The sequence below is a fragment of the Neisseria perflava genome, from assembly GCF_002863305.2.
GTDB classification, from domain to species: Bacteria; Pseudomonadota; Gammaproteobacteria; order Burkholderiales; family Neisseriaceae; genus Neisseria; species Neisseria perflava_A.
The window spans coordinates 806,161-863,831 of sequence record NZ_CP136962.1 but is presented as its reverse complement, the minus strand read 5'-3'; the positions used below and the strand labels follow the sequence as shown (position 1 = coordinate 863,831).

The 57,671-nt window shown below is 45.8% G+C and carries 46 protein-coding genes and 1 pseudogene (1 of these 47 running past the window's edge); 42 read left to right on the top strand and 5 right to left on the bottom strand.

Translation table 11 applies throughout. The features are described from left to right. The first annotated feature begins 109 nt into the window (after window positions 1-109). Window positions 110-688: an NAD(P)H-dependent oxidoreductase gene (locus CYJ98_RS03880; protein ID WP_101755434.1), complete on the top strand. Its 579-nt coding sequence runs from the start codon at window positions 110-112 to the stop codon at window positions 686-688. Window positions 689-745: 57 nt separating this feature from the next. On the opposite strand, the gene CYJ98_RS03875 is transcribed toward CYJ98_RS03880, so the two are convergent. Both CYJ98_RS03875 and CYJ98_RS03870 read right to left on the bottom strand, forming a co-directional pair. Further along, window positions 746-1,378: a histidine phosphatase family protein gene (locus CYJ98_RS03875; RefSeq protein ID WP_101755433.1), complete on the bottom strand. Its 633-nt coding sequence runs from the start codon at window positions 1,376-1,378 to the stop codon at window positions 746-748. Between the two features lie 91 nt (window positions 1,379-1,469). Then, window positions 1,470-3,413 carry a PEP/pyruvate-binding domain-containing protein gene (locus tag CYJ98_RS03870; RefSeq protein WP_101755432.1) on the bottom strand — a complete coding sequence of 648 codons (1,944 nt, stop codon included), beginning with the start codon at window positions 3,411-3,413 and terminating at the stop codon, window positions 1,470-1,472. A gap of 331 nt (window positions 3,414-3,744) precedes the next feature. Between CYJ98_RS03870 and CYJ98_RS03865 the strand changes: the two genes are divergently transcribed. The 4 genes from CYJ98_RS03865 (at window position 3,745) to CYJ98_RS03850 (ending at window position 9,092) form a co-directional block, all read left to right on the top strand. Then, on the top strand, window positions 3,745-6,291 hold the full coding sequence (locus CYJ98_RS03865; protein ID WP_317870047.1) for a type VI secretion system Vgr family protein: 2,547 nt from the start codon (window positions 3,745-3,747) through the stop codon (window positions 6,289-6,291). Further along, window positions 6,288-7,346, top strand: coding sequence for a CHAP domain-containing protein (locus tag CYJ98_RS03860; protein ID WP_101756408.1), 1,059 nt, complete (start codon window positions 6,288-6,290; stop codon window positions 7,344-7,346). Before CYJ98_RS03865 ends, CYJ98_RS03860 begins: the two co-directional genes overlap by 4 nt. Then, the gene (locus CYJ98_RS03855; protein ID WP_101756407.1) at window positions 7,343-7,951 is read left to right on the top strand and encodes a hypothetical protein; all 609 of its coding nucleotides are present in this window, start codon (window positions 7,343-7,345) and stop codon (window positions 7,949-7,951) included. Before CYJ98_RS03860 ends, CYJ98_RS03855 begins: the two co-directional genes overlap by 4 nt. A 133-nt stretch (window positions 7,952-8,084) precedes the next feature. Next, the gene (locus tag CYJ98_RS03850) at window positions 8,085-9,092 is read left to right on the top strand and encodes an IS5 family transposase (RefSeq protein ID WP_101756406.1); all 1,008 of its coding nucleotides are present in this window, start codon (window positions 8,085-8,087) and stop codon (window positions 9,090-9,092) included. A gap of 717 nt (window positions 9,093-9,809) precedes the next feature. Here CYJ98_RS03850 and nadB read toward each other — a convergent pair. Both nadB and nadA read right to left on the bottom strand, forming a co-directional pair. Next, window positions 9,810-11,318, bottom strand: a complete 1,509-nt coding sequence (nadB, locus tag CYJ98_RS03845) for an L-aspartate oxidase (protein WP_101756405.1) — start codon at window positions 11,316-11,318, stop codon at window positions 9,810-9,812. 51 nt (window positions 11,319-11,369) lie between these two features. Beyond that, a complete protein-coding gene (gene nadA, locus CYJ98_RS03840; protein ID WP_101756404.1) occupies window positions 11,370-12,482 on the bottom strand; it encodes a quinolinate synthase NadA in 1,113 nt (370 codons plus the stop codon). Window positions 12,483-12,639: 157 nt separating this feature from the next. Between nadA and CYJ98_RS03835 the strand changes: the two genes are divergently transcribed. Continuing rightward, window positions 12,640-13,578: an NUDIX hydrolase gene (locus tag CYJ98_RS03835; RefSeq protein ID WP_101756403.1), complete on the top strand. Its 939-nt coding sequence runs from the start codon at window positions 12,640-12,642 to the stop codon at window positions 13,576-13,578. Window positions 13,579-13,652: 74 nt separating this feature from the next. Beyond that, a complete protein-coding gene (gene nadC, locus CYJ98_RS03830; RefSeq protein WP_101756402.1) occupies window positions 13,653-14,534 on the top strand; it encodes a carboxylating nicotinate-nucleotide diphosphorylase in 882 nt (293 codons plus the stop codon). A 218-nt stretch (window positions 14,535-14,752) separates the two neighbouring features. Here nadC and CYJ98_RS03825 read toward each other — a convergent pair whose 3' ends face one another. Beyond that, complete coding sequence (locus CYJ98_RS03825) at window positions 14,753-18,022, bottom strand: TonB-dependent receptor domain-containing protein (protein WP_101756401.1); 3,270 nt, start codon at window positions 18,020-18,022, stop codon at window positions 14,753-14,755. 602 nt (window positions 18,023-18,624) lie between these two features. On the opposite strand from CYJ98_RS03825, the gene CYJ98_RS03820 reads away from it, so the two are divergent. From CYJ98_RS03820 to CYJ98_RS03655, 35 genes and pseudogenes are all read left to right on the top strand, one after another. Then, window positions 18,625-20,823, top strand: a complete 2,199-nt coding sequence (locus CYJ98_RS03820) for a TonB-dependent hemoglobin/transferrin/lactoferrin family receptor (protein ID WP_101756400.1) — start codon at window positions 18,625-18,627, stop codon at window positions 20,821-20,823. A gap of 72 nt (window positions 20,824-20,895) precedes the next feature. Continuing rightward, entirely contained in the window at window positions 20,896-21,687 is a 792-nt protein-coding gene (locus CYJ98_RS03815) for a heme/hemin ABC transporter substrate-binding protein (RefSeq protein WP_101756399.1), read from the top strand. A gap of 142 nt (window positions 21,688-21,829) precedes the next feature. Continuing rightward, window positions 21,830-22,771, top strand: coding sequence for a FecCD family ABC transporter permease (locus CYJ98_RS03810; protein WP_049360051.1), 942 nt, complete (start codon window positions 21,830-21,832; stop codon window positions 22,769-22,771). 46 nt (window positions 22,772-22,817) lie between these two features. Next, window positions 22,818-23,543, top strand: coding sequence for an ABC transporter ATP-binding protein (locus CYJ98_RS03805; protein WP_101756398.1), 726 nt, complete (start codon window positions 22,818-22,820; stop codon window positions 23,541-23,543). 274 nt (window positions 23,544-23,817) lie between these two features. Beyond that, window positions 23,818-25,638, top strand: a complete 1,821-nt coding sequence (gene hutW, locus CYJ98_RS03800; protein WP_101756397.1) for a heme anaerobic degradation radical SAM methyltransferase ChuW/HutW — start codon at window positions 23,818-23,820, stop codon at window positions 25,636-25,638. Between the two features lie 92 nt (window positions 25,639-25,730). Then, window positions 25,731-26,348: an NAD(P)H-binding protein gene (locus tag CYJ98_RS03795; protein WP_101756396.1), complete on the top strand. Its 618-nt coding sequence runs from the start codon at window positions 25,731-25,733 to the stop codon at window positions 26,346-26,348. Window positions 26,349-26,897: 549 nt separating this feature from the next. Then, entirely contained in the window at window positions 26,898-29,384 is a 2,487-nt protein-coding gene (locus CYJ98_RS03790) for a type VI secretion system Vgr family protein (protein WP_317870045.1), read from the top strand. Between the two features lie 9 nt (window positions 29,385-29,393). Beyond that, window positions 29,394-30,248, top strand: coding sequence for a hypothetical protein (locus CYJ98_RS03785; protein ID WP_101756356.1), 855 nt, complete (start codon window positions 29,394-29,396; stop codon window positions 30,246-30,248). Further along, a complete protein-coding gene (locus tag CYJ98_RS03780; RefSeq protein ID WP_101756355.1) occupies window positions 30,235-30,825 on the top strand; it encodes a hypothetical protein in 591 nt (196 codons plus the stop codon). Before CYJ98_RS03785 ends, CYJ98_RS03780 begins: the two co-directional genes overlap by 14 nt. Before the next feature lie 221 nt (window positions 30,826-31,046). After that, the gene (locus CYJ98_RS03775) at window positions 31,047-34,964 is read left to right on the top strand and encodes a DUF2345 domain-containing protein (RefSeq protein ID WP_101756354.1); all 3,918 of its coding nucleotides are present in this window, start codon (window positions 31,047-31,049) and stop codon (window positions 34,962-34,964) included. Window positions 34,965-35,027: 63 nt separating this feature from the next. Then, window positions 35,028-35,237, top strand: coding sequence for a hypothetical protein (locus CYJ98_RS03770; RefSeq protein WP_145988417.1), 210 nt, complete (start codon window positions 35,028-35,030; stop codon window positions 35,235-35,237). 34 nt (window positions 35,238-35,271) lie between these two features. Further along, window positions 35,272-35,535, top strand: a complete 264-nt coding sequence (locus CYJ98_RS03765) for a hypothetical protein (RefSeq protein WP_145988418.1) — start codon at window positions 35,272-35,274, stop codon at window positions 35,533-35,535. 5 nt (window positions 35,536-35,540) lie between these two features. Further along, a complete protein-coding gene (locus tag CYJ98_RS11100) occupies window positions 35,541-35,936 on the top strand; it encodes a pentapeptide repeat-containing protein (protein ID WP_101756352.1) in 396 nt (131 codons plus the stop codon). 13 nt (window positions 35,937-35,949) lie between these two features. Next, window positions 35,950-36,435 (top strand): RHS repeat-associated core domain-containing protein, encoded by a 486-nt coding sequence (locus tag CYJ98_RS03760; protein WP_101756351.1) that lies wholly within the window; start codon window positions 35,950-35,952, stop codon window positions 36,433-36,435. A 1,260-nt stretch (window positions 36,436-37,695) separates the two neighbouring features. Continuing rightward, complete coding sequence (locus CYJ98_RS03755) at window positions 37,696-38,226, top strand: hypothetical protein (RefSeq protein WP_101756349.1); 531 nt, start codon at window positions 37,696-37,698, stop codon at window positions 38,224-38,226. A gap of 253 nt (window positions 38,227-38,479) precedes the next feature. Then, window positions 38,480-38,989, top strand: a complete 510-nt coding sequence (locus CYJ98_RS03750; protein WP_101756348.1) for a hypothetical protein — start codon at window positions 38,480-38,482, stop codon at window positions 38,987-38,989. 91 nt (window positions 38,990-39,080) lie between these two features. Next, a complete protein-coding gene (locus CYJ98_RS03745; protein WP_083286419.1) occupies window positions 39,081-40,190 on the top strand; it encodes an SEL1-like repeat protein in 1,110 nt (369 codons plus the stop codon). A gap of 572 nt (window positions 40,191-40,762) precedes the next feature. After that, window positions 40,763-41,998: a type VI immunity family protein gene (locus tag CYJ98_RS03740; protein ID WP_101756347.1), complete on the top strand. Its 1,236-nt coding sequence runs from the start codon at window positions 40,763-40,765 to the stop codon at window positions 41,996-41,998. An 862-nt stretch (window positions 41,999-42,860) separates the two neighbouring features. Further along, window positions 42,861-43,193, top strand: a complete 333-nt coding sequence (locus CYJ98_RS03735; RefSeq protein WP_234395610.1) for a DUF4112 domain-containing protein — start codon at window positions 42,861-42,863, stop codon at window positions 43,191-43,193. Further along, a complete protein-coding gene (locus tag CYJ98_RS03730; protein ID WP_234395611.1) occupies window positions 43,177-43,446 on the top strand; it encodes a hypothetical protein in 270 nt (89 codons plus the stop codon). Before CYJ98_RS03735 ends, CYJ98_RS03730 begins: the two co-directional genes overlap by 17 nt. A 166-nt stretch (window positions 43,447-43,612) precedes the next feature. Further along, window positions 43,613-43,912 carry a hypothetical protein gene (locus CYJ98_RS03725; RefSeq protein WP_101756346.1) on the top strand — a complete coding sequence of 100 codons (300 nt, stop codon included), beginning with the start codon at window positions 43,613-43,615 and terminating at the stop codon, window positions 43,910-43,912. A gap of 177 nt (window positions 43,913-44,089) precedes the next feature. Beyond that, window positions 44,090-44,527 carry a hypothetical protein gene (locus CYJ98_RS03720; protein WP_101756345.1) on the top strand — a complete coding sequence of 146 codons (438 nt, stop codon included), beginning with the start codon at window positions 44,090-44,092 and terminating at the stop codon, window positions 44,525-44,527. 122 nt (window positions 44,528-44,649) lie between these two features. Further along, window positions 44,650-45,243 (top strand): hypothetical protein, encoded by a 594-nt coding sequence (locus CYJ98_RS03715; RefSeq protein ID WP_101756344.1) that lies wholly within the window; start codon window positions 44,650-44,652, stop codon window positions 45,241-45,243. Window positions 45,244-45,347: 104 nt separating this feature from the next. After that, entirely contained in the window at window positions 45,348-45,980 is a 633-nt protein-coding gene (locus CYJ98_RS03710) for a M15 family metallopeptidase (RefSeq protein ID WP_101756343.1), read from the top strand. 11 nt (window positions 45,981-45,991) lie between these two features. After that, the gene (locus tag CYJ98_RS03705; RefSeq protein WP_101756342.1) at window positions 45,992-46,411 is read left to right on the top strand and encodes a hypothetical protein; all 420 of its coding nucleotides are present in this window, start codon (window positions 45,992-45,994) and stop codon (window positions 46,409-46,411) included. Between the two features lie 194 nt (window positions 46,412-46,605). Next, a complete protein-coding gene (locus tag CYJ98_RS03700) occupies window positions 46,606-48,951 on the top strand; it encodes a type VI secretion system Vgr family protein (RefSeq protein WP_101804501.1) in 2,346 nt (781 codons plus the stop codon). After that, window positions 48,951-50,510: a hypothetical protein gene (locus CYJ98_RS03695; RefSeq protein WP_101756358.1), complete on the top strand. Its 1,560-nt coding sequence runs from the start codon at window positions 48,951-48,953 to the stop codon at window positions 50,508-50,510. The genes CYJ98_RS03700 and CYJ98_RS03695 overlap by 1 nt, the downstream gene beginning before the upstream one ends. Before the next feature lie 17 nt (window positions 50,511-50,527). Continuing rightward, on the top strand, window positions 50,528-51,781 hold the full coding sequence (locus CYJ98_RS03690; protein ID WP_101804502.1) for a type VI immunity family protein: 1,254 nt from the start codon (window positions 50,528-50,530) through the stop codon (window positions 51,779-51,781). Window positions 51,782-52,474: 693 nt separating this feature from the next. Further along, window positions 52,475-53,830 (top strand): annotated as a pseudogene (locus tag CYJ98_RS03685) (type VI secretion system Vgr family protein); the annotation flags it as partial. 12 nt (window positions 53,831-53,842) lie between these two features. Continuing rightward, complete coding sequence (locus CYJ98_RS03680) at window positions 53,843-54,718, top strand: type VI secretion system Vgr family protein (RefSeq protein ID WP_317870078.1); 876 nt, start codon at window positions 53,843-53,845, stop codon at window positions 54,716-54,718. After that, window positions 54,705-55,247 (top strand): DUF4123 domain-containing protein, encoded by a 543-nt coding sequence (locus tag CYJ98_RS03675; protein WP_101756294.1) that lies wholly within the window; start codon window positions 54,705-54,707, stop codon window positions 55,245-55,247. Before CYJ98_RS03680 ends, CYJ98_RS03675 begins: the two co-directional genes overlap by 14 nt. Next, complete coding sequence (locus tag CYJ98_RS03670) at window positions 55,237-55,641, top strand: hypothetical protein (protein ID WP_101756293.1); 405 nt, start codon at window positions 55,237-55,239, stop codon at window positions 55,639-55,641. The genes CYJ98_RS03675 and CYJ98_RS03670 overlap by 11 nt, the downstream gene beginning before the upstream one ends. Further along, window positions 55,629-56,411 carry a Tox-REase-5 domain-containing protein gene (locus CYJ98_RS03665; RefSeq protein ID WP_101756292.1) on the top strand — a complete coding sequence of 261 codons (783 nt, stop codon included), beginning with the start codon at window positions 55,629-55,631 and terminating at the stop codon, window positions 56,409-56,411. Before CYJ98_RS03670 ends, CYJ98_RS03665 begins: the two co-directional genes overlap by 13 nt. 17 nt (window positions 56,412-56,428) lie before the next feature. Next, window positions 56,429-57,274: an Imm52 family immunity protein gene (locus CYJ98_RS03660; RefSeq protein WP_101756291.1), complete on the top strand. Its 846-nt coding sequence runs from the start codon at window positions 56,429-56,431 to the stop codon at window positions 57,272-57,274. Between the two features lie 236 nt (window positions 57,275-57,510). Further along, window positions 57,511-57,671 carry the 5' end (the start) of an Imm52 family immunity protein gene (locus CYJ98_RS03655; RefSeq protein ID WP_101756290.1) on the top strand. It continues 673 nt past the right edge of the window, so 161 of the gene's 834 nt are visible here — the first part of the coding sequence; the start codon lies at window positions 57,511-57,513; its stop codon lies beyond the right edge, outside the window.

Genomic DNA, 57,671 nt, shown 5'->3' with positions numbered 1-57,671 from the left:
CCTTTATGGTCTGTAAATAGCGTATAAGCGAATGCACTTTTAAAAGATGCAGTAAAAAGGCATAATTGAAGCCCTCATTTTTCAGAATTATTTGTTGTAGGAGCAGAAGATGAATATTTTATTATTAGACGGTGGTAAAGATTTCGGACATTCACATGGCGAGTTGAACCACACGCTTCATAAAAAAGCGAAAGAAGTTTTGACCGCACTTGGACATGATGTAAAAGAAACCGTGATTGATGCCGGCTATGATGTTGAGGCAGAAATCGAAAAATTCTTATGGATGGATACAGTGATTTGGCAGATGCCAGGCTGGTGGATGCACGAACCTTGGACAGTGAAAAAATACATAGACGAAGTATTAACCGCTGGACACGGCAAGCTTTACCACAGTGATGGTCGCCATCGTGTTAATCCAAGCGAAGGCTATGGCACAGGTGGCTTGTTGCAAGGCAAAAAACACATGCTTTCGCTTACTTGGAATGCCCCGATTGAAGCGTTCACTCGTGAAGGAGACTTCTTTGAAGGAAAAGGCGTGGATGCTTTATACATGCACTTCCACAAACTCAACGAATTCATCGGCTTGACCCGTCTGCCGACATTCTTATGTAACGATGTGATTAAAAATCCACAAGTAGCACGATACTTAGCAGACTACCAAGCACACTTGGAAAAAGTATTTGGTTAATGGCAAAAAAGGTGGGTAAAAATGTCCACCTTTTTTATTATTGATGAATAGTTGTGATCATTGTAAATGAGCCACATCGTTAAGTTGCTCAATATGAAAACCGCTTTCACTATCGTATTTCACAATACTAATCGAAGTATTCAACAATGACACGGATTTACCCTCATCACGATGGTTTTCCCAAGTCGCTCCGCCTAGTAAGGATAATAAAAGCCGCAAGGTATGGCCATGCGATACCACTAAAATATTGGCTCCCGATTGATGTACCTTAATGATATCGTAAATAGTGGCCATTGCACGTACTGCTAATTGTTCAAAGGTTTCGCCACCATTGCTTAATGCTTTATAAGCTGCCGGGTCATTGGTTAATTGTTTGAATTCGGTTAGCTTCCGCAGATCAGCGATCTGCATACCTTCCCAACTTCCAAAAGATTGCTCATTTAGTCCACAGTGCTGAAAAAGAGGAATAGGACGCTGACCGATAATATGGCCAGCCGTATCAATGGCGCGTTGTAAAATACTGGAATAAGCAGCGGTAAATTCTACTTGTTGTAGCGCCGCCCCGGTTTTCTGAGCTCCTGCAATCCCTTGTTTGGTCAGTGGTGAATTGCCGGATCCCTGCAAAAGCCCTTGTTCGTTCCATTGGGTACGGCCATGGCGAATAAAATAAAAAGTGAGTTGTTTTGACATCATAGTTCCTTGGAGACCTGGAAGTATAGGGTATAACTAACTTATGATGCAAAGGCCGTCTGAAACGATAATTTCAGACGGCCTTTTTACTTTAACGTGTGCCGTTTAGATACGGTCGTGCCTGGAGGATAACAAGCTTACCATTGTCAAACGCCCATTCGATGTCCTGCTCACCATTAGCAAATAGCTGTTTGATTTGTTGGCCGGTTTGGTCAAGGCAACGGATTTGTTCTTGATTCATCACATTGCCATTGGTTACAGGAATTTCCCGTACTCCACCGTTTTTATCCAGTTGCAGCGCTGTGGTTTCATTAGAGGAGCTGAGACGTTGTACAGAATCATTGCGACGGTTATAGACTACCTGTTCGGCTACCCGTTTGCCCTCAACGACACGAATACCCAACCCGTGTTTGGCGGCAATGTAGGCGCTGTTTTTCTGAGCAATATCATAAGGATTGATGGTAACCAGTACGCCGGAGAGATCTGCATTAATGCTTTGTTGCACAAAGACACTCATTTTCACGCTATCGTGAGGCAATCCGGCAATACGGCGGGCTTCGTATGCGCTGTAATTGAAAACGGAGGCCCAAGATTGCTTCACTGCTTCGGCCAACGCGTTTTCATCGGTAACATTTGGCACGGTGGTGTACAGTCCTGCGCCGCTGAAATTAGGCAGGTCTTCGGAATTAGAGGAGCTGCGGACAAACACGCCTTTGCTGTTTAATTGGCTGCGCCATTGCTCAGCCCATCTGTGTTTCCATTCCGACGGGATTTCGGCATCGGTAATTTTTTTCTGCAGTGTGAGCAAGGCAGTGCGACGCTTGCGGTTGTCTCCATCACTTTGTGTTTCGATGTGTGCCAGTGTTGTCGCGTTAATACCCAGTCTATCCATCATGGCTTGATAGTAAGCAAAGGGAATGCAGAATCCATCAGGTACATTACTACCTTCAATATGGGCGAGAATATGACCGAGGTTGGCAGCCTTACTGCCGCAGTAACGGCTGTCATCACGGTGAAGGTTTGCCAAAGCCCGAAGGCTGTAATCGGAAACATCGGGTTGGGGCAGGGTAAGGCCGTCTGAAAAGCTTTTGCTGGTAGTGTTCCGGTTGGTTTGGATAATTCGGTATTGCTTAGCAGTCGCTTCAAATTCGATACGACGGCCAATATACGGGGCTAGGATTTTTTCTGCATCTTTAAGGTAAATATTGGGAATCCCCCAGCCGCGTGCCAGTACATTCACATGCGATAGTGCAGTGGATGGTTTCTCACTGATAATCCCCGCCACAGGTGGCAGCTCCAGGGGAACCTCTTTCAAAATAATAATATCGTCGGCGCCGACATTATAAAGATCATCTTCTTTGGCAATAACGCGTAATGTGCCTATCGCTTTGCCTTGGTTTAGAGGCAGATAGGGGAAATTCTTAATCAAACTTTCTTGGGTAATAAAAGGAACTTTGCTTTGTTCAGCAACGGTTTCCTGCCATAAAGAATTGGTTTTATAACGCAACGGAGCGTAGAAACTGTCTTTCAGACGGCCTGCCGCCAATTTCAACAATTCAGGCGTGATTTTGTCTCCTTCCCAAAACTCATAAACATATTCCTGAGTGCTATTCTGCCAACTGATAGTACCAAACAGATAACGCCGGTTAGGACTACGGTATTGTTGATTCAATTCAGTTTTCGACAGCATGGGTTTCGAGATAGTAGCCAGATAATGCTCATGCAGCCGAAATTTGGGAGTATTGATATAGTCAGTACGGTTATCGTCTTCACGATCGATGAGGAAAAGGATATGAGGAATTTCATATTCACTACCTTGCTCATAGATACGCGAAAGTAAGTCAAAATCGGCCTGGCTTTTGATTGCAGATAACGCAGGAATTTGTGTTTTAACTGGAGTGGCTACAGTTTGACGCTTTTCAGACTCGTAATAAGAAGGCTTACGCGCCGTTGGTGCAGCCGTGTCGGCTGTCTCAGCCTCAGGACGGCACGCTGAAAGTAAAAGCAATATTGGGAGGCAAAAAGCAGGTTTCATGATGTTATCGGTTATCCAAATCAGATGAAAAGAAATATACCTATTGTAAAAATCTAAATCAAACTGTTTGTTGCCTGGATAAATCAGTGCCGTTTGAAACGTGATTTCAGACGGCCTATTTAAATGGTGTTTTTAAGATAAATTTGGCAATTCTGTTTTGCAGTAACTGTATTACTGCTTTACTGAATAGTGGAATAGGGTAGGGTGAAATGTCTCTTTATCCCTTATTTCAACCGTTCGGACAGACTTTTTTCCATTTATCCCATTCGCTTTACCATCGGCATTATCCCCGTTACTATACGGGGTTCATCGTCAGTCGGATATTACCCTTATGACCGCCCGCCAATCCTACCACCTCACCTTCGCCCGTTTTTCCCCCTCACTTTCAGTCCGCTCCTTCAGTGCAACCGAAGCGGTCAACACCGCTTACCGTGTCGAAATCACTGCCACCTCCACCGATTCCTCCCTGCCTCTCTCTTCCTACCTCAACCAACGCGCAGCATTTGAGATTCGTCCGCAGGAAGGCTTACTGTCGGAAGTGGCCGGGGCATTCGGGTCTGCTTCAGACGATCCCCCGGCGAAGCAATGGCAGGGCATCATCACCTCATGCGAGAAGTTGTCGGTTTCCAAGGATGAAACCGTTTACCGCTTTGTTTTAGAGCCGCGCTTCGCGGCTTTAAAACATTTCCAGACTTCCCGGCTGTTCCAATACCAAACCGTCCCCGACATCGTTGCCGCCGTCTTCAAACATCACGGCTTCTCCGGTGTCGACTACCGTTTCCAAAAGAGCCGCAACTACACCGTACGCGAGTATGTCACCCAATATCTCGAAAGCGACTTCGACTTTATCAACCGTCTGTGTGAAGAAGAAGGCATCTGGTATGCCTTCGAACAGCATGAACAACATGGTGACGTAGTCGTCTTCGGCGACAGTCCCGAACACTACTTGCGCAGTCAAGGCTTACCCGTTTCCTACCGCCACCATGCAGGATTGGAGAGTGTCGGTACCGAAGCACTGTTCAACTTAAGCATCCGCCACAACCCCATTGTCGAAGGCATACGCACGGCCGACTACAACTACCGCAGTGCCGATACCGACCTCTTTGCCGAAACCGACAACAAACAGTCCGAAGAATCTGCCGACAATACCGTCTTATTGGGCAAACAGCAACACTGGGGCCTTCATCCCAAAACAACCGACGAAGCCCAAGTTCAGACGACCCTGTTGAACGAAGCCAACCTCTGCCGCCAAACCATCGCCAACGGTAGCGGCAACGTCGTCTCCATGGCACCGATGAAAGTGTTCCAAACCGATACTGCCTTCCCCGAAGCACCCGACGGCTGGCTGGTACTTTCCATGGAACACAGCGGCAGCCGAGATACCGCCTACAGCCATACCTTTACCACCATCCCCGCCCAACTCGCCTACCGTCCCGAACGCATCACCCCGCGTCCGCATATCGACGGTACCTTACCGGCACGGGTAACCGCGGCTGAGAACTGCACCTACGCCTATATAGACGATATGGGCCGTTACCGCGTCAAATTACCGTTTGATTTGGACGAATGGAGTCCGGGCGGGGAAAGCCGTCCCGTCCGACTGGCCAAACCCTATGCCGGTCCCGAATACGGCATCCACTTCCCCTTACACGAAGGCACCGAAGTGATGCTGTCCTTCGTACAGGGTAATCCCGACCGTCCGTATATCTCCGGCGTCATGCACGACAGTGCCCATACCGACCACATTCCTGCAGACTGGAACACAAGAAACGTCATCCGTACCTGGGCGAACAACAAACTCAGGATGGAAGACCTGCAGGGACAGGAACACATCAAACTCGCCACCGACTATCAGAAATCCCAACTCAACCTCGGCCACATCGTCGACTCAAACCGCAACAAACGCGGAGAGAATGGCGAAGGCTTCGAACTCAGAACCGACGGTTGGGGCGCGGTACGGGCCGGCAAGGGCATACTCGTCAGCGCACAAAACCAGGATGCCAACGGCAAAGTGCTGGATATGGACGATGCCATCTCCCAACTCGAACAGGCACTCTCCCTGGCCAAAAGCCTGAACAAAGCCGCCCAAACCGCCAACAACCACAACACCGATGAAGAAACCCAAAGAGGCCGTCTGAAAGACGCCCTTAAAGACCTGAAAGAGGCCGGTTTAATCCAAACCGCTCCCGCCGGCATTGCCACCGCAACAGAACAAAGCCAACTTCACACCGCCAATGAAAACATCCACCTGGTCAGCGGCAACCATACCGACATTACCGCCGGCCAAAGCCTGACCGCCCATGCGGCAGAGAGCGTTAACCTGTTTGCGCAAAGCAGCGGCATCAAGGTACAGGCCAATCAGGGCAAAGTGGAAGTGCAGGCACAGAATGACGAGTTGCAGCTGAATGCCTTAAAGGACGCAACGTTAACCAGCAGTGCAGGAAAAATTACTATTGCGGCGAAGGAGGAGATTCTGATTACCTGCAAAGGGGCGTATATCAAACTGAGCAACGGGGAGGTTGAGATCGGGAGTCCGAAGGTGCTGCGAGTGAGGGCGCCGATGGTGGTGAATGGGGTGAATAGGATATCTAATTTATTACCACTGTTACCTTCAAATCAGAATAAAAAAGAAAATACAAGTATTCAAATTAAACGAATAGGAATAAAAAAATTATCAGGAATTTCATTAGATTATAAACTAAAAAATTCTGATGATAAAACTATCTTTTCATCTACAACGCGTCATGAAAGCGGGTTGAGCAATGTTTATGATAGAAGTAAATTTGATGGTGGTAGCTATCTTCTTATCGGCAAAGAAAGCGATAATTGGCAAATGTTTGTGCATGAAGAAGATGAAGCTAAGAAGGATTTAAAATGAGCAAATCAAAATTAATGATAGTCTTCAAAGACTCTTTGGCTGGTACGCCTGAAAAATTACGCTACCGCGTATATATCAATAGTGTACAGATAGGGGAAGGAGAGGTAGGAAAAAATAGAGATATTGCTTCTTATCAAATTACATGGCATGAAAATCGGTTGGTTATTGATGAGGAAAGAGTTATTGTACCTAAACAACAGCCTAAGGAAAGCGTCATTGTACCTAAACAGCCTGAGGATAAACAGTCTTATGATTATGTTGAAGTTAAGGTAGTCGCTGCAAATGGATCGGAAAAAACTATAGGCCGACATAAGCATCTGAGGCCAACAAATACGACTGTGACTTTAGTCTCTCCTTGGGTAAGAATTCCCTTAGCAGGCGGCGGGATGTTTGAGGGAGATTTTTTTGAAGTTGAATATAATATTAAAAGGAAAGATCATAATTTATTTGCGAAAGTCATTATTAAGGATATACCAAGGAAAATCGTATTGACAGCATTGAAATATAGAGGAAGTAAAAAATGGGAGTTTGATACTGAAAAGACTTCGACGAGAAAATTAAAGAAAAATGATTCACGTCACGCAGGCTTATTTATGGGTAAACCTACAGCTAAAGAAATAATAGTAACTGAGGAGTTTAAATATCCGAATCCTTCAAATAAATGCAGTACATTCGTATATGATGTACTACAAGAGGTTGGTATTAATATCCCATGGCTGTCTCATGGATGGATACCTGAAGATTCTCCTCCTTTGGCAGGAGAATGGGGAGACAATAAATTGACATTTCTAGATAATGATTGGTTTCTTTTAAGAAATAACCCATTACCTGGTGATATTGGTTCATTTGATGTTAAAAGAGATTATGGTAAAAAATGGAGTGATGCTTCTGGTCATGTGGGTTTTATTCTGACAGACGGAGTATGCATTTCTGCCGGACATTATAAAGTAGAAGTCAATGATGCAGGATTTAGAATGAAAAATGGAACAGCTTTACAAAATGATTTTGATTTTAAAACTTTTCGCAGATATAAACATAAGGTAATTAAAAAATGAAAAAAATATTTTTATTTATTGCCTTATTTTTATTGTTGCCATTATTGACTTTTTTAATATATACAGAGATTCCTTACAGTGGGTGTTTAAATTATAGGCCAGCTAAAGAATCGGAATTTCTACGAGTAATCGATGAATTGTCTGAGGAAAATAAAAGACAATATTTACTAAAGCGTCATCTTGTTGGTGGATATACATGGAAAGATTTTGAATATAGCCCTTACGACTTTACTGCTGATAACCGATTAAATTTTATTTATAAGGATCAAGATGAATATACATGCGATGCAGCACACGTACTGTTATCCCAAGATTATGATCAATCTCAGAAGGCATATACAATATTGTTGATGCAACATACTTCGATTAGAGAGCATTTATACTTGGCAAAAATTGTAAACCAATCATATAGCCAAAACATACTGACAGATAAAGAGGCATTAATCAATTTGTTTTATTCGCCAGACTTGCATGGGACAGGAACAAACGCTAAATATCGATGGCTACCGGCATGGAGAAGAGAGTTTGGAAAATATGCTGAAAAAATGCTGGCCAGAGAGCAATTAGAAATTATAAATAAAAGATTATTTTTTAGTGAATGGTAGAACCTTGGGTTAGCGTTTAATAATCATAAAGGCCATCTGAAAACTACTTTAAGGTGGCCTTCCCTTTATATGCTCATTATCCTACAACCCGAGACCTTTGCAAAATTCCCCCAAGACATTTAGGGGATTTTCCATGACCACCTTCTTCCAGCAAACCGCCCAAGCCATGATTGCCAAACACATCGACTGTTTCCCACTATTGAAGTTGGATCAGGTGATTGATTGGCAGCCGATCGAGCAGTACCTGAATCGTCAAAGAACCCGTTACCTTCGAGACCACCGCGGCCGTCCCGCCTATCCCCTGTTATCCATGTTCAAAGCCGTCCTGCTCGGACAATGGCACAGCCTCTCCGATCCCGAACTCGAACACAGCCTCATCACCCGCATTGATTTCAACCTGTTTTGCCGTTTTGACGAACTGAGCATCCCCGATTACAGCACCTTATGCCGCTACCGCAACTGGCTGGCGCAAGACGACACCCTGTCCGAATTATTGGAACTGATTAACCGCCAACTGACCGAAAAAGGCCTAAAAGTAAAGAAAGCATCCGCCGCCGTCATTGACGCCACCATTATTCAGACCGCCGGCAGCAAACAGCGCCAGGCCATAGAAGTCGATGAAGAAGGGCAAGTCAGCGGCCAAACCACGCCGAGTAAAGACAGAGATGCCCGTTGGATAAAGAAAAACGGCCTCTACAAACTCGGTTACAAACAACATACCCGTACCGATGAGGAAGGCTATATCGAGAAACTGCACATTACCCCCGCCAATGCCCATGAATGCAAATACCTGTTGCCGTTGTTGGAAGGACTGCCCAAAGGCACGACCGTCTATGCCGATAAAGGCTATGACAGTGAGGAAAACCGACAACATCTGGAAGAGCATCGGCTGCAGGACGGCATTATGCGCAAAGCCCACCACAACCGTCCGCTGACGGAAACGCAAACCAAACGCAACCGACATTTGTCGAAGACCCGTTATGTGGTCGAACAAAGCTTCGGTACGCTGCACCGTAAATTCCGCTATGCGCGGGTAGCCTATTTCGGTCTGTGTAAAGTGAGTGCGCAAAGCCATCTGAAGGCGATGTGTTTGAACCTGTTGAAAGCGGCTAACAGGCTAAGTGTGCCTGTTACTGCCTAAAATGCGGCCGGATGCCTGATTATCGGGTGTCCGGGGAGGATTAGGAGGGTATTTGAGGAGAGTCAGTGGATATTTGAAACAAAAACAGTCGAAAACTTGTGTTTGGATTTCGGCTGTCGGGGGAAAAGGAATTTTGCAAAGGTCTCAGGCCGTCTAAAATTTTGACGACCTTTGTTTTTAAATATTGTAAGTAATTGTAGAATTAATAGAAACTTGAATCATCAGGCTCAAATGTCATTTTATGAATTTAACATAATATAAATTATGTAGTTTTTCCCTATACCTAACAATCGCCGTTGTTTATTCCTGTTTGTTAACTATTAGTTAATTTTAAAAGATTTCGTATAGTACTCCAATTTTTATTATAAAATCAATAGGTTTTGATAGAAATTTGGCTACTTAATTTTACTGTGAACCTATCATTAATAGTAGCCTGACGAAATAGAGTAGGGCAAAGATAGTGAATTGTGCTAACTTTGTTTGAACTTATTCAAAACTGTTTAGATGGTCTTATTTCATTAATCCTATCTTTTTTCTCTCTACAAAATGCAAAGACCATTGTTGATTAGTTATTATCACTTATAACTACGGTCAATCCCTGCATTTTAGTTTCCACTGTTTTTCCTACTTTTTTTCAATCTTTCCTTAATCATGTGTGAACCTTTTCTTTTTCAGTCAATGACGTTATTTATTGGAGAAAAGTTTTCACTATCAGCCTTAACAATCACTATTAAAATGCGCTCCGATGTTCTGTCTCCGCCTGTATGCGGCTTGGGCTACGGCGAGGCTGCATTCGAGTAGGTTGCGGTTTTCGTATTCGGACGCGGTGTATGGTTTGGCCAGGTTTTGCTTCCAAAGCCGAAGTTGGGCGATAGCATGGCGCAGGCCGGTATCGTTGCGTAGGATACCCAGATGACGTTGGTTGAACGTCTGCAGGACGGGGCGGCTGAATGTGTTTTGGAGGCCGTCTGAAAAGATGCCTGCTTCGGCGGTGGGGTTTTCAGACGACCTTTGGGACGGTGCAGTTTGGGATGCTTGTCCGTCCGCGATGGTTTGGGCGGCAAGCCTTGCGGTAACGACGCATTCGAGCAGGGAGTTGCTGGCGAGGCGGTTGGCTCCGTGCAAGCCGGTGCAGGCTGTTTCGCCTAAGGCGTAGAGCTGCGGTAGGGAGGTTCTGCCGCTGGGGTCGGTTTGGATGCCGCCGCAGGTATAGTGTTGCACGGGGCGGACGGGGATGGCTTGGTGCGTGATGTCCAAGCCGCATTGGGACAGGCAGTGCCGATGGATGGACGGGAAATGCTGACGGACGAACTCTGCGGGTTGGCGGCTGATGTCGAGCGAGACGAAGTCTTGTGTTTGTTTGGCGATTTCGGCGGCGATGGCACGGGCAACGATGTCACGCGGCGCGAGTTCGGCGCGGCGGTCGTAATGCGGCATAAACCGTTCGCCCGATTGGTTGGTCAGGATGCCGCCTTCGCCGCGCACGGCTTCGGAAATCAGGAAGGTGCGTCCGTTTTCGGACGGTCTTGCCAAGCCTGTGGGGTGGAATTGGATAAATTCGAGGTTTTCGACTGCGCAGCCTGCACGTATTGCCATAGCGATGGCATCGCCCGTGCATTCGGGCGGCGTGGTGGTGGCGGAGTAAATCTGCCCGAGGCCGCCGCCTGCGAGTATGGTATAGCGGGCGCGGATGCGGTAGGTTTCTTGCGTTCGACAGTCGATGACGGTCAGTCCGCACGCCACGCCTGATTCGGTTTGGATATCTAACGCCATCTGCCGCTCGCAAACGCGGATGTTCGGGCGGCGGCGTATTTGGGCAATCAGGCTCTGCATGACTGCTTCGCCCGTGTAGTCGGCGACGTGGGCGATTCGGCGGCAGGTATGCCCGCCTTCGCGCGTCAGGTGCAGGTCGTTATTATTTTGGTCGAACGCCACACCCTGCGCCAGCAGCCATTCGATTGCCGGTTTACCCTGCGATAAGATGGTGCGGACGGCGGCTTCATCGCACAAACCCGCGCCCGCTTCCAAAGTATCGGTAACGTGTTTTTCGATGTCGTCCTCTCCCGACCACGCCGCCGCAATCCCGCCTTGCGCATGACGGCTTGCGGTGTCGTCCAGCCGGTTTTTGCACAAAATGACGATGCGGAACGACTCAGGCAGCGACAGGGCGAGCGTCAGTGCTGCCAGCCCGTTTCCGGCAATCAATGCGTCGCAATCGGTTTGCATGATGTTGTCCTTTTTGGAGAGGTCGTCTGAAACGGCAATATGGACGGCAAATCAGGCGGGGCCCATGCCGTTGAACACATCTTTTTTCTTCAGCCCTGCCGCGAAGTCGAGCATACGCTGCAAAGGCAGTTTGGCGGCTTCTCCCAGCTTTCTGTCCAACAGGATTTCGTTGTGCCCGCTCGTCAGGGCGTGTTTGATGCCGCCCAGCGAATTCATCGCCATCCACGGGCAGAACGCGCAGCTTTTGCAGCTTCCGCCGTTGCCCGCCGTCGGCGCGGCGATGAATTCTTTGTCGGGCGCCTGTTTTTGCATTTCGTGCAGGATGCCCAAATCGGTCGCCACGATGAATTTTTTTTCGGGGCGCGATACGGCGGCTTTGAGCAGTTTGCTGGTCGAGCCGACCACATCGCCCAGCTCGATGACGCTTTGCGGCGATTCGGGATGAACCAGCACCACCGCGTCGGGATGCTCCGCCTTCAACGCCGCCAATTCCTGCCCCTTGAATTCGTTATGGACGATGCACGAACCCTGCCACAGCAGCATATCCGCACCCGTTTCGCGGCGTATGTAGTCGCCGAGGTGGCGGTCAGGCCCCCAAATCAGCTTCTCGCCACGCGATTTCAGATACGACACGATTTCCAAAGCCACCGAAGACGTTACCACCCAGTCGGCACGCGCTTTCACGGCGGCGGAAGTGTTGGCGTACACCACCACCGTACGGTCGGGGTGTTGATCGCAAAACGCCGAAAACGCTTCTTCCGGGCAGCCCAAATCCAAAGAACATTCTGCTTCCAAATCAGGCATCAGCACTGTTTTTTCAGGACAGAGGATTTTTGCGCTCTCGCCCATGAAGCGTACGCCCGCCACCACCAGCGTATCGGCTTCGTGTTCCGCGCCGAAGCGTGCCATTTCCAGCGAATCGCCCACGCATCCGCCTGTTTCCAAAGCCAAATCCTGAATCAGCGGATCAACATAATAATGCGCCACCAAGACTGCGTTTTTTTGCTTCAGCAAGGCCTTGATTTCGTCTTTCAGACGACCTGCCGTCTCGCGGTCAGGCGTGTCGGCAACCTTCGCCCACGCCTGACGGATTTGGCAGGCGGAAGTCGGCGTTTGGATGAGGGGCATATCGTAATCGAACGAGCGGCGGGCGGCGGTTTGCATGAGACTTCCTTATGGCTGGTTTTTCAGACGGCATAAAGGTTTGCCGTTTATATTTTGAAATAGTTTTTATATTATGCTCAATTTGAGTATAATAAGCAAGATCGTCTGAAAACCGCTTTGGTTTACAATAAGGTTTTCTCTTGAATGAAAGCCACGCATGGATGCCTATCCTGAAACAGCAGCCAATACGCAAAGTATCGTCGAGCTGGTTCCTGTACTGATCGCCATTACAAACGGCAGCTTGAGGGTTTTGACAGTTGCTAAAGGAGAGCTATTACCCAATGGCCTGCTTGCACCGCTTCGCCACTCTCTGCAAGCAGGAGTCAGAATGTGGGTCGCCAAGCAGACATCGCAGCCTATGGGTTATGTAGAACAGCTTTATACCTTTGTCGATACGCGCCGCCAAAACGAGCGAGGCATGCCTGTCTTGTACGTCAGCTATCTGGGGCTGGTGCGCGAGGCAGCCGACAGCATCCTGCACCCCGACGCAAAATGGCAGGACTGCTACGGCTATTTTCCGTGGGAAGATTTGCGTACTGACGGCAGGCAGCGCGACGCCATCGTCAGCCGCCTGCGTATTTGGGCAAACTTGGCGGATACGGAGGAAGTGCGCCAGAAGCGGCTCAAGCGCATTCATTTGTGCTGGGGGGTAGAACCTGAAAATTGGTCGGAAGAATACGTTTTGCAACGCTATGAAATGCTGTATGAAAGCGGCCTGATAGCGGAAGCCGCCGAGCCTCAGGAAAACTTCAACTTCGCACTCACGGGGCAGCCTATGCGCCACGACCACCGCCGCGTGTTGGCGACCGCCCTATCCCGCCTACGAGCCAAAATCAAATACCGCCCCGTGATTTTTGAACTGATGCCGCCCGAATTTACACTGCTGCAACTGCAAAACAGCATCGAAGCCATCAGCGGCAGATTGCTGCACAAGCAAAACTTCCGCCGCCAGATTCAGCAGCAAAACCTCATCGAGCCGTCGGATACCGGCGTATCAGGCAGTAAAGGCCGTCCTGCACAGCTTTACCGCTTCCGAGATGACGTTCTGCCTGATCAGCTGATTTCTGATATCGGACTGCCGCTGGGTAGCCGCTAACTGATTTTCAGACGGCCTCAAATTAAATTTTGTCCCATCGGGCAATATCAATATTTTTCAACAAAGGAACCTTCATGTCGTCTGAAAACAATCTTCTTCCTCTCCCCGATACCCTGTTGCGCCCCATGGTAGAACAAGCCTTGAGCGAAGATCTGGGCAGGCGCGGCGACATTACATCCGCCGCCGTCATCGCGCTCGACAAAACCGCCAAACTTTTCCTGATCAGTCGTGAGGACGGCGTAATAGCAGGCATGGATTTGGCGCGCCTTGCCTTTCAGACGATGGATCCGTCCGTCCGCTTCCAAGCCAAAATCCAAGACGGGCAAGCCGTCCGCGCAGGTCAGATGCTTGCCGCCGTCGAAGGCAACGCCCGCGCGCTGCTCGCCGCCGAGCGCACCGCGCTCAACTATCTTACGCACTTGAGCGGCATCGCTACCGCCACCGCTCGCGCAGTAGCCGAAGTTGCCGGTTACAATGTGGACATCGTGTGCAGCCGCAAAACCATCCCACTGCTTCGCGTCCTTCAAAAATACGCCGTCAGAGCAGGTGGGGGTGTGAACCACCGCATGGGCTTGGACGACGCCATCCTCATCAAAGACAACCATCTTGCCTATTGTGACAGCATCGTCCAAGCCGTACGGCAGGCAAAGCAGGCGGTCGGACCGTTGACCTGCGTGGAAATCGAAGTGGACACGTTGGCACAACTGGACGAAGCCATCGTGGCGGGCGCAGAACGGATTTTGCTGGACAACATGGACGACGAAACCCTGAAAAAAGCGGCAAACCGCTGCCATACGCAAGCCGCCCACCCCCACACCGTCTATTGCGAAGCATCGGGTGGCATCGGCTTCGACCGCCTGAAACGCGTGGCACAAACCGGCGTGGACGGCATCGCCCTCGGCTATCTGACCCACAGCAGCCGCTCGTTGGACATAGGTTTGGATTTCGTGGCTTAAATTTCGAGTTTGCTATAAAGTAAAGGCCGTCTGAAATATAGACCTTTTATTTTCAAGCAGCCTTTTTGCTTCCAAAGCAGAAGATATAAAAATTATGCAGTTTAGCTTCAACCTTCATATAACATGAAAGAGTAGGGCATAACTAAGCCATCATGTAAAAAGCCGTCTGAAACCCAATGTTCAGACGGCTTTTTACTCCCAAAATGATTAATTGATCATTACCATTTTCCAGTTATCCCAATGCGTATTGTCCTACCCGGTGCGGGCAGATAGGAGCGGCTCATCGGGTCGAGGTAGTAGCGGTTGGTCAGATTGCTGCCCACCAGTTCGGCAGTCAGGTTTTTGCCGATTTTATAGCGCAGGTAGGCATCCCATACCGCAACAGGCTGCCAGCGCATATCGTTATATTGGGGTTTATGATTAGTTCCCATATATTGATTGAATACGTTGTAGTGGGGCTGCCACGCATCATTGCGGTTTTCATAGACGCGGCTGTGGTAATGAAGGCGCACGCCTGTTTCCAGTCTGTTGGCAAGAAAGCGGCTGCCCAATTCGGCATCAATCGACCAACGAGGTTGAAGCGCGCTTGCCAGATAGCCCGAATCGCTCAAACCTCCGTGATTGCAGACAGGGCGGCTCATGGTTTTGCCAGTTTGAGCAAAATATGTTGCATCGACATCTCCCGCAGTCACAGTCGACCATTGGAAGGTTTCGTCGCACATTTTGTTTTTCAGGCTGCGGAATACGTTCAGGCTGCCGAAGACGCGTCCGGTATCGAAGCGGGTGGACAGCTCGACACCACTGCGGATTTGTCTGTCGAATTGTTCGAATTCGAGATTGTCATCCCTGTCGATAACGTTTTCGGTCTTGTTATGGAAGTAGTTAATGCGGAAATCCACTTTTTTCATTTTCGGTAACAGCCCCGTCAAATCATGAATGTAGCCGACTTCCCAGTTTTTGGCGTGTTCAGGCCGCCAGCCATAGCCCATGCGGTTGAATGAGCCGGCGGCGGTAGAAAAGCCGTAAGTCCCTTCAAAAATGCTGGGGTAGCGCAGGGTTTCGGTATAGCGCAAATAGGCGCGGCTGTAATCAGTAAAATTGACAGTGGCAGAAAATGCGGGTACCCAACCGCTGCCTTTCTGCTTCATTGCCCTCTGTCTTTCGGCTTCGGTCATTGGCGTTGTGTAAACACTTGCACTGGCTGCATAGTATTTAGGTACAAATTGCGGACTGTCTGGAATAGACGGGTCATATACAGGATTAGGGACTTTGGTGTGCAAATCAGGAATGCTGCCATTGGTAAGGGGATGATCCTGCATATTCAGACGGCCTTTATCGTCTTTCAACCAATAGAAATCCACCTTTTCATTAGGATTGCCCCATGTTTCGCGATCAACTGTCAAAGTCGGAATAAATTGTGAATTGACTTGAAACGAAGTCAGGCTAATTTGTGCATGTTTTTTTCTTTGTTCTGCGTATTCATCTGTCGCATATAAAACTCCATAATCAAGACTGCCATTCGCCAAAGCATCGTCAATTGCCTTGTAATCCGCGTATTCTTGCGGAGTCGCCACCCTGCCGATCGAGTATTTTATCCCCCTGTTCATTTCTAACGGATCGCCGGTCTTATTCGTACCGCTTTCCAAACGTCTGCTTTTATCCTGAAGTTGGAAATTGGTATATCGCCCACCTGCCGTCAAAGTCAGCCAGCGGAAGGGTTCGTAGCGGAAATTAAAGCCCAGATTGTATTCTCGCCGCTTGCCGTTGCGCGGTACGCCGTATTGGTTCAATTCATAATTTGCCCTGATGGTGCTGTTTTCAAGTTCTTCCCGATATTTGTCGTATCCTCCCCGCTCCAGCTCGTCTGAAAAATCATTGCGCGATGTCAGTTTTTCGTTTTGAAAATCGCCCATCAAGGTCAGCGACAGTTTGTCGCTCAATTTCATACGGTTGGAGAATTGAAAGCCTGTCCGGTTGTTACGGGCGTAATAGGCGTTGCCTTCAATGGTGTTGAAGCGTCCGTTGGTATTGGGCGTTTCGGGTTTGGGCGGTTTGGGAGCTTCTATTCCTGCATCCAGCAATTCCTGCCGCTCTGCGGGGGTGTATTTCTGCCATCTGTCGTATTCATCCCATGCTATTTGAAATTTGTTGTCCTCATAAACGGTATCGCCGGGCGAGCCGCCTGCGGTATTGGTTTTGGAATTGGTGCGCGTTGTCCAAAGCGTGGCATCGAAATCTATCCAACGGCTGCCCTCGGGCTTCCACGAATAGTCGATATTGTAGGAACGCTGTTTTACCCATGCCTGCGGCCATTCGGCAATTTTGTTGAGGACGGACGCATCCCAACTGATGGGGCCGATAATGCGCGAAGGCATGATTTCGCCGAACGTGGAATCGGTATGGCGCAGACCGAATTTGAGCGTTTGGCGGTTCGGCAGACGGAAGGTGGTTTTACCTACCCATGATTTGGTTTCGAGTGAGGTATTGCTGACTTCTCCGCCCGGATGGTAGAAAAGTCCGATTTTTGAAATATTGGGTGCGCCCAGCATGTTTTCACTGCCGTAAAATTTCTCGCCCTTGGCAGCGGCTTCTTCTTGACGACGTTTTAATTCGTCTAAAGTTTCTTGTGTCCAAGGACCGATATAGCCGTAGCGTTCCGCGCCTTTTTTGCCGGAGAAATAATTGCCTTTACTGCGGTAGGCGTAGGCGAGCATGGCATCGAAATTGTCCTGCTTGGTGGCAGCGGCAATGCGGTAGGCTTTATCCTCCCCAAATTTATTGCGTCCGTTGAAACGCTGGTCGATTCGGTCGGTATCGTCAAAAAACGAACGCCAAATACCGCCCGTTGCTACTGCGGGAACAGGCAAGGTTCGATAATCGACCGAATGTTCATAAGCATTCTCACGCCGCTTGATGGAATTGTTGGCAGCTTCCGCCTTCACTTCAAAACCGTATTGCTGCCCTTCGGGGACAATATCGTCAGCATCGATGGTTTTCAGGGCGACGGAGCCGCCTATGCCGCTTTTCATATCACGGCTGAACGAGGGGCCTTTTTCGATGGAAATGCTGCTGATGATGTTGGGGTCGACGTAGTTGCGGTTATTTGCGCCCGCGTAGCCGCGCCAGACGGTAATCGCCTGCTCCGTGCCGTCAATGGTAACGGGAATCCGTCCCTGTCCCTGTACGCCGCGTATATTGGGATCCAACGCGCCGCTGTTGCGCGCGTCGCCGCTGTACACGCCGGACATACCGCTTAAAAGGTCGGATACGGTGTTGCCCTTGAAGGTTTCGACTTCGTTTTTGCCTTTGTAAAGATTGACGATTTCGCGGGTATAAACCCGGTTTTTACCGATTTCATCCTTATTTCGAGTTCCTTTGACAGTGATGGTATCGAGAATAACTGTCGAATTATCTGCAGCATAAACGGCAGGGACTAAACCAATGGTGGCGATGCAGGCGGAGAGGGTGGTGACTTTGATCGGTTGCATAGAATGTATCCATATAACTTGATTGGTAAGGCCGTCTGAATGAGATAGACCAAATAGATGCGATTACACTCTGACTAAAATAATACAAATAAGTTTGATTATTATTTATAATTTTGTGAAATTCTAAATAATTTTTAATAATATGGAAATGTTTTTTGAGTTTGAGGTAAATAGAAGGGTGAGGGATAAGAGGAACAAATAAAAACTTGTTTGAATATTTCAGACAGGCTTGGATTCGGATTTCAAAAGCAACATCCGGATCCCAGTGGTTGGAACAGATTCAAGAATAAAACACTTAGAGCTTTGTCAGCTAAATGTTTTTTCGGCGATACGCTTTTCTGATTTTTGCCGACGAAGGTGTCGGCTTCTCAATTGCTGATGTGAGATTTTTGGTCAAAGACGGCGGATGGGTTTTCTACGCTGACAAGGTCGGGTACTTTGCCCCTGGTTCATGAATTACTGATTTAGCTGCGTCATACTGTATTTTGCGATTAGAAATGGTTGTTAGTTGTTATTGGTATCTTGCAGTTTCTAAACTTGCAAAAACCGCCTATTTGTTTTATAAATGCAAACCATTTTTATTCAAATAATAAGGTTGTGTAATGAAAAAGAAAGCGATTGCCTGTGTAATAGGGGCGGTTTTTTCCGGACAGTTATATGCGGCTCAGATGCCGGTGGCTCAGGCAGAAATAGAGCCTGTGGTGGTCACGGCTGACCGCAATGCGCAAACCTTGGATAAAGCCGCGCCGAATGTGTCGGTTATAGGACGTAAAACCTTGAATCAAGCCTCGGCGCAGAATTTGGACGATATCGTGATGTATGAATCCGGCGTCAGCGTACCGTCAGACAATAACCGCCGCGGTCATGCGGGTATCAATATCCGAGGCATAGACGGCAACCGCATTCTGATGATGGTGGACGGCGTGCGCATTCCCGAATCTTATGCAGGCGGCGGCTCCAACGGCGCGATTTCGGGACGTGATATGGTCGAAAGCGACACGCTCAAGCAGGTCGATATTGTAAAAGGTCCTTATTCCGCGCTGTATGGCAGCGACGCGCTCGGCGGCGTGGTGAATATGGTGACGCTCTCTCCGAGTGATTTCGTCGATGAAGGCAAACGCGGTTATTTTGGTTTGAAACACGGTTACCGCAGCCGTGACCGCAGCCATGGCGTAACGGCGACTGTGGCAGGTTTCCATGAAAACGCCGAAGGTCTGCTGATGCTGACGCGCCGTCAAGGTCATGAAACCGAAAACATGGGCAGCGATACCAGCTACTCGGCTGCGCGTACTGCCACCAACCCTCAGAAAAACAATGCCTACAATATCTTGGCGAAAGGCAATATCGGCAACGAACGCCACCGCTTGGAAACTTTGTACGAACAGTATTACCACGCCAACGATACCGTATTGGCAAACGGCTTGGGTTCGCAATCGCGCGGGCCGGTAACCATCACAACATCTGAGAGCAATGCTCGCGACCGTATCCGCCGTCAACGTATCGAAGCAGGCTACCGCTACACTGGCGAAGGCCGTCTGAAAGAAGCCAACCTGACTGCCTATCAGCAAAAACTGCGTACGGAAGACGATGCCGTCGATGCGAGCATTACGCGTATGGGCGCGCGCCAATTAGGTAACTCGACCCGTTATTCCGACTACGGTTTCAATCAGACCATACGCGGGCTGAACGGACGTAGCGTGTGGGAGTTTGACGGCGCGGTCAAACAAACCGTCGTTGCCGGTGCCGAATACAAACACACCGAGACCGCCCGTCCGCGCGACAGTCTGACAGTGGACAATCTGACCGGCGCCGTCAGCAAAGTTTATGCAGGCAGCACCTATCCGAATAAAACCTTCCCCGACAGCAAGCGCAAAACGTTCAGTGTTTACGCACAAGACAGCCTGACCTTCGGCAACGGCATCGTTCTAACTCCGGCCTTGCGTTACGAAAAAGACAAGCTGAACACGTCGACCGACCAAGCCTATCTCAATGCCAATCCCAGCGGAACGGCGACGCGCTTCAGTGATTCCGCGTTTACGCCCAGCCTGCGCCTGAGTGTGCCGATGGGTGAGCAGTTCACCGGTTTTGCCACTTATTCCCAAGGCTTCCGCACGCCGCCGTTTGACAGCGCAACCATGGCGTTTGCCAATACGACCTACGGCTATGCGGTCATTCCCAATGCCAACCTCAAATCCGAACGCTCCAACAGCTTTGAATTGGGGATGAAGTTCAAAAACGAACGCGCCCGTGCGCAAGTCACCGCGTTCTACAACCGTTACCGCAACTTCATCAACCGCACTGAAATCGGTACCTCTACCGTTGGCAGACGCCCGATTATCCAGTACCAATATCAAAACCTTGATCACGTCAAAACCTACGGTGCTGAAGCTTCTGCCGCCTACAAATTCCTGCCGGGCTGGCAAGTCTCCGGCAGCATCGCTTGGATGCGCGGTGAGCAGCAGGACGGCAAACCGTTGGATTCCGCTTATCCGCTCAACGGCGTTTTGGGTTTGGATTACACTCAGGAAAAATGGGGTGTCGGCACCAAGCTGCGCTGGTCGAAAAAACACAGCCGCGTCAGCAGCGATACTGTTTTCCAAGCGCCGGGTTATGGCGTATGGGATGTCGGCGCATGGTACAAACCGTTTAAAAACCTCGAAATCGGCGCAAACATTTACAACGTCGGCAACAAAAAATACTGGCAGCACGCCGACGTTGCCGGCATGAGCCGTACCAGTGTGATGGACTTGTACACCGAAACCGGCCGTAATTTTGCCGCAACCGTACAACTGAAGTTCTAATGTGATTCAACCGTTTTCAGACGGCCTGAGAAAACGAGCAGGCCGTCTGAAAGCATACGATAAGGAAAATCAATGAAACTCAAACTCCTCCTGCTTTCCGTGTTTATTTCGTTGGCCGGCACTGCACACGCGCAACGCATCGTCGTGTTAACCCCCGATACGGCAGACATCGTTGCCGCGCTCGGCGCATTGGACGAAATCGTCGGCCGCGATCAGACCGTTCAAAATCCGGCGTTGAAAAACAAGCCCAGTATCGGCATTCATCGCCGCCTGACGGTTGAACCGATTGTGGCCGCCAAACCCGACATCGCCATCGGTTCATGGATGGCGCAGCCTGCCGATATTTTTGCCCACCTGCAAAAAGCAGGCATTAAAGCCGTCAATGTTGCGCCCGACGACAGCATCGCCGCCTATCCTCAAAGTATCCGCAACATCGGTCAGCTTATCGGCAAAAGCGCGCAAGCGGACAAATTGGCCAGTAAGTGGCAGGCGGATATGAAACAGCAGCCTTCCAGCGGCAAACGCTACCTCTTCAGCTACGACGGGCGCATCGTATCGGGCAAGAATACTGCCGCCGACGAAATCATCCGCCGCGCCGGCGGTATCAATGCCGCAGCCGCCATTGACGGCCTCAAACCGATGACGCGTGAGGCATGGATTGCGGCCAAACCCGACATCATCATTATTGCCGACCACAACACCGCCATGATAGGCAACGTCAAAACCTTTGCCGCACGCCCCGAAATCGCCGGCTCGCCTGCCGCGAAAAACGGCAAGATTTATTTGTGGAAGGCCAACGATATGTTCCGTTACGGACTGGATACGCCGCAAGTGATTCAGCGTTTGCATGGTTTGGCGAAATAAACGCGCCTGTTTTGAAAACCCTGCCCGATTTTTGTTTTCAGACGGCCTTGATTTGTTCCTTCTTGTTGAGTAGGAAGCAAAACGGTTGTCTTAAAAATGCCGTCTGAAACTGTCCCTCAATCCGCTTGAACCGCATGATGTCATGAAACCGCATACCCTTACCCTCTGCCTGCTGCTTACTGCCGCAGCCGTTTATTTGTGCTGCGGCATCGGCTTTGGTGCGTGGGAGTCGCCGCTGGCGATGGATGAAACCGTCCGTCAAATCCGTTTACCGCGCATCTATACCGCGCTTTTGGTCGGAGCCGGTTTGTCCGCTTCGGGGGCGGCATTGCAGGCTTTATTTGAAAACCCGCTGGCCGATCCGAGTTTGATTGGGACATCGGGTGGGGCGGCCTTGGGCGTGATTGTGTTATTGGCTTTGGGCGGCGGCGCGATGGGTGTGCCGGCGGCGGCTTTTCTCGGTGCATTGGGTGTGTGCCTACTGATTTTGGCAGTGCACAAGCTGCTCGGCGGCGGTACTTTGGGATTGCTGGTGTTGGGTTTTGTGTTGAGCGCGTTTTCGGGCGCGGTGGTCAGCATGATTTTGTTTTTATCTGACGATTTGGTATTGCGCAGCGCAACCACATGGCTGTCGGGCAGCCTTGCCGAAGCCGGTTTCTCATCGCCTGTCACGGCAATCGCGGTCATGTTGCCCGGTTTTCTGATTTTGCTGTCGGCAGGCAGGCGGTTGGACGTTTTGATGACGGGGGAGGACACGGCTGCCAGTATGGGGGTATCAGTTGGGGCTTTGCGTGTACAAACCGTAATCGGCGCGGCATTGATGACAGGGGCGGCGGTATCGCTTTCGGGCATCATCGGTTTTCTCGGCATGATGATCCCCAATGTGCTGGCGCAAACCGTCGGTGGCAGCCGCCGCAAACTGATTGCGCTGTCGGCTTGGTTGGGCGCAGTGTTTTTGATGGTGGTGGACGGAGCGGCGCGCTGGCTGACATACCCTGTCGATCTGCCGGTCGGTATCGTGATTGCCTTATTGGGCGGACCGTTTTTTATGTATTTGTTTATCAAGCCTTTGAAAAGCCGTTGATGCTTAAACAGGCCGTCTGAAACTTTATTGCCCCATATCTTTTGCCATGCACACCTTATTTCAAATCCGTAATCTTTCCGTCCGCGTCCAAGACAAAACCCTGCTTGAAATTGATCAACTGGATATACCTTCGGGCATGACCGTCATTATCGGTCCAAATGGTGCGGGCAAATCCACTTTGTTGCGTGCCTTAATCGGGCAAACAGGGCAGGGGGGAATCACGCTTTTTGGTGAGGCCGTTGCGCCGCAAATCCGCGCGGGCAGGGTGGCATGGGTCGGGCAGCATGGCCGTTACAACATGCCGATGACCGTACGCGAATACATTGCGTTGGCGTTATTCGTACAAAAAGGCCGTCTGAACCATGAATGGGCGGACGAGTTGCTCGATTATTTTGATTTGACAGCATTGGCGGATAAGCGTATCGGCAAGCTCTCAGGCGGCGAACAACAACGTGCCAACATCATCCGCGCCCTGTTGCAAAACGCGCCGGTCTTGCTTTTGGACGAACCGTGCAACCATCTCGATATCCGCCATCAACACCGCCTGATGCAGTATTTGGTCGGGCATTCAAACCGTGCCTCATCAATGATGGTATTGCACGATTTAAACCTCGCCGCGCGTTATGCGGAACATATTATTTTGATGAATAAGGGAAAAGTCGTTGCATCAGGCAAGGTGGGCGAAGTGATGCGCCCTGATTTGCTTGAATCGGTTTACGGTTGGCAGATACGCCGTTGCGAAGATGAGGCAGGGTTTTATTTCAGAAGCTGAGCGCCAACAGACCGTCTGAAAAACGATAAAGAAAATTTATTTTATCGTTCAAAAATAAAACGAGATGGGAGGATGTTCCCAACTTGAAGAACCAAATTTTGCGCATTTCACAAGTAAAATGCCGATTTCCATCAAATAGAAATACATTTTATTATTTATAGAATACAATATTTTAAAATAATACTGATTTTTAATTACATAAAAATATTGACAAGAAAATGATGATAGTTATTTAATATATAAATCTTATTAATAATTTTTATTAATCATTATCATGGTACAGCAGCTTGTTTGGACTCCGAAACAATCCGCGCCCAAGGCATTTCCCGAACGTCAGGCATTAATGCCCGTTTGGGGCGGCGTTCCAATGCCGCGTCCCCAGTGGCAGAACATTTGGAAGAAAAAGCTTCCCCATGCTACCGATGTGGACGCGCTTGCTTATCTGCATATTCCATTTTGCGCCAATCATTGCGTTTTTTGCGGCTTCTACCGTAATGCGTGGAAGGACAGCCAAAGCAGCGTGTACACCGACAAAATCATCGAAGAAATGGCCGCTGAAGCCGAAGTCCGTACAGGCAAGGGCAAAATCCGAGCCGTTTATTTCGGGGGCGGTACGCCGACCGCGTTGCTTACGGAAGACCTCGTCCGCCTGATTCGTGCCTGCTACCAATATCTGCCGCTTGCCGAAGACTGCGAGTTCACCATCGAAGGGCGCATGAGCCATTTCGATTTGGAAAAAGCACAGGTCTGTCTCGAAGCAGGGGCCAACCGCATTTCCATCGGCGTGCAAACCTTCAATACCGCCATCCGCCGCCGTCTCGGCCGCAAACACAGCGGCGACGAGGCGTTTGAATATTTGGCAAAACTGTGCGAACTCGATGCCGTGATTGTCGCTGATTTGATGTTCGGCCTACCCAATCAAACCGATGAAGTTTGGCAAAACGATATCGCCCGTGCCACCGAGCTGCCGCTGTCCGGTTTGGATACGTACGCGTTCAACCTTTATCCCATGCTGCCCATCAACCGCATGATTGAAAAAGGCGCATTTCCGACACCGCCGGGTTTTGACATTCAGGCAGACCAATATGCCTACACGGTTGAAACATTGTTGGAAAAAGGCTGGGAACAGGTCAGCAACAGCCACTTCGCCTATCCCGGCCGCGGCGAGCGCAACCGCTACAATACCCTGATCAAATCCGACATTCCCTGTTTGGCGTTCGGCTCCGGCGCAGGCGGTAACTTCGGCGGTTTCAGCTATCAGGTGCAGGGTGATTTGGAGAACTATCTCGCCACGCCGAAAGGTGAGAAAAATATCGCATTTATGAGCGGTCATAGTCCAAATAAAGCACTTCTCAGCAAAGTCCAGCACGATATTGAAACAGGCCGTCTGAATCCATTATTGTTTGACGGCAACAAAGCAGCGCAAAAGCTGATTGCCCAATGGCAGGAAATGCAGCTTTTTAAAGAACCCGATTCAGACAGCATTATCCGTTTGAATACCAGCGGCCGTTATTGGTCGCCCACCCTTATCCGCAAACTCATGCTCACTCTTCCGACTCAAGAAAAGGATCAAACCATGCAAAAACTTTCAGCCGAACAACAAACCATGTTGCGCCAATCATTAGAAAAAAATCCTGGCCAAGTGCTGGAAATGCTGGCCGCGCAAAACCAATGCAGTTTTGAAGACGTTATCCGCTGCCTGCCTGAAGAGAACGTGCGCCAAACCGAAGGCAGCCGCATTGTCGAAATCCTCCAAGCCATCGCAGCATGGGATGAATCCGTTACCTTCATCGCCCACACCCCCGATGCCATCGTCGAAGTCAGCGGCAAACTGCCAAACGGCAAAGTCGGCCGCGGTTTCTACAACTTTGACCATCCTGAAACTGACGGCGGCGTACACGGCCACATCTACTATGAAAACTGCGCCTCCATCTACCTTTTGGAACGCCCGTTCATGGGTAAAGCCACTTGCTCGCTCAACTTTATCAACCGCAACGGTGGCGCCATGTTTAAAATTTTTGTCGGCCGCGATGAAGCAGGCGAGTTGAAACAACACCAAATCGAAGCCATGCGCAAACTGTTTAATGCCGCTTAAACGGTTTCAGACGGCCTGAAAATCCGTTCCTTGCCGCATAGAGGAGCGGATTTTCTAACAATAAACATCTACCATACAAAGGAGCCCCAAACATGCAACTCATCTTCGGAGCCAACGGCCCGTCCGGCCGCGCCTATATCCGCACATTGACTGACTCAGCCGATACCGTCGCCGTATTAAGAAAGCCGTCTGAAGACAGTTTTTTTGTCGAACACAATATTCAAACCGTTGTCGCCGATGCGCTTGATGCCGACGCGCTCGATAAAGCGTTGGCACAATACCATCCTGATACCGTGATCAGTTTTGTCGGCGGCAAAAACGAAGAGGGTATCCGCAGCGATGCGCTGGGCAATATCAACATTATTGCCGCCACGAAAGCCGCCAATCCGCAAGCCCGCTTTGTACTGATTACCAGCATGGGCTGCGGTGAACAATGGGACATGATGAGCGAGCCGTTCAAACAGGCACTAGGTGAAGCCGTCCGTGCCAAAACAGAAGCCGAAATCTATCTCAAACAAAGCGGTTTGATTTGGACCATCCTGCGCCCCTGCGGCCTTGCCGATGGCGAAGATAATGCCTATACCTTGACACAAAATGCCCAAGAAATTCCGCAAAAATACATGACGCGCAACGGCTTGGCCGCTGCCGTTGCTACCATTGTCGGCCAAGCGGACAGCAAGGGCGAAACGTATAGCGTTGGTGCGGTATAACCGGATTGAATAGATTGTCCACTTTCCATTGTTAAAGTTGGAGTAGGTAATTGATTAGCAGCCGATCAAACAATAAAGGATTTGCTGAGAGAAGGCTGGGAGATATAAACAAAGAGGCGCTGTCTGAAAAATTTCAGACGGCCTCTTTGTTTTTGAATTCTGTAAGTGATTGTATTACGTTAGAAACAGGAGTTAGCAGACTAAAATAGTAGAGTTATGAATTTAACATAATATAAATTAATTTCCTTTTCCCTATTCTTCTACAAATTCCGCTGTTTTGTTCCTATATGTCAAATGAGAATTAATGATACTCTAGAGAGTGTGCTCATAGTACTCCAATTTTTAGTATCAAATCAATGGTTTTAAGAGAAATGTGACTGCTTAATTTACCACTTTTTCCCTGAATGGTGGAATAGGGCAGGGAGAAATGTCTCTTTATCCCTTATTTCAACCGTTCAGACGGCCTTTTCCCCATTCATCCCATTCGCTTTACCATCGGCATTATACCCGTTACTATACAGTGTTCATCGTCAGTCGGATATTACCCTTATGACCGCCCACCAATCCTACCATCTTACCTTTGCCCGTTTTTCCCCCTCACTTTCAGTTCGCTCCTTCAGTGCATCCGAAGCGGTCAATACCGCTTACCGTGTTGAAATTACTGCCACCTCTACCGACTCTTCGCTACCTCTGTCTTCCTACCTCAACCAGCGCGCAGCGTTTGAGATTCGTCCGCAAGAAGGCTTACTGTCGGAAGTGGCAGGAGCATTCGGGTCTGCTTCAGACGATCTCCCGGCGAAGCAATGGCAGGGCATTATCACCTCATGCGAGAAGTTGTCGGTTTCCAAGGATGAAACCGTTTACCGCTTTGTTTTAGAGCCGCGCTTCGCGGCTTTAAAACATTTCCAGACTTCCCGGCTGTTCCAATACCAAACCGTCCCCGACATCGTTGCCGCCGTCTTCAAACATCACGGCTTCTCCGGTGTCGACTACCGTTTCCAAAAGAGCCGCAACTACACCGTACGCGAGTATGTCACCCAATATCTCGAAAGCGACTTCGACTTTATCAACCGTCTGTGTGAAGAAGAAGGCATCTGGTATGCCTTCGAACAGCATGAACAACATGGTGACGTAGTCGTCTTCGGCGACAGTCCCGAACACTACTTGCGCAGTCAAGGCTTACCCGTTTCCTACCGCCACCATGCAGGATTGGAGAGTGTCGGTACCGAAGCACTGTTCAACTTAAGCATCCGCCACAACCCCATTGTCGAAGGCATACGCACGGCCGACTACAACTACCGCAGTGCCGATACCGACCTCTTTGCCGAAACCGACAACAAACAGTCCGAAGAATCTGCCGACAATACCGTCTTATTGGGCAAACAGCAACACTGGGGCCTTCATCCCAAAACAACCGACGAAGCCCAAGTTCAGACGACCCTGTTGAACGAAGCCAACCTCTGCCGCCAAACCATCGCCAACGGTAGCGGCAACGTCGTCTCCATGGCACCGATGAAAGTGTTCCAAACCGATACTGCCTTCCCCGAAGCACCCGACGGCTGGCTGGTACTTTCCATGGAACACAGCGGCAGCCGAGATACCGCCTACAGCCATACCTTTACCACCATCCCCGCCCAACTCGCCTACCGTCCCGAACGCATCACCCCGCGTCCGCATATCGACGGTACCTTACCGGCACGGGTAACCGCGGCGGAGAACTGCACCTACGCCTATATCGACGATATGGGCCGCTACCGTGTCAAACTCCCGTTTGACCTGGACGAATGGAGTCCGGGCGGGGAAAGCCGTCCCGTCCGACTGGCCAAACCCTATGCCGGTCCCGAATACGGCATCCACTTCCCCTTACACGAAGGCACCGAAGTGATGCTCTCCTTCGTCCAGGGTAATCCCGACCGTCCGTATATCTCCGGCGTCATGCACGACAGTGCCCATACCGACCATATCCCTGCCGATTGGAACACAAGAAACGTTATCCGTACCTGGGCGAACAACAAACTGAGGATGGAAGACCTGCAGGGACAGGAACACATCAAACTCGCCACCGACTATCAGAAATCCCAACTCAACCTCGGCCACATCGTCGACAGTAGTAGGGAGAAACGCGGAGAGAACGGCGAAGGCTTCGAACTCAGAACCGACGGCTGGGGCGCGGTAAGGGCGGGTAAGGGCATACTCGTCAGTGCACAAAACCAGGATGCCAACGGCAAAGTGCTGGATATGGACGATGCCATCTCCCAACTCGAACAAGCACTCTCCCTGGCCAAAAGCCTGAACAAAGCCGCCCAAACCGCAAACAACCATAACACCGATGAAGAAACCCAAAGAGGCCGTCTGAAAGACGCCCTTAAAGACCTGAAAGAGGCCGGCTTGATCCAAACCGCCCCCGCCGGCATTGCCACCGCAACCCAACAAAGCCAACTTCACACCGCCAATGAAAACATCCACCTGGTCAGCGGGGCAAATACCGACATTACCGCCGGCCAAAGCCTGACCGCCCATGCGGCAGAGAGTTTAAATCTGTTTGCGCAAAGCAGCGGCATCAAGATGCAGGCCAATCAGGGCAAAGTGGAAGTGCAGGCACAGAATGACGAGTTGCAGCTGAATGCACTGAAGGACGCAACGTTAACCAGCAGCGCAGGGAAAATTACTATTGCGGCGAAGGAAGAGATTTTGATTACCTGCAAAGGGGCGTATATCAAGCTGAGCAACGGGGAAGTTGAGATCGGGAGTCCGAAGGTGGTGCGGGTGAGGGCGCCGATGGTGGTCTCGGGACCAAACTCGGCAGGGGTGAATATGAAGGGTATGCCTGCGGTCGGTAGGTTTTCATTGCATTTTATTTTAAAAGATAGCAATGGAAATATTTTACGAAATACCCCATATAAAATTTCAGACGGCAATAGCTTGATTAGAGGAATAACTAATAGAAAAGGTAAAACTCAAACCATTTATTCTGACAGTCCTGATAATCTGGTATGCGAAGAAGATTGGGATTATTTTTTCAAGAAACCAAAATAAGGAAGGAAAATGACAGGTAAAATTTCAGGTTCTGCAAAAGGTACAATGCAGGAGTCCAAGCTTAAACATTCCGTAGATTTTATTTTACAAGTTTATTATTTGGTTATCGGATTTGAAGTAAATGGAGGACAGGAAACTTTTTTCTGTAGAAAGACGACGGTATCAAGAGGCAGAGAGAAATTAGAAGATGAGGAATGCATACATGATATTGATAAAGGGGATTACGGCCATGCATTTTTCTATACTGCTGATAGTGCAGGAAAAGTTATTAGTTTTTTCAGTTTTGGCCCAACTGGTTTTTTCCCTGATAAGGTTTCAGATCCACAAAACCCTAGTAGGAAAGACTATGCGAAAAGCCGTCCAAGTACGGCATCTTATCGGATAACGGAGTTGACTAAGATGTTTCGTTTTATCATCAGTAAGGAGCTAGCAGAAAAAATAGCAGTAGAGGTAGACAGATTTGCTACCAGTAATCATTCTTATGCTGTTTGGAAAAATTCTACTTGTGCCAGCGAAGCACGTTCCGTTTTAGAAAAAGCTGGAGTTAATACACCTCATGGCAGCAGTAAAATCAAATCTCCCTTGGGTTTAATGGGCAAAAGTTCCAGTTTTAATACTTACAATTTTGTGAACCCATATATGTGGTACAAGCAGTTGGAAGAGAAGTATGGAAAACCAATAATTTTTATTGCACCATATCTTAATGTAAGATATCGTTATTTGAATACAGGAATGTATTATAAATATGCAGATAAATATATCTTAGATGATCAATATCACTGGACGCGGAAAAGAGGGGATGATGATCCTTTGTTTTGTTTTCCTTTTGCATCTTCAGGAATAAGAATACATGGAAAATTTTAAAAAAGTCCTTCAGAAATTATTTGTTATTTTCTTATTGATACATGTGCAAGAGGTATTTTCTATGACACAAGCAGAAATCCGCGTGGGAAAAGCTTATTTGGCAGAAATGATTGATATTGCATCTGAAATTATAGAGAAGAAGCAATCTATTGATCCTGATTCATTACAATATAAACGTAGGAATATTAAGGTTCGTACTTATACAAACATGAAAAACGGTTATACAAGCTATACTTTAGAAAAATCAAAAATTCATTTGATTGTACCGAAAGAATTAAAACAGGAAACGAAACTTAATCTCTATTGGGATGAAAGTAAAGGTTCAATAAATATCCGATTTGACAAAGACGAATTGAAAAAATATTTCCACCTGAATCTCAAAAAAAGTGGGGTGAAATCAGAAAAACTGGAAACAGCTTTTGATGAAACTACATTTCATTTTACATTTTATGAATTTTCTATGGATAAATATCCTAACGTAACAGTTGAGTTTCGCATTTATCATTCTCCCAATACTACATTTAGGTTGGACTACCCACCTAGATTTACGCGTATTTTGATTTATAGCAAGCCGTAGGTACGATTAGCCGCCGCAAGCGGCGTAATCGTACGCATGCACTTGATAAAATTTCATGAGCAACATTGTCATCTTTAGCTGACAATTCCACTATTCCAAGCAATAGGCGAGGTTAAAAAACCAACCCTCACAAGGCCGCCTGAAAACCAAATCCGAGGTTTCAGACGACCTTTCTCCTTGTATCTATCCCCATCCGTACTTGAGCGAACAACAAACTCAGAATGGAAGACCGCCAAGGGCAGGAACACATCAAACTTGCCACCGACTATCAAAAAACCCAACTCAACCTCGGCCACATCGTCGACTCAAATCGTGAGAAACGCGGAGAGAACGGCGAGGGTTTCGAACTCAGAACCGACGGTTGGGGTGCGTTACGCGCAAGTAAAGGGATACTTGTCAGTACGGATACACAAAGTGGGGCTAAGGGTGAAGTATTGGAGATGGGTAAGGCAATACGACGCATGCGTAAAGCATTGGACGCAGCCAAATTGTTGGATGCCGCCGCTATGCGTGTAGGAAATAGTGCTACAGAGAGTATTGCTCAAACAAACCATATTAATAGTAGTTTAAAGAAACTAAAAAAATCGGGCATCGTTATTTCGGCTCCCGATGGTTTGGCTACCAGTACCAAGCAAAGTATATTGAATACAGCACAAGGGCATATTCATTGGGTCAGCTTACAAGATAGTAACGTCAGTGCCGGTAAAAACTTTACTGCACACGCACTACAAGGTATCAATCTGTTTGCACAAAATAATTCCCTTAAAATTCATGCCGCTAAAGGTAAGGTTGAAATCCAGGCAAAAAATAACAAGATACAGATTGATGCAAAAAAAGATCTTGAACTGACCAGTAGTACTGCCAAAGTAATGATCGTTGGCAAAGATGAAGTAATGATTAGCGGTGGCGGAGGCAGCTATATCAAATTAAAAAATGGCGAAATTATACTTGCTTCTCCTAAGATCGTTCGCGTCAAAGCACCTGCAATGCCTGTAGGCGGCTCTGATAGTTTTGTCTTTAACGGTTTTGCAAAAACCGATAAAACCTGTATTCCTTGCAAGATTGCCGAATTAATTGGGCGTCCTGTTAATCCTATTTCGGGAATTAAGGTTTTGCCGGATGAAACGGATTTTGCTTTTGATGGGCTGGTACCTTTTGTATGGAGCCGCAGCTATTTCTCCGACCTAAAAGAAAGTTGGCTGGGTAGCGGCTGGCGCACTACATTGAGCGCTAAACTGGAGCGCAAAGACGGGCGTTTTACCTATACCGATAATCAGGGACGTACATTTGATCTGCCAGAACTGGAGGAAGATGAAGGACAGGTTCTGTTTGAAGCAGAACAAATCATCTTCGAACGAATCGATAATGGCAGCTATCAAATTAGCAGTTTGGATGGGGATAGTAGACAGAGATTCTCTCCGTTACATCTGAATGGAACAAACCGTATCGGCAGTGGTGATGGCGACTATGTTCTTACTCGTGTTAGCGACCGTCATGGGAATGGCTACCGTATTGTTTACAAGGAAGATACCGGTTTACCGCATACCGTTATTGACGAATTGGGACGTAAGATATGGTTTGAATTTGACAATCTCAGCCCTTTGACCCAGATTCCTGTTTATCGCCTTACCAGCATGGGTAGCTACAACGATAATCTACCTGAAGGTCGGGAAGTTCTTGTCCGTTACCGTTATGACGACAACGGCGATCTTGTCGCAGTAGAAGATACCGAAGGTTTCGTTCACCGACGTTTCGGCTATCGCCGTCACATGATGATCCGTCACCAAACTGCAGCAGGATTAAATACCTACTATCAATACGACCACTATACCCCTAAAGGCCGGGTATTGCGCAGCCATACCGACAATGGCGAAGAGTGGCATTTTGCCTATGCCGACGGACATACCCAAATTACTGATGCCTTAGGCCGCAGAGAACACTTGTATTATGACCATCATGGAGAAGTCGTTAAAAAAGTCTTTGCAGATGGTAGTAGCGTTTTGACTGAACGTGATGCATTAGGCCGTCCTATTAAAAGTATTGATGAAATGGGGCGTGAAACCCGCTACCGTTATAACGAATGCGGGTTGTTGACCTTTATTGGCGGAGAAGGCGGACAAAATCAGCACATCCGTTATGACCAAGAACGCCGACCGGTAGAGATTACCCTCCCGCATAATCAAAAGACCCTAATTGAGTACAACGAACAAGGGTTACCTGCGACCCAAAGCGATAGCAAAGGCAATGCAACCCATTACCGTTATAACGAAAATGGGCAAATTACCCAAATCACCGATGCTAAAAACAATACCTATACATTTGAGTATGATCAGCACCGCCGCCTGAGCACTCAAACTGACTGCTCCGGTCAGCAAACCCGTTATACCTATAACGGTGAGGGCAAACTCGAAAGTATTACCGATGCAGCCGGCCACACCACGCACTATCATTACCAAAATAGAAAACCACTGCGTACCGACTATCCGGATGGCAGTAGCGAACACTTCAGCTACGATCATGCAGGTCGACTGAATGTTCTTACTGATGCCGAAGGTAACCGCACAACCTACGATTACGACAATGACAGCAAACCAACCGTCCGCTACAACGCGCTGGGTGGTGCATTCCAATACCGTTACGATCCTGCAGGTCGTCTGAAAACCCTCGTCAACGAAAACGGGGACAGCTATACCTTCGAATACGATGAGAGAGACCGTCTGATCCGTGAGATTGGCTTTGACGGCAAAATGACACGTTATACCTATAATCCTGCTAGTGAGCTCATACGCGAAGAAGAATATGCGTCTGAGAACATTGACGTGCGTACTCGCCCGCTACGGACGATCACCTACCACCGTGACCGTATTGGTCGCATTCGTCAGAAAGACAGCCATTTAGAGGGCGGAGAAATCCTGAGCACCCACTACCGCTACGACAAACTTAACCGTCTGATCCAAGCACATAACGCCCATAGTGAACTTCGTTTTAGTTATGAACACAACAGACTGGTTAAAGAACAGCTCATCCACTTGGATAGCCCCATTGCATCCGGTACCAGCCGTTCACAATCCAAAGATGTCGCCGCACAGATTACCGAACACCGTTACGACGTATTGGGCAACCGCATCCAAACCATCCTACCTACAGGTGAAATTTTAAACTGCCTGTATTACGGCAGCGGGCACTTACACCACGTCAACCTAGACGGCACCACCCTTGCCGACATCGAGCGTGATGCTCTGCATCGCCCGGTCGAGCGGAGTATCGGCAAGCTGAATACCCAATTTCAACTTGACCCATTAGGCCGTCTTAAACAACAAATCGCCCAATCGAACGGTCACAACAAAGCAGACCCTGCCGTCCTTATCGGCCGCAGTTACCAATACGACACTATTGGCAACCTCATCCGTACCGATGACCAAACCAACGGTAACAGGGATTACACCTATGACGCACTGGGCAGAATTATCCAAAGCGCGGACGAGCACTACCGCTACGACCCTGCACACAACCTTACCGACGGAAGCAGAATCGGCGGCAACCGCCTTACCCAATACCAAGGCACCAGTTACCGCTACGACCCGTTGGGCAACCTGATCGAGAAACAGCAAAATGACGGCGAAATCCAACATTACCGTTATAATGCCGATAACCAACTGACCGAAGCCGAAATCCATCGCCCCGGACAAAACGCTGTCTTATATCGCTACCGCTACGACCCACTGGGCCGTCGCATAGCCAAAGTCCATCCAGACGGCAACGAAATCCAATACCTATGGGACGGCAGTCGCCTGTTACAGGAGTACCGTAAAGACCGTACCTACACCTATGTTTATACCGAAGACCGAAACTATGAACCCCTTGCCCAAATCACCACCTACAATGGCTCGGATAAGGCAAGAGAAATCCTGTACTATCACAACGATCAAATCGGCATCCCGCGAGAAATGACCGATGAGGAAGGCAATATTGTTTGGAGCGGTGACTATAGCGGTTGGGGCAAACTGACCCGGGAGGAACGTCTGAAATCAGACGTGTACCAACCTATCCGCCTGCAGAACCAGCATTATGATGAAGAGACAGGACTGCATTATAACTTCTTCCGTTACTATGATCCGGAGATTGGGCGGTTTACGTAGCAGGATCCGATTGGGTTAGAAGGTGGAAACAATCTGTATCAATTTTCGACAAATATACAAAATATGATGGACCCTTGGGGATTAAATGCTGTTGGCATAGCTAAAGGGGCATTATCTATGAGTGCAATTGATACAATGACTCCAGACCCCACTGATGCGGCATTGCCTAAATGGATTGCATATGGGGTGCTTGGAGCTGCTGCAACGGGTGTCGTTGCATTATCGGAAAGCGATACATGTACAGGAAAATGCCAGGAAGAAAAAAAAACGTAAGAAATGTTTAGATGCTACAGTAAACAACATTAAAATGGTTACAGCAAAAACATCTTATCTAACATTACAAAAAAGTGTTTCCATCCCTGCTGTTGCGAGATACACAGCATTGATTGAAAGAGGTAGTATTGCCCCTCCAGTTAAAATGGATGGAAATACTATTGTAGATGGTAACCATAGAATGGTAGCTGGATTATTGTGTAATCAAATACCTGCTAGTACCCCAGGAACTGCTCCATTATCTAAACCAAGAATACCTTTGAGAGATATACAACCAGACCCTATAGATTGGTGGTAATAAAAATGATATCTAATGACATTCAAGAATTACTTAAAAATATTACAAAGTCTCTAATTAAAATCGAAACAAAAGAATTAGATGTCTTAATTTCTAGACAGTTAACCCATATAGATAATATTGATTTTCACAGATACGAAATATCCCATAGGGAAATTGGAAGTCTCAAATTTTCTTTCTGTTCATTTCGTGGTGCTTTCATAAGCTATAGTTCCTTTACTAATTGTAATTTTATTAATTGTTCTTTTATTACGGCAATAGTTTGTAATACAAAATTTACTAATTGTACATTTATTAATTGTGTATTCAGATCAATGCATATACAAGATAATTTAATATCTAACTGCTCTTTTCAAAACTGCTATATAGAAGATAATATATTTTCTACAAATAGAACATAAGGGGCCGTACTAGATTAGCAGATATGTTACCCTCAAAAAAGGTCGTCTGAAACTGGATATACATCAACCCTTCCGTCTACAGAATCAGCATTATGATGAAGAGACGGGGCTGCATTACAACTTCTTCCGCTACTATGATCCGGAGATTGGGCGGTTTACGCAGCAGGATCCGATTAAGCTATTGAGGGGAGAGAGTTTATATGCGTTTGCTCCAAATGTTTTTGTATGGCTCGATACTTTAGGATTGGCAAAATATAAATGTATTGCCGCTGAAAAAGAGGGAGGAGGAGGAAGAGGCTATAAGGATAGCAGGAAGTCATGTACTTACAGCTATACCAATGTAGCTACGAAAAAAACGGTTAGTGTATTATCTAATTCAGATACTACAATACAAGATTCTCATTTCTGTAGAGGTGCACAGGTAGGAACTACTTATTCATCTATAAATCATACAATGGTTCCGCATCATACGGATTATAATCCTTTTGTAATAGATTAGGAAAAGTATTCGTTTCCACATCCTTATTCTTATGGTTTCTTTTAGGGTTTATATGCCTAGGGATTCATGTGTGAATTTATTGAAAGGCTAGATAAAAATAGGCTGAAATCTTTGCAATAACATAAGTTACAAAAATTTTATATTCAATCCTATTTTCAACATGAAAACCTTTCTGATTTCTCCTATTTTGCTCTAAATCAGAAAGGTTTTAGTCAATTGAAAATTTTAGTACATTCTTATTCATAAAATTTCGTTGACATACATTTTTGCAAATGATCGCAGGTTATTCTAGATAAATAGGGGAAATTTGATTTGATGTAGAAGGAAATTCCCCCAAGGGAAGAACAGCTAAAACAGACGTATTAGGCTGTTTATCACAAGCATTATAGATAGAATTGTTGCTAACTTGATTGGTACAAATTTTATTCTTTCTAAAATCTAAACGAAAAATTTAATTTATGATCAAATATATTAATACCTCTGACAAGAAAACAATAATAGATATTATTTCATTCGCTATATTTTCTATTTTGTCAATTTATCCTGGATATATTAATATCTACTCAAAGACTATTTCTCATAGAGATTTCTATATAATATATTGTCTGTTTAGCCTTTTATTTTGGATATTTAGGAAGAAATTCATATCCAATTACATAATAAATATTTTTATTTATCCTATAGTAGTATTCTGGATTTCTAATGTTTTGTTTTTCATATATAAAATAATAATAGGTATGAAAATAGATACTTACTCTTTAATTTTATATTTTTTTGTGAATTATATCTTTCTTGGAATTTGGTCATTAAGTATTATTCGGTTTATATTTCATAAACTATATAAATTATGAAACAATTATATATAGTTAAGCAAGTGTAGATTGTGTTGAGAACCCAACCCATACAAAGGCACTTGGATTCGGATTTCAAGTGTAACACTAGGGTACCAGTGTTCAGCGCGCCTGAATAGGCTTTTATCGGGTGTCCAAGATTTTGTGGGCGGTTCAATCGCATACTGGCCTTTTTACGTTATGGAAAGTTGGACTTCAAATCCGAATCCGCCGACTCATCAAATACAGATCAAAAAGCAGGCTACTGCTCTGGTAATAACGCCTGCTACAAATCGTTTCGATAAGTTATTTGACTTGCACTAGCTTAGGTGACTCCCCCTCATAGTGATAAATCTGACTTGAATTGAATTTCCTTAGTTATCAGGGACGGTCCTTTAATTAAGTAATTAGCCTTTAAAAAGGAGCATCCATGAAAAAATTTATTAAATTAGCTTTAATATTTTTAGGCACACTATCTGCCATCATATTTATATCATTAATAATATTAATGTTTAGCCATGATCAACATAATGATTTATATTACAAAACTCCAGATGAGTTTTTAAATTCCAAGTCATTTTCATGGTATATTGATATTTTTCCCAAAAGCAGTAGCAATATATTCTTGAGGACTTTTGTTGAAGCAAATGAAATGATCGTTATTTTTGAAGCAAATAAAGCAGACGAAATACCCCTTTCCCAACTTTATCCTATAACTTCTAAAGGAGTAGACTATTTAAAAGACTTCAATATTTCAACTTCCCAAATACAACCTTTTTTGGATAACAGTAAATTATATTGTTATTTTTATTCAAACAACTCTCCTTATTTGGTCAGTAAATACTATTCAAACAATCCTGATCTAGTACATTATATGTTTACATCACTCCGATCCAAGGAAGCTTTAGAGCTTTGTCCTTCAAATACTGTTAAAACACATAAGATCAATCCTGAACTATGATCCGGAGAGTGGGACGGTTTACACAGTAGGATCCAATTAAACTATCAGGGGGAGAGAGTTTGTTTCGGTTTGCAAATAGTGTGCAAACTTAGACAGATGTATTTGGCTTATCTGGAATCCTAATCTTTGGTATTAGTGATAATGCAGCAAAGAATTTAGAGAATCAATTTCAAGCAGAACGTTTTAAACATATTAGGGCACAAGTGGAAATAACCAATGTGCAACAGGTGTAGGTGTACTTTTTGGAAGACATATGGCGCAGCTAAGTAAAGATCCAAAATGTAAGAACGTACATCAATTCCAAGGTACTTTAGCTGATTCTAGAAACGCTACCTTAGCTGTAACGGGTGTAGGGGGGCCTGCAGTAGTAACAACGGCCGCAGCTGCTCTTGAACTTATTCCACTGGCAGCAAGAGGAGTTAATGTTCTATCAAAAAGTTCAGCTGAACAGGCATGGACTTCTTTATCCGCTGTTGAAAAAAGTGTAGGGCTTTCTGCTGCGGTATCCGGTACAACTCAAATTATGCAAAATGGTCGAGTTAATGCTTGTGCGTTTGGAGTAGATATGGTAACCGGTGCAGCAGGATCAGGGTTAACTAAATTAGGTTCGCAAGCTGGGTTATCCGTTGGATCTAGAGCTATGTCTGATTATATGTGCCAAGGTAAATCAATAACAGAGACGTTGAAAGGAGTTCCAGGTAATGCATTGGGTACCGCTGTAGGATTTGAAGTAGGTAAAACTGGAGTTGGGGATATTAGTTAGACTCTCATAAATGAGGCTACAAAACAGTCTATTAATACTGGTATGGATATGGTGGTTCCATCTAAGAAACCTTAATTAAAAGGAGATATCAATGATTAAAAGTATAAATTACTATCTTAATGTCATTATTTTATCTTTAATTGTTGGTTGCAGTGGGTCTAATCAGACGATTAGGGATACGCAATGCGATCCACAGGGTCCGTTTTTATATTTAGAGCAATGTGCTATCGAAGGAGATATTTCTAGTCAATATAACTTAGCTGTTAGATATATGGATGGATTAAATGCTCCGAAAGATCTAAAGCAAGCTTTTTATTGGATGGAACAGGCTGCAAAGAATGGAGATATCCGAGCACAATCTGACCTAGGTTTGCTCTATTATAATGGCTGGGGCATCTATAAAGATTATAAAAAAGCCTTTGAATGGACACAAAAAGCTGCAGAGCAGGGAAGTGTTCCAGCTAATAATAATATGGGCTTTTTTTACAGCCATGGAGTTGGTGTGTCGGTAGATTGGAAAAAAGGAGCAGAATATTATCAATTGGCTGCAAATCAAGGATATATTGATGCCTATCAAAATTTATCTACTATGTACTTTAGCGGGAAAGGTGTTGATATAGATATAAATAAAGCATTGGAATTTGCTAAAAGAGCTGCAGAGGATGGAGGTAATCAAATGGCCATTTATAACTTGGGTACAATTTATTCTTTAATAGGTAAAACAGAAGATGCTATTTTTTGGTTGAGAAAAGCAGCTGAATTAAATATGGCAGTAGGGCAAGCAGAATTGGCAGGTGTGTTAGCCCCAATAGCCAAAACAGAAGCCGAAAAACAGGAAGCTAAGCAATGGTTAGAAAAAGCTTTGGCTCAAAATGATCCTTATGCTTATACTGTAGCCGGTGTGTTGTATTCTGAAAAAAATAATGTTTTCCCTATTAATGAGAAAAAAGCTTATGAATATTATAAAAAAGCTGCCGAACTTGGTGAAGAAAAATCACAAACTATTTTGGCCTCATGGTATTGGGAAGGACGGTATGTACCAAAAGACGAGATAACAGCAGTGGAATGGTTCGAACGTGCGGCCAATAACGGTGAAATTAAAGCAGCCAAAAAATTGGTAGAAATCTATGGACAGGGTAGCAAAAATATTCCGAAAAATGAGGTAAGAAAGCAATATTGGCAGGATAAGCTTTCTGAGTAGGCAATTATTATCCTCAAGCCTATAAGTAGAGAAAGAATAAGGGAAAATACCCTATTGACAAGATAGAAGTAATAACCTACTTCTGTTACTCAAAGCCGGAACTTACGTACCGTTTACAGCAAGATGCGGCATCGATAACTTAAATCCAAATCAGTCGAGGAGAGTCTCTGTCTGTCAGATTAGTGTAAAGTAAAAAAGGTCTAATTAAAGGCTGTCTGAAACTAAATTTAGCTTTTCAGACGGCCTTTGTTTTATTCATTGAATACAACAAGCAATTATAAAAGCAGTCGCTCTATCACTGATAGTGTGCTCAATCTGATAATGTGCTCAATCTGATAATGTGCTCAATGGAATAGGATGGGACAAAGATAAGGAATACCTGTTGTAGAAGGAAATACTTATACCATTGATCAAGTTGCATATATCAGAGATGCAAGCAAAGAAGAGTATGATGCCAGTCCTCATGTAACCATAGTAGGTTGTGATGGAGAAATTATCACCAGCAAAGAAGAAGCCCGCAACAGCTGCGCCGCCGAACGTAAGATTTTATTTTAATCAAGAAAGGATAATCCATGAATGATACCGAAAAGAAACTCATCGCCATCCACTATACCGCCGACCGCAGCAAACGTAACAACGAACATGACTTTACCCTGTTGAAACTGGGTATACGTGGCGCAATCTATTTTAATACCCGCGATGATGTCGCAGATGCCTTAACCGCTCTGATGGATTTCTATTACGAATGGGCGAAAGACAAGCTGACAATAGCTAGGCACGAAAGAGGCCATAGGGATATTAAAAAAGTCAAACTGACCGAAAAATCATATCTGAAAGAACGGGATACAATCTACCGGTGGTTGGACAATCGGGAGGAAAATCCGCCAGAGGTGATGTGGGGAATGCAAAGTGAGCATGCAGATACCAGCGCATCCTATTATTTCGACATTACCTCTATTGCCGCAGGTTTAGTTAATGAAGCCCATATGCCGCTAGGCACCCTACTTTTTAACCTGCCACTGGAAATTTTGTCTTCCCCCAAAGATTTGGCAAAACTGGATGAGTTTGTCGACAAGATTGCAGAGAAGCTGGATGTGTTCCACGGCTATATCGGTCTGGCAGCAATTCCACCGCATAACTATTACGACGGTGCACCGTACGAATACGGGGTGTGTCGCGAGAATTTCGGTCTGATTCCGGTTACGACTGATTATCTGTCAACGTTTTATAGATACAACATACGCAGTATCAGTTGGTATACATTGGTTGGCAGGGAACTTTACGGACAGCTACCGGCAGGCAGGATAGAGCCTGTTTTAGCGAATCATCCCGATATTAAGATGCGTGATATAGCAGGTATCAAAGTTTTCAAAATTGGCAACTTGCCTGAAACCGGAGATATCCACGAAGATTTACCCTTGGACTACATTGCGCTAAACCGCGCTTTAGAACCGATACGTGAAAAATACCCCCGTGAAAATATGGGCGGCATTACCCGCGAACAGATGTATTATTGGTCGAGAAGATGGGACGGTTGGGAAGTGGAAGAAAAAGACGGCAAGAAGATCTACACCCAAGCACCACAGGAAATCATCGGTGTCGAGGAAGAGCCTGTTCCAATTTCGGGCATATGGAAAATTACTAGCTTTAACGGCGAAACCCGTCATTTCAATAAAGGCGAAATCTTCCCCGAAGGAGAGGGTGAGAGAACGCAAAAAGCACTTCTCGGCCCCCAAATGGGTCTGACGATTTGGGAACTTGTCAAAGGAGACCATGACGAGCCGTTGCGTAGAAAACCTATATGGTAAAGCCAGGCTATAAACAATCAGTCGGCAGGTGGGTCTAAAAAATAACACCGAAGCAATCCCTGAATAAAGTCTTGGACAAATTGCTTATTGAAATAACCGGAGACTTTAACAACAAGGAATTTGTTGAGAAAAGGCTGGGGAATATAAACAAAAAGGTCGTCTGAAAAATTTCAGACGGCCTTTTTGTTTTTGAATTTTGTAAGTGATTGAACTACTTAGAGAAACAGGAGTTAGCAGGCTAAAATACTAGCATTATTAATTTAACATAATATAAAATATCTGACCATTTCCTATTCCTGCATCAAAATCGCTTTTTGTTCCTGATTGTTAACTGAGAGTTAATGATATTCTAGAGAGTGGGTCAATAGTACTCCAATTTTTGGTATAGAATCAATAGGTTTATAAGATAAATTTGGCAGTTTAATCTTGCCGTAACTCTACCACTTAATTATTGTTTAGTGGAATAGGGTAGAGAGCTGGGAGCCTTAACCTTCTACTCATATACTGTCGCCCTATCACTGATAGTAGGTGTAATGGAATAGGGTGGCACTAAGATTTTAAATTACCTAAATACAACCAACGGTCTGCTTCCCGATAATCCTTCCCCCTTTACCGCCGGCATCTTCACAGATACTATATTAAGTTCATTGTCATACTTGAATAACCAGCCTGATCAAAGTGGATACTCTTAAGTGAGGAAGGTCGTCTGACAATGAAATGAAAAACACCCAAATGCTTTTCAGACGACCTTGTGTTACAAACGGCCATGCTGTAATTGGCTTTTATAGAGAATGACCGTAAACAGTAATAATGTTGTACCGCTCTAAATTTTTAAACCACTACAATCAAGACATAATGAAGCATGCACCCTATACCTTATGAGCGTCAGGAAATCATCCGACGTGAACGCGAGTTGGCTAAATATGCCAATACTATGGACAGTTTGTTCTGCATTCCTTTTACCAAGCAGGGGATTGGTGCTGATGCCATGTTATCGCTGATTCCCTTTGTCGGGGATATTGCCGGACTTATTCTGACGATGAAGGCTTTTCGCATGGGACGGGAGTTGGGCGTACCGGAACATAAAATGCGTTCTGCCGTATATCTTGCTTTTGCCGATATGGTGCTTGGCATGATTCCTGTTGTCGGTACACTTATCGATATTTTCCCGCCGTACTTTGAAAGTCATCAATGAATATGTACACAGCGAGTATGGAATAGACAGCGATCTGCATCTAGAGCGCCCATTTATGCATGCGGCTTTGGAGAAGAAACGGCAGCAATCAGATTTTTGGCAAAAACCTGTTGTTGTTTGGCTCTATTTACATGTGCCTGATTTTTTTGGTTTGATTGTATTGGTGCTGATGGGGTGGATGACGGTTGCAATGAGTAAATGGATATGGAGCGGTATGACTTATTTGTTTGGTGTTGTTGCCGGTTGGTTTTGAATGTTTGTGAGAGATAAGGAAGAAAAGGGGATATTAGGCACGAAAATAGCTGAAAACTCGTGTTTTTGTTGGCTTTAAAGAAACCATTTCAAACAGTCTAAAGTTAACGTCCCTTGCTGTTTTTAAGGTAAGCATTATAACTTAAAAAATTAGATAAGGAAACTTTATGAATAAAATGCTGGTTTTTATTTTTATTTTTACTTCATTGTATTTGTTTATAGGTATTGTTGATAAAACAGGGGAATTTGACAATAATTATGTATTTTTTTTTAAAAAACCGTGGTTTTTTCAGAGCATATACTACGATCCCATAGGAGAGCGTGATATACAAGATGTACCTAAAGAGCAATTGAAACAATACCTATTATATTGTAATGCTAATATTTTTAATGAATTTCCATGTACTGTAGAGGCACAAGAGGAAGTAAAAAAATATTTGAGTGAATCTTGTATTAAGTCCAAATGAGTTAGAGAATATCAATACACATAGAAAACTTCTTCAAACGCACCTCTCGTATGATACCAATGGCACACGATGCTCGAGTGCTTTACCTTAGATTAGAAATCCAATATTTATAAAGATCGTCTGAGACTTTTCAGACGGCCTGCTTATAAAGTGAAATTAAAATAGGCAAGAGAAATTATGTTTAAAAGAATTACTTTAATAGTAACTATTTTGATGGCCATAATTTTGTCTTATTCTTATTTTAGATATAGTGCATATTGTTATTATAAAGAAAAGACTTTATCTAGTTATAAGATTCCCAGTGATGGAGACCAATGTGCAAGGTTTAACGTAAGTGAAAATAAAAATATTGTTGTTTGCCTTGATAACGTAGGAAATTTTTTAAGCATAGACGGCCTTTATTCCGGAATATATTTATATGATGATCAAGGGGAGCTGCTATCTTTTTATTATCTTCATAATGAAGTTTGGCAGAGTATGCCTTTGGACTTAAATTTAAATAAAGAAGGTATATTTAATTTAGGCCTATATGCTCAAACAGAATCCTTTTCTATAAACCCATCTATTTTCCATAGGATAGAAGCAAAGTTTATTGACACTCTATGCTATAAATGAATTTTTATCTATATAATTTAGTATCTTAAAAGATAGATAAGGATCTGTTGGTATTTTCATCCCTAAAAGAATATCATTGTCCCCAAAAAAATAGAAGTATTTTGAAATAATAGGCAAAGTTTATGAAAAAGAAAAAAATAGTGAAATGGTTTGGTTTCTTTATATTGATATTTGGATTAGTTGAGTATTGGCGAATAACGGGGATGGGAGAAGAGATAAAAAATCTTTCCGTGAGCAGTGATTGTTATCAAAATGAATACTTAGTAAATTATCAAGAAGGTTCTTGTGGACTATATTTTATGCAAAATCCTGAAGCAATTTATCGGGAATTACGCTACAAAGATAACCCCGAATGTGAGTATTTATATCAACATAAATTAGAACGTTTAGAACAAATAGAATTGGAAAAAAAAATTTTGGCAGATAATCGCAGAATTTTAAAGAATAGAAAAACTTTTGCCTGTACAGGATGGAACGGCTTTAGGACAGCAATCTTTATTGCCGATGAAAAGGATAATTTGCTCTACTATTATCGAGATACATCCCTATTTGGCACTGAATTGGTTCCTGAAAATTTTGCAAGACCCTCTATAGATGATGAATATATCGGCTGGAGTGGGGGACCTGACGGCGGTCCTGTTGCTCCACTGTATTCCAACCTCCTTCAACGGATAGATGCAAAAATTATACAGTGGCTGGTTAAATTGTTTTATTAAACAGGAAGCGTTCCCTTTGAACTAACTCTCAGTTTATCTTTTACCAAATTTATGATGAAAAGGCACAAGAAATAGGTAACCAACCATCTGCAAGAAAAGTGCAGATGAATCCTTCCTCTGCTACAGGAACAGCTAGTCGACCAAAGAGAGCTAACGGTGCAAAATATACATCTCCCCAATTAAGGCAGAGAAAGGAGGTAAAGCGAGTAAATTCTGTGGATGGGAAGCCTGTTACAGTGGTTAAGGAGAATAGAGGGATACATGATCAAAATGAAACAAAAATTAATAAACTTCATCCTCAATTTCAAGATAAAGTAAGAATGTTTATTAAAAAAGTGCATGAACAACATCAAATTAAATTAAAAATTGTGCAGGGATATAGGACATACAGAGAACAGGATGAATTGTATGCCAAAGGGAGAACAATGCCTGGATCAATAGTAACAAATGCAAAAGGAGGGCAAAGTAATCATAATTTTGGACTCGCAATAGATGTGTTTCCAATTTGGCAGGATGGCAGGCCCCACATGAAAAAGGAAGATGATGCAGAGAATATTAGATTACTGAAATTAATTGCACATATAGGAATTGAAGAGGGGTTAGCATGGGGAGGACATTGGAGAAAATTTAAGGATTATCCTCATTTCGAATTGAAGGTTGGTAAAAATATGGCTCAACTAAGAGCAGCTGTAAAAGCTGCGGGTGGCGATACTTTAGCTGTTAAATATGATATTTAGATGGAGTTATTATGAAATTATTAAATATAATGTTAGCTATATTTACATTCTTTGTCTTATTATGTCAAAATGCATACGGAGTAAATTTAATTTTTACTTCTGAACTTGATGATGAAGAGTCAAGTTTAGAGGGAAGGGAACTAAAACTATTTAAAGATAGGTTAAATCATTGTTTTATTACTTCAACTTACTATGGGGAGACAGGTAAGTCTTTGTATGTATATAATTTTAAAAAGGGAAATAAGTTAAGTTCAGGTACGTATAAAGAGTTTAGGTTTAAGGATGGTTATATTTCTAAAGATAAAAGAAATATATATATACTAATTAATAAGAAAGAATTAAATATTAATTATGCTGAGGTTAGAAATGATTTTGTTAATTTAATTAAGAAGATACCTAAATCAATTATTATCAAAAATTGTAACAATTAATTGTCTTTATAATCTATAAGTAGTTTTTATAATGATGCCGTCTGAAAAATACTTTCAGACGGCTTTCCTCCGTCCAAAGCAGTCAATGCCGCTTACCGTGTCGCAATCACCGCCACCTCGGCTGCTGCTGTCTTCCTACCTCAAACCAACGCGCAGCGTTTGAGATTCGTCCGCAGGAAGGCTTACTGTCGGAAGTGGCCGGGGCATTCGGGGCTGCTTCAGACGACCCGCCGGCAAAGCAATGGCAGGGCATCATCACCTCATGCGAGAAGTTGTCGGTTTCCAAGGATGAAACCGTTTACCGCTTTGTTTTAGAGCCGCGTTTCGCGGCAATGAAACATTTCCAAACTTCACGACTGTTCCAACACCAAACCATTCCCGACATCGTTGCCGCCATCTTCAAACACCACGGCTTCTCCGGTGTCGATTACCGTTTCCAAAAAAGCCGCAGTTACAGCGTACGCGAGTATGTGACCCAGTATCTCGAAAGCGACTTCGACTTTATCAACCGTCTGTGTGAAGAAGAGGGCATCTGGTATGCCTTCGAACAGCATGAACAACATGGTGACGTAGTCGTCTTCGGCGACAGTCCCGAACACTACTTGCGCAGTCAAGGCTTACCCGTTTCCTACCGCCACCATGTAGGATTGGAGAGTGTCGGTACCGAAGCACTGTTCAACTTAAGCATCCGCCACAACCCCATTGTCGAAGGCATACGCACGGCCGACTACAACTACCGCAGTGCCGATACCGACCTCTTTGCCGAAACCGACAACAAACAGTCCGAAGAATCTGCCGACAATACCGTCTTATTGGGCAAACAGCAACACTGGGGCCTTCATCCCAAAACAACCGACGAAGCCCAAGTTCAGACGACCCTGTTGAACGAAGCCAACCTCTGCCGCCAAACCATCGCCAACGGTAGCGGCAACGTCGTCTCTATGACGCCGATGAAGGTGTTCCAAACTGATGTTTCCTTCCCCGAAGCACCCGACGGCTGGTTGGTACTTTCCATGGAACACAGCGGCAGCCGCGATACCGCCTACAGCCATACCTTTACCGCCATCCCCGCCCAACTCGCCTACCGTCCCGAACGTACCACCCCGCGTCCGCATATCGACGGTACCTTACCGGCACGGGTAACCGCGGCTGAGAACTGCACCTACGCCTATATAGACGATATGGGCCGTTACCGCGTCAAATTACCGTTTGATTTGGACGAATGGAGTCCGGGCGGGGAAAGCCGTCCCGTCCGACTGGCCAAACCCTATGCCGGTCCCGAATACGGCATCCACTTCCCCTTACACGAAGGCACCGAAGTGATGCTGTCCTTCGTACAGGGTAATCCCGACCGTCCGTATATCTCCGGCGTCATGCACGACAGTGCCCATACCGACCACATTCCTGCAGACTGGAACACAAGAAACGTCATCCGTACCTGGGCGAACAACAAACTCAGGATGGAAGACCTGCAGGGACAGGAACACATCAAACTCGCCACCGACTATCAGAAATCCCAACTCAACCTCGGCCACATCGTCGACTCAAACCGCAACAAACGCGGAGAGAATGGCGAAGGCTTCGAACTCAGAACCGACGGTTGGGGTGCCGTACGGGCAGGTAAGGGCATACTCGTTAGCGCACAAAACCAGGATGCCAACGGCAAAGTACTGGATATGGACGATGCCATCGCACAGATCGAACAGGCACTCTCCCTGGCCAAAAGCCTGAACAAAGCCGCCCAAACCGCCAACAACCACAACACCGATGAAGAAACCCAAAGAGGCCGTCTGAAAGACGCCCTTAAAGACCTGAAAGAGGCCGGTTTAATCCAAACCGCCCCGGCCGGTATTGCCACCGCAACCCAACAAAGCCAACTGCATACCGCCAATGAAAACATCCACCTGGTCAGCGGCAACCATACCGACATTACCGCCGGCCAAAGCCTGACCGCCCATGCGGCAGAGAGTCTGAACCTGTTTGCGCAAAGCAGCGGCATCAAGATGCAGGCCAATCAGGGCAAAGTGGAAGTACAGGCACAGAATGACGAGCTGCAGCTGAATGCACTGAAGGATGCGACGTTAACCAGCAGTGCGGGGAAAGTCACCATTGCGGCGAAGGAAGAGATTCTGATTACCTGCAAAGGGGCGTATATCAAGTTGAGCAACGGGGAAGTTGAGATCGGGAGTCCGAAGGTGGTGCGGGTGAGGGCGCCGTTGGTGGTGAATGGGGCCAACGGAATAAAACATAAGATATCTGATTTTAAACAAAATTATAGTGGCGGATACATTATCTATGATGAAAAAACAGGCCTTCCTATTACAAATTTGCCATATGAATTGACGACAGAAAATAACGAAAAACTTAAAGGTATAACCAATATGGAGGGGAAAACCATCATGGCGTTTACAGATAAACCTGAAAAAGTAAAAATCGACATACAGAAACACTCTTCCGAACGTAAGAGAACTCTATATTTCGCTGGGGTGGAGTCAATGGATTTATATCTTGAATGGACTGAAAATGAAGGGGCTCAATAATGACACTGATTACCACCGTTAACGAGAATGAAAAATACGCGAAACTACCAAGCCGCTTGAACTATGGGTATATTTATATCAAAGCGGACATAACCATGAAAACGGTTAAACAATCCAGACGTGGCAAAGAATATCAAAGTCGCTTTTCTGCTTTGATTCGTGCGGATGAGTACCTTAATTCCCATAAATGGGAGTATAAGGCAGAATCTAAATGGGAAATTCCTGGAGATGAGCAAACAATGCCCATTCCCGTTCTATCTTCCAGTAAAACAGATGGACAGCATCGATCGGTTTATTATGGAATTAGATCGAAAGGCGTATTAAAAAACTCATTTTTTGTACGTACCGACCTTGTTATCCTGAAAGATAAAAATCTGATGTGGATAGGTAAAAAATGGGATGGCAGCAGTTTGACAGCCGACGATCCCATTTTTCAAATTCCTAATCACAAAAAAAACAAATGGTATCTACAAGATTTTCCCGATAATTTATTACGTATTGTCGAAATTAAATTCCAGTATGAAAGCGGTAAGAGTGATAATTGGAATAATGGACAGGAAAGAAATTATTTGAGAATCTTGAGAGGTAAATCAAAAAATCTCATCCGTATGAATGCTAAGGATTTAGGCCTGACGTTGTTGCATATTAGTTCGTCTGAAGGGAGAAAGACTCATGAAACTGCAACCGAACTGGCTCCTGTATTTACTCAAGAACCAAATCGCAATGGAGCATTTAGATGGGAGAAATGGGCAAATGCTCCTGCAACTTCCAAAACAGGAGATCAGAATTTGACCCCCCTTCTTTCTCCTCAAAAACAATCACAATTAGAGTATAGCCCTGAAACCTTAAAGCTATTCCAAGATATCCCTTGGCTAAATGGCAAAAAAGGTAGTTTCCACGCAACACAGGATATACTTTTCTGGCAAAATGAAGACAATGACACATCAAAGCCGTTAGCTGACAAGCAGAGCATGCTGAAGGCATTAAAATACCTTCAGCAAGAATCTGATCTTGATGCATTGACTTTGGTATCTGCCGAAAAAATCGAAACAAAGGTTCTTATTCGTGGTGAAGATGTTTTGATGTTGATTATAGAAATTACCATTGTGGGCACTTTGTCTGTCTTTTTAGCACCTATTATTGTGGAAATGCTTCCTGCCGTTCTGTCGCTTTTAGCGATGGCTGCCCGCGCACCACAACTAGGATTAAATATTGTGAGAAGCGGCTCTGTTGTGGCAGCTGGATTAGGCCTATGGAGCAGTGCAAATGCTGAGACTATTGATTTTACTGATGAAGAAATAGAAGAGGCTGTTGAGAAGAAAATAGAGCTCCTTCGTAAATTTGACTTGGGCTATACCTTATTTCATTTCAAAGAAGGAATACCTGTTGTAGAAGGAAATACTTATACCATTGATCAAGTTGCATATATTAGAGATGCAAGCAAAGAAGAGTATGATGCCAGTCCTCATGTAACCATAGTAGGTTGTAATGGGGAAATCATCACCAGCAAAGAAGAAGCCCGCAACAGTTGCGCCGCCGGATACAAATCTTCATTTTAATCAAGAAAGGATAATTCATGAATGATACTGAAAAGAAACTCATTGCCATCCACTATACCGCCGACCGCAGCAAACGTAACAACGAACATGACTTTACCCTGTTGAAACTGGGCATACGTGGCGCAATCTATTTTAATACCCGTGATGATGTCGCCGATGCCTTAACCGGTTTGATGGATTTCTATTACGAATGGTCGAAAGACAAGCTGACAATAGCCAGCCATGAGATAGGAACCGGCACACGGAACAGAAGCGGTCGGATGCGCCAGATCAAGTTGAGTGAGAAGTCGTACCTTAAAGAACGGAATAAGGTGTACCGTTGGCTGGATGAAAGAACCGAAAATGCTTCCGAGGTTGATTGGTGGATGCAAAGCGAGCATGCAGATACCAGCGCATCCTATTATTTCAGTATCTCCTCTATTGCCGCAGGTTGGGCAAATGAGCCGCATATGCCGCTAGGCACTCTGCTTTTTAATCTTCCACTGGAAATTTTGTCTTCCCCCCAAGATTTGGCAAAACTGGATGAGTTTGTCGACAAGATTGCAGAGAAGCTGGATGTTTTCCATGGCTATATCGGTCTGGCAGCAATTCCACCGCATAACTATTACGATGGTGCGCCATACGAATACGGAGTTTGCCGCGAGAATTTCGGTCTGATTCCGGTTACAACCGATTATTTGTCAACTTTTTATAGATACAACATACGCAGTATCAGTTGGTACACTCTGGTTGGTAGGGAACTTTACGGACAGCTGCCGGCAGGCAGGATAGAGCCTGTTTTAGCGAATCATCCCGATATTAAGATGCGTGATATAGCAGGTATCAAAGTTTTCAAAATCGGCAATTTGCCTGAAACCGGAGATATCCACGAAGATTTACCCTTGGACTATATTGCGCTAAACCGCGCTTTAGAACCGATACGTGAAAAATATCCTCGCGAGAATATGGGCGGCATTACCCGCGAACAGATGTATTATTGGTCGAGAAGATGGGACGGTTGGGAAGTGGAAGAAAAAGACGGCAAAAAGATCTACACTCAAGCACCGCAGGAAATCATCGGCGTCGAGGAAGAACCTGTCCCGATTTCGGGCATATGGAAAATTACCAGCTTTAACGGCGAAACCCGTCATTTCAATAAAGGAGAAATTTTCCCTGAAGGAGAAGGGGAGAGAACGCAAAAAGCACTTCTCGGCCCCCAAATGGGTCTGACGATTTGGGAGCTTGTCAAAGGAGACCATGACGAGCCGTTGCGTAGAAAACCTATATGGTAAAGCCAGGCTATAAACAATCAGTCGGCAGGTGGGTCTAAAAAATAACACCGAAGCAATCCCTGAATAAAGTCTTGGACAAATTGCTTATTGAAATAACCGGAGACTTTAACAACAAGGAATTTGTTGAGAAAAGGCTGGGGAATATAAACAAAAAGGTCGTCTGAAAAATTTCAGACGGCCTTTTTGTTTTTGAATTTTGTAAGTGATTGAACTACTTAGAGAAACAGGAGTTAGCAGGCTAAAATACTAGCATTATTAATTTAACATAATATAAATTAATTTCCTTTTCTCCATTCTTCAACAAATTCCGCTTATTGTTCCTATATGTCAAATGAGAATTAATGATACTCTAGAGAGTAAGTTAATAGTACTCCAATTTTTAGTATAAAATCAATGGTTTTAAAGAGAAATGTGGCTGCTTAATTTACCACTTTTTCCCTGAATGGTGGAATAGGGCGGGGTAAAATGTCTCTTTATCTCTTATTTCAATCGTTCAGACGGCCTTCCCCCCCATTCATCCCATTCGCTTTACCATCGGCATTATCCCCGTTACTATACAGGGCTCATCGTCAGTCGGATATTAACCTTATGACCGCCCGCTAATCCTACCACCTCACCTTCGCCCGTTTTTCCCCCTCACTTTCAGTCCGCTCCTTCAGTGCAACCGAAGCGGTCAACACCGCTTACCGTGTCGAAATCACTGCCACCTCCACCGATTCCTCCCTGCCTCTCTCTTCCTACCTCAACCAACGCGCAGCATTTGAGATTCGTCCGCAGGAAGGCTTACTGTCGGAAGTGGCCGGGGCATTCGGGTCTGCTTCAGACGATCCCCCGGCGAAGCAATGGCAGGGCATTATCACCTCATGCGAGAAGTTGTCGGTTTCCAAGGATGAAACCGTTTACCGCTTTGTTTTAGAGCCGCGCTTCGCGGCTTTAAAACATTTCCAGACTTCCCGGCTGTTCCAATACCAAACCGTCCCCGACATCGTTGCCGCCGTCTTCAAACACCACGGCTTCTCCGGTGTCGACTACCGTTTCCAAAAGAGCCGCAACTACGCTGTACGCGAGTATGTCACCCAATATCTCGAAAGCGACTTCGACTTTATCAACCGTCTGTGTGAAGAAGAGGGCATTTGGTATGCCTTCGAACAGCATGAACAACATGGCGACGTAGTCGTCTTCGGCGACAGTCCCGCACACTATTGGCGCAGCCAAGGCTTACCCGTTTCCTACCGACCCCATGCCGGATTGGAGAGTGTCGGTACCGAAGCACTCTTCAACTTAAGCATCCGCCACAACCCCATCGTCGAAGGCATACGCACGGCCGACTACAACTACCGCAGTGCCGATACCGACCTTTTTGCCGAAACCGACAACAAACAGTCCGAAGAATCAGCCGACAATACCGTCTTATTGGGCAAACAGCAGCACTGGGGCCTTCATCCCAAAACAACCGACGAAGCCCAAGTTCAGACGACCCTGTTGAACGAAGCCAACCTCTGCCGCCAAACCATCGCCAACGGTAGCGGCAACGTCGTCTCTATGACGCCGATGAAGGTGTTCCAAACCGATGTCTCCTTCCCAGAAGCACCCGACGGCTGGCTGGTACTTTCCATGGAACACAGCGGCAGCCGAGATACCGCCTACAGCCATACCTTTACCACCATCCCCGCCCAACTCGCCTACCGTCCCGAACGCATCACCCCGCGTCCGCATATCGACGGTACCTTACCGGCACGGGTAACCGCGGCTGAGAACTGCACCTACGCCTATATAGACGATATGGGCCGTTACCGCGTCAAATTACCGTTTGATTTGGACGAATGGAGTCCGGGCGGGGAAAGCCGTCCCGTCCGACTGGCCAAACCCTATGCCGGTCCCGAATACGGCATCCACTTCCCCTTACACGAAGGCACCGAAGTGATGCTGTCCTTCGTACAGGGTAATCCCGACCGTCCGTATATCTCCGGCGTCATGCACGACAGTGCCCATACCGACCACATTCCTGCAGACTGGAACACAAGAAACGTCATCCGTACCTGGGCGAACAACAAACTCAGGATGGAAGACCTGCAGGGACAGGAACACATCAAACTCGCCACCGACTATCAGAAATCCCAACTCAACCTCGGCCACATCGTCGACTCAAACCGCAACAAACGCGGAGAGAATGGCGAAGGCTTCGAACTCAGAACCGACGGTTGGGGCGCGGTACGGGCCGGCAAGGGCATACTCGTCAGCGCACAAAACCAGGATGCCAACGGCAAAGTGCTGGATATGGACGATGCCATCTCCCAACTCGAACAGGCACTCTCCCTGGCCAAAAGCCTGAACAAAGCCGCCCAAACCGCCAACAACCACAACACCGATGAAGAAACCCAAAGAGGCCGTCTGAAAGACGCCCTTAAAGACCTGAAAGAGGCCGGTTTAATCCAAACCGCTCCCGCCGGCATTGCCACCGCAACAGAACAAAGCCAACTTCACACCGCCAATGAAAACATCCACCTGGTCAGCGGCAACCATACCGACATTACCGCCGGCCAAAGCCTGACCGCCCATGCGGCAGAGAGCGTTAACCTGTTTGCGCAAAGCAGCGGCATCAAGATGCAGGCCAATCAGGGCAAAGTGGAAGTGCAGGCACAGAATGACGAATTGCAGCTGAATGCCTTAAAGGACGCAACGTTAACCAGCAGCGCAGGGAAAATCACCATAGCGGCGAAGGAAGAGATTCTGATCACCTGCAAGGGGGCGTATATCAAACTGAGCAACGGGGAAGTGGAGATCGGGAGCCCGAAGGTGGTGCGGGTGAGGGCGCCGTTGGTGGTGAATGGGGCGGCACAAAAAGATTTTGCATTACCGCTTATGCAAGAAACCCGGTTATCTCGATCGTGTTTGAAAAAAGCGGCTGAAGAAGGAAGCGCATATGTTTTACGCTAAAAAACAAGTTGTAGAAAACTTTGGAAGAAAGCGGCATCAGGTAAGAAGTTTATATGCCATTATCGATATGGCAGCTTTTAATCCACTCACTCGAATGGAGCTGGACAGGAAACAGAAAATAGGATGCTTTACTTACTCGGTCAGTCTGTTTGAAAACACACCTGAAGAAATCTATCCTGATTTGGCTCCCCATTTGTGCCTGATTGAAAGCCCGTCTTTTGATGCGGATGAAGATGCTTTAAATTACTTGCATAAATCCGAAAAGGTACGAAACGCCGTAATATGGCTTTGGAGTAGTTATCCTTTAATCGAATTGCAGAAACACCTTCAGATTTTTTTAAATAGCAGCATGAAAAACGGCAGGGAAGTCCTGTTCCGCTTTTACGATCCGCGCGTTATGCCCGCATTTTTCAATATCTTGCAAGAGTACCAGGCAGAACGCTTTTGGAATAAAATCGACCAATGTATGTTTTGGGATACCCGCATCGGGCAATATCAGCTCTACGAAAGGAAGGAAGATGAAAAATAACGATGAAATGGTTTTCGCACTGGACGAATTCCAGCAACGCTATTTGGAAGACTTGGAAACCAAGGAATGGCTGGAAAGGGTTATTAGAAAGGCTGGGGAAGAGCAGTTTCCCCTTTTAAAGGCCAATATCAAAGGCAAAGACCTCAATCCGATTTTGGACGACGTTGTGAGGGATGCTCAGAAATACGGTTTTGAGGACGATGACAGACTCTTGGTGCGTTACGGCATTTATGCGGTCAACAACGGCGTAACGCCGATGGATAATCCCGAGTTGGCGCGGGAAATTCGCAAAAGCGAAACTGTCGCCCTGGGTATTGAAGACCAGATTGCTTTGGCAGACTGGGCGGCACGCAATTACGAAATGTTTGGTATGGAGGTCGAATGGGGGGAATAGTCGCACCTTGGATCATCCGTCCTATACCGAATACTGGCCCCGTATCAGGAGGCGCTGTCCGCCCTATACCTGGAAGCGGCATTCGCCCCCCTTTCCCAGTTTCACCTGGCTATCCAAGTTCCGTAACCAGACCTGCCGCAATGGAAAACGGGCAGGCCATTGCCCGTCCAGCAGTAACGGCAAGAGAGGCGGAGGAAAGTGCGAGGAATCGGAAGAAGGACTGTCGCTGCCTACCTTCGGTACGGTGTGAGGGGAAACCGTTTTTTGTTAAACAAAGTAAGTTTAAACCTTGGGTGGAGTACCAGCTTTATATTGCCAACATGAAGGCTTCATTTGCTTTTATTCATGAAGGTGGGTTACTGACAGAATGGTCTTTTGGCGGTTACAACAGATGGGATGGTTTTTGGCAGGATTACTGCACCTTGGCTGAAGCCAAAGGCCGGTATGATTGGATTGACCGGATTAAGAATGGAGAGAGGATTTGGGAAAGCGTAGTTAAAGGATTTGTCAAACAACTAAAAAAGCAAGAACAAATCATCATTAAGAAGCGTCAGCTGACGGGAGGTAAAGAAATTAAGCTTGAATGGCATTTAAAAGAGATAAAAACTTACAAGATTTTTACAAAGCTTATTGATATTAAAGCATTTGCCAAAAATTCTATCAGTGTTCATCATACTCCCTTTGAAGATAAAGAAGAACGGGATAAAAGAAGACGTGAACTACAAGAATATTATCGAAATAATCCTGATCTACCTGATGTGTCTATTTAACTTAAAAGGAAATTAAAATGTTAAAGTTTGTTTCTGGATTTAATGACTTGCCTGAGGATGAACAAAAAATCACCTACCGCATACGAGCCTATATGAAGCAGGAAGATGTATATGATAAAAATGAGACAATCCGTTTTTCCTTGGAAAATATGGAAAAGTTTTTTGCCGATATTAGACATAATATCCATGTTCTAAAATATGGGAATTTATTTTGGTATGAATATTCCAGAAGACAAAAAAAGATTATTACCCTCCATTTACCCCAAGATATGGAAGTACTCTGTCAAAAGATGATCAAGCTTAATGCAGAGGATGATAACGATGAAATAGTTTTCCCTAATATCGATCTCTATACTTTCGCATACGGAGACAGCTTGGATGATAAGGATTTGATTATTGCCAGTTATCATACCCAACTTAAAACAGATTGTATGCTGAAAAAACATAACCGTTTGGAACTTTCATTTCACGGCGTATGGCGTCATGAAGACAGAAAACCGTTGCTAAACAAAAAAGACATTATCGATATAGTCAGACTGATTTACAGACATTATCCCGTTACCTTGGTCGAAATAGACGACGACATTTTCAATATACGTTTCCCCACGTCCCCCGACTATTACGAAGGCAGCTACGCTGTCTTCCCACACCGCGGGACTTGTGCATGGATGATAGGACTGCCGCACAAAATCGGTCAAAGCGATATTCCCGACACGGCGGAGGCTATCGACATAGACGGCAAAAATACCTTAGTTGTCAGCAACCGAGACGAGTGGTTTACCTCTTTCAATGCCGAACATGTGCAGAAAGCCAATTTTTTGGAAATCGCATTATGGGAAAAAGGGCTATTACCTGTTTTTTGATCATGTTCCGTTTCATTGATAGGAAGGCCGTCTGAAAACGGTTTTTCAGACGGCCTAAAATATTCGACCTCTACATAGGACAAAGCATGACCCCTCAAGAACAAAAAAATCGTTTGAAGACAGCAAAGACCGTGAAGAACGGTTGAAGCAGGAGAAAAAACAGCAGAAAGAATTGAAGCAATGGTGCGATGACAATCCGAATATTTGTGCCTGAACCATTTAATTAAGGAATTGTTATGTTGAAATTTGTTTCGTCGTTTGATGATTTAAAAGATTTTGAAGATCACAACACCTATTATTTACGCATCCGCATCCATCCAAACTATACGGGAAACAAAACCCTCGCCTTGGATACCTATCTGCAAAAACTCAGATTTTTTTTGCTAGATGTCAGTCG

Excerpts from the sequence above, each read along its gene's own strand:
- CYJ98_RS03880 (WP_101755434.1), top strand. The coding sequence starts at position 110 with ATGAATATTTTATTATTAGACGGTGGTAAAGATTTCGGACATTCACAT.
- CYJ98_RS03875 (WP_101755433.1), bottom strand. The coding sequence starts at position 1,378 with ATGTCAAAACAACTCACTTTTTATTTTATTCGCCATGGCCGTACCCAA.
- CYJ98_RS03870 (WP_101755432.1), bottom strand. The coding sequence starts at position 3,413 with ATGAAACCTGCTTTTTGCCTCCCAATATTGCTTTTACTTTCAGCGTGC.
- CYJ98_RS03865 (WP_317870047.1), top strand. The coding sequence starts at position 3,745 with ATGACCGCCCGCCAATCCTACCACCTCACCTTCGCCCGTTTTTCCCCC.
- CYJ98_RS03860 (WP_101756408.1), top strand. The coding sequence starts at position 6,288 with ATGAGCAAATCAAAATTAATGATAGTCTTCAAAGACTCTTTGGCTGGT.
- CYJ98_RS03855 (WP_101756407.1), top strand. The coding sequence starts at position 7,343 with ATGAAAAAAATATTTTTATTTATTGCCTTATTTTTATTGTTGCCATTA.
- CYJ98_RS03850 (WP_101756406.1), top strand. The coding sequence starts at position 8,085 with ATGACCACCTTCTTCCAGCAAACCGCCCAAGCCATGATTGCCAAACAC.
- nadB (WP_101756405.1), bottom strand. The coding sequence starts at position 11,318 with ATGCAAACCGATTGCGACGCATTGATTGCCGGAAACGGGCTGGCAGCA.
- nadA (WP_101756404.1), bottom strand. The coding sequence starts at position 12,482 with ATGCAAACCGCCGCCCGCCGCTCGTTCGATTACGATATGCCCCTCATC.
- CYJ98_RS03835 (WP_101756403.1), top strand. The coding sequence starts at position 12,640 with ATGGATGCCTATCCTGAAACAGCAGCCAATACGCAAAGTATCGTCGAG.
- nadC (WP_101756402.1), top strand. The coding sequence starts at position 13,653 with ATGTCGTCTGAAAACAATCTTCTTCCTCTCCCCGATACCCTGTTGCGC.
- CYJ98_RS03825 (WP_101756401.1), bottom strand. The coding sequence starts at position 18,022 with ATGCAACCGATCAAAGTCACCACCCTCTCCGCCTGCATCGCCACCATT.
- CYJ98_RS03820 (WP_101756400.1), top strand. The coding sequence starts at position 18,625 with ATGAAAAAGAAAGCGATTGCCTGTGTAATAGGGGCGGTTTTTTCCGGA.
- CYJ98_RS03815 (WP_101756399.1), top strand. The coding sequence starts at position 20,896 with ATGAAACTCAAACTCCTCCTGCTTTCCGTGTTTATTTCGTTGGCCGGC.
- CYJ98_RS03810 (WP_049360051.1), top strand. The coding sequence starts at position 21,830 with ATGAAACCGCATACCCTTACCCTCTGCCTGCTGCTTACTGCCGCAGCC.
- CYJ98_RS03805 (WP_101756398.1), top strand. The coding sequence starts at position 22,818 with ATGCACACCTTATTTCAAATCCGTAATCTTTCCGTCCGCGTCCAAGAC.
- hutW (WP_101756397.1), top strand. The coding sequence starts at position 23,818 with ATGGTACAGCAGCTTGTTTGGACTCCGAAACAATCCGCGCCCAAGGCA.
- CYJ98_RS03795 (WP_101756396.1), top strand. The coding sequence starts at position 25,731 with ATGCAACTCATCTTCGGAGCCAACGGCCCGTCCGGCCGCGCCTATATC.
- CYJ98_RS03790 (WP_317870045.1), top strand. The coding sequence starts at position 26,898 with ATGACCGCCCACCAATCCTACCATCTTACCTTTGCCCGTTTTTCCCCC.
- CYJ98_RS03785 (WP_101756356.1), top strand. The coding sequence starts at position 29,394 with ATGACAGGTAAAATTTCAGGTTCTGCAAAAGGTACAATGCAGGAGTCC.
- CYJ98_RS03780 (WP_101756355.1), top strand. The coding sequence starts at position 30,235 with ATGGAAAATTTTAAAAAAGTCCTTCAGAAATTATTTGTTATTTTCTTA.
- CYJ98_RS03775 (WP_101756354.1), top strand. The coding sequence starts at position 31,047 with ATGGAAGACCGCCAAGGGCAGGAACACATCAAACTTGCCACCGACTAT.
- CYJ98_RS03770 (WP_145988417.1), top strand. The coding sequence starts at position 35,028 with ATGATGGACCCTTGGGGATTAAATGCTGTTGGCATAGCTAAAGGGGCA.
- CYJ98_RS03765 (WP_145988418.1), top strand. The coding sequence starts at position 35,272 with ATGGTTACAGCAAAAACATCTTATCTAACATTACAAAAAAGTGTTTCC.
- CYJ98_RS11100 (WP_101756352.1), top strand. The coding sequence starts at position 35,541 with ATGATATCTAATGACATTCAAGAATTACTTAAAAATATTACAAAGTCT.
- CYJ98_RS03755 (WP_101756349.1), top strand. The coding sequence starts at position 37,696 with ATGAAAAAATTTATTAAATTAGCTTTAATATTTTTAGGCACACTATCT.
- CYJ98_RS03750 (WP_101756348.1), top strand. The coding sequence starts at position 38,480 with ATGGCGCAGCTAAGTAAAGATCCAAAATGTAAGAACGTACATCAATTC.
- CYJ98_RS03745 (WP_083286419.1), top strand. The coding sequence starts at position 39,081 with ATGATTAAAAGTATAAATTACTATCTTAATGTCATTATTTTATCTTTA.
- CYJ98_RS03740 (WP_101756347.1), top strand. The coding sequence starts at position 40,763 with ATGAATGATACCGAAAAGAAACTCATCGCCATCCACTATACCGCCGAC.
- CYJ98_RS03735 (WP_234395610.1), top strand. The coding sequence starts at position 42,861 with ATGCACCCTATACCTTATGAGCGTCAGGAAATCATCCGACGTGAACGC.
- CYJ98_RS03725 (WP_101756346.1), top strand. The coding sequence starts at position 43,613 with ATGAATAAAATGCTGGTTTTTATTTTTATTTTTACTTCATTGTATTTG.
- CYJ98_RS03720 (WP_101756345.1), top strand. The coding sequence starts at position 44,090 with ATGTTTAAAAGAATTACTTTAATAGTAACTATTTTGATGGCCATAATT.
- CYJ98_RS03715 (WP_101756344.1), top strand. The coding sequence starts at position 44,650 with ATGAAAAAGAAAAAAATAGTGAAATGGTTTGGTTTCTTTATATTGATA.
- CYJ98_RS03710 (WP_101756343.1), top strand. The coding sequence starts at position 45,348 with ATGAATCCTTCCTCTGCTACAGGAACAGCTAGTCGACCAAAGAGAGCT.
- CYJ98_RS03705 (WP_101756342.1), top strand. The coding sequence starts at position 45,992 with ATGAAATTATTAAATATAATGTTAGCTATATTTACATTCTTTGTCTTA.
- CYJ98_RS03695 (WP_101756358.1), top strand. The coding sequence starts at position 48,951 with ATGACACTGATTACCACCGTTAACGAGAATGAAAAATACGCGAAACTA.
- CYJ98_RS03690 (WP_101804502.1), top strand. The coding sequence starts at position 50,528 with ATGAATGATACTGAAAAGAAACTCATTGCCATCCACTATACCGCCGAC.
- CYJ98_RS03680 (WP_317870078.1), top strand. The coding sequence starts at position 53,843 with ATGGAAGACCTGCAGGGACAGGAACACATCAAACTCGCCACCGACTAT.
- CYJ98_RS03675 (WP_101756294.1), top strand. The coding sequence starts at position 54,705 with ATGTTTTACGCTAAAAAACAAGTTGTAGAAAACTTTGGAAGAAAGCGG.
- CYJ98_RS03670 (WP_101756293.1), top strand. The coding sequence starts at position 55,237 with ATGAAAAATAACGATGAAATGGTTTTCGCACTGGACGAATTCCAGCAA.
- CYJ98_RS03665 (WP_101756292.1), top strand. The coding sequence starts at position 55,629 with ATGGGGGGAATAGTCGCACCTTGGATCATCCGTCCTATACCGAATACT.
- CYJ98_RS03660 (WP_101756291.1), top strand. The coding sequence starts at position 56,429 with ATGTTAAAGTTTGTTTCTGGATTTAATGACTTGCCTGAGGATGAACAA.